The organism is Kitasatospora sp. NPDC002543, assembly GCF_053594915.1.
Map to the genome: position 1 here is coordinate 57672 of NZ_JBSFWR010000006.1, position 57671 is coordinate 115342.

The 57671-nt window shown below is 73.1% G+C and carries 42 protein-coding genes (2 of these 42 cut by a window edge); 17 read left to right on the forward strand and 25 right to left on the reverse strand.

What is annotated here, in order from left to right; genetic code table 11:
• Positions 1–701, forward strand: the final stretch of a protein-coding gene (locus ACWD4P_RS04675; protein WP_449778549.1) for an ATP-binding protein. Its footprint begins 1570 nt before the window's first position; only the last 701 of its 2271 coding nucleotides appear in the window; its start codon lies beyond the left edge, outside the window; its stop codon occupies positions 699–701.
• A gap of 4 nt (positions 702–705) precedes the next feature.
• On the opposite strand, the gene nucS is transcribed toward ACWD4P_RS04675, so the two are convergent.
• A complete protein-coding gene (nucS, locus tag ACWD4P_RS04680; RefSeq protein ID WP_359828612.1) occupies positions 706–1365 on the reverse strand; it encodes an endonuclease NucS in 660 nt (219 codons plus the stop codon).
• Positions 1366–1846: 481 nt separating this feature from the next.
• Between nucS and ACWD4P_RS04685 the strand changes: the two genes are divergently transcribed.
• Positions 1847–2239, forward strand: a complete 393-nt coding sequence (locus tag ACWD4P_RS04685) for an SCO5389 family protein (RefSeq protein WP_359828614.1) — start codon at positions 1847–1849, stop codon at positions 2237–2239.
• A 74-nt stretch (positions 2240–2313) separates the two neighbouring features.
• On the opposite strand, the gene ACWD4P_RS04690 is transcribed toward ACWD4P_RS04685, so the two are convergent.
• A complete protein-coding gene (locus ACWD4P_RS04690) occupies positions 2314–3462 on the reverse strand; it encodes an LLM class flavin-dependent oxidoreductase (protein WP_449778591.1) in 1149 nt (382 codons plus the stop codon).
• Between the two features lie 387 nt (positions 3463–3849).
• On the opposite strand from ACWD4P_RS04690, the gene ACWD4P_RS04695 reads away from it, so the two are divergent.
• Positions 3850–4173 carry an ATP/GTP-binding protein gene (locus ACWD4P_RS04695; protein WP_359828616.1) on the forward strand — a complete coding sequence of 108 codons (324 nt, stop codon included), beginning with the start codon at positions 3850–3852 and terminating at the stop codon, positions 4171–4173.
• 27 nt (positions 4174–4200) lie between these two features.
• Here ACWD4P_RS04695 and ACWD4P_RS04700 read toward each other — a convergent pair whose 3' ends face one another.
• Complete coding sequence (locus ACWD4P_RS04700) at positions 4201–4968, reverse strand: ABC transporter permease subunit (RefSeq protein ID WP_449778550.1); 768 nt, start codon at positions 4966–4968, stop codon at positions 4201–4203.
• A gap of 1 nt (position 4969) precedes the next feature.
• Positions 4970–5974 carry an ATP-binding cassette domain-containing protein gene (locus ACWD4P_RS04705; protein WP_449778551.1) on the reverse strand — a complete coding sequence of 335 codons (1005 nt, stop codon included), beginning with the start codon at positions 5972–5974 and terminating at the stop codon, positions 4970–4972.
• Positions 5975–6067: 93 nt separating this feature from the next.
• On the opposite strand from ACWD4P_RS04705, the gene ACWD4P_RS04710 reads away from it, so the two are divergent.
• The gene (locus tag ACWD4P_RS04710; protein WP_359828621.1) at positions 6068–6865 is read left to right on the forward strand and encodes an alpha/beta fold hydrolase; all 798 of its coding nucleotides are present in this window, start codon (positions 6068–6070) and stop codon (positions 6863–6865) included.
• The gene (locus ACWD4P_RS04715) at positions 6862–7182 is read left to right on the forward strand and encodes a hypothetical protein (RefSeq protein WP_224283203.1); all 321 of its coding nucleotides are present in this window, start codon (positions 6862–6864) and stop codon (positions 7180–7182) included. Before ACWD4P_RS04710 ends, ACWD4P_RS04715 begins: the two co-directional genes overlap by 4 nt.
• 102 nt (positions 7183–7284) lie before the next feature.
• Here the strand turns inward: ACWD4P_RS04715 and ACWD4P_RS04720 are convergent, their stop codons facing one another.
• From ACWD4P_RS04720 to mce, 3 genes are all read right to left on the reverse strand, one after another.
• On the reverse strand, positions 7285–8214 hold the full coding sequence (locus tag ACWD4P_RS04720) for a coiled-coil domain-containing protein (RefSeq protein WP_359828623.1): 930 nt from the start codon (positions 8212–8214) through the stop codon (positions 7285–7287).
• Between the two features lie 117 nt (positions 8215–8331).
• Positions 8332–13290, reverse strand: a complete 4959-nt coding sequence (locus tag ACWD4P_RS04725; RefSeq protein WP_449778552.1) for a hypothetical protein — start codon at positions 13288–13290, stop codon at positions 8332–8334.
• A 508-nt stretch (positions 13291–13798) separates the two neighbouring features.
• Complete coding sequence (gene mce / locus ACWD4P_RS04730; RefSeq protein WP_359831027.1) at positions 13799–14239, reverse strand: methylmalonyl-CoA epimerase; 441 nt, start codon at positions 14237–14239, stop codon at positions 13799–13801.
• A gap of 255 nt (positions 14240–14494) precedes the next feature.
• On the opposite strand from mce, the gene ACWD4P_RS04735 reads away from it, so the two are divergent.
• Positions 14495–15688, forward strand: coding sequence for an acetyl-CoA C-acetyltransferase (locus ACWD4P_RS04735; RefSeq protein WP_359831024.1), 1194 nt, complete (start codon positions 14495–14497; stop codon positions 15686–15688).
• 85 nt (positions 15689–15773) lie between these two features.
• Entirely contained in the window at positions 15774–16730 is a 957-nt protein-coding gene (gene meaB, locus ACWD4P_RS04740; RefSeq protein WP_449778553.1) for a methylmalonyl Co-A mutase-associated GTPase MeaB, read from the forward strand.
• 791 nt (positions 16731–17521) lie between these two features.
• Here the strand turns inward: meaB and ACWD4P_RS04745 are convergent.
• From ACWD4P_RS04745 to ACWD4P_RS04765, 5 genes are all read right to left on the reverse strand, one after another.
• Positions 17522–18037: a MarR family winged helix-turn-helix transcriptional regulator gene (locus tag ACWD4P_RS04745; RefSeq protein WP_359826842.1), complete on the reverse strand. Its 516-nt coding sequence runs from the start codon at positions 18035–18037 to the stop codon at positions 17522–17524.
• A 40-nt stretch (positions 18038–18077) separates the two neighbouring features.
• Complete coding sequence (locus ACWD4P_RS04750; RefSeq protein ID WP_449778592.1) at positions 18078–18890, reverse strand: AIM24 family protein; 813 nt, start codon at positions 18888–18890, stop codon at positions 18078–18080.
• 272 nt (positions 18891–19162) lie between these two features.
• The gene (locus ACWD4P_RS04755; protein ID WP_188295818.1) at positions 19163–19813 is read right to left on the reverse strand and encodes an AIM24 family protein; all 651 of its coding nucleotides are present in this window, start codon (positions 19811–19813) and stop codon (positions 19163–19165) included.
• A complete protein-coding gene (locus tag ACWD4P_RS04760) occupies positions 19813–20451 on the reverse strand; it encodes an AIM24 family protein (protein ID WP_359826845.1) in 639 nt (212 codons plus the stop codon). The genes ACWD4P_RS04755 and ACWD4P_RS04760 overlap by 1 nt, the downstream gene beginning before the upstream one ends.
• Before the next feature lie 80 nt (positions 20452–20531).
• Complete coding sequence (locus tag ACWD4P_RS04765) at positions 20532–21329, reverse strand: DUF2127 domain-containing protein (protein ID WP_359826848.1); 798 nt, start codon at positions 21327–21329, stop codon at positions 20532–20534.
• 298 nt (positions 21330–21627) lie between these two features.
• Here ACWD4P_RS04765 and ACWD4P_RS04770 point away from each other — a divergent pair, with 298 nt between their 5' ends.
• Entirely contained in the window at positions 21628–21939 is a 312-nt protein-coding gene (locus tag ACWD4P_RS04770; protein ID WP_380667372.1) for a DUF3817 domain-containing protein, read from the forward strand.
• Positions 21940–22070: 131 nt separating this feature from the next.
• On the opposite strand, the gene ACWD4P_RS04775 is transcribed toward ACWD4P_RS04770, so the two are convergent.
• Both ACWD4P_RS04775 and ACWD4P_RS04780 read right to left on the reverse strand, forming a co-directional pair.
• Positions 22071–23696, reverse strand: a complete 1626-nt coding sequence (locus ACWD4P_RS04775; RefSeq protein WP_449778554.1) for a M4 family metallopeptidase — start codon at positions 23694–23696, stop codon at positions 22071–22073.
• 488 nt (positions 23697–24184) lie between these two features.
• Positions 24185–25816 carry a M4 family metallopeptidase gene (locus ACWD4P_RS04780; RefSeq protein ID WP_449778555.1) on the reverse strand — a complete coding sequence of 544 codons (1632 nt, stop codon included), beginning with the start codon at positions 25814–25816 and terminating at the stop codon, positions 24185–24187.
• Positions 25817–26314: 498 nt separating this feature from the next.
• Between ACWD4P_RS04780 and ACWD4P_RS04785 the strand changes: the two genes are divergently transcribed.
• The 3 genes from ACWD4P_RS04785 (at position 26315) to ACWD4P_RS04795 (ending at position 29262) form a co-directional block, all read left to right on the forward strand.
• The gene (locus tag ACWD4P_RS04785; protein ID WP_449778556.1) at positions 26315–26821 is read left to right on the forward strand and encodes a MarR family winged helix-turn-helix transcriptional regulator; all 507 of its coding nucleotides are present in this window, start codon (positions 26315–26317) and stop codon (positions 26819–26821) included.
• Positions 26822–26967: 146 nt separating this feature from the next.
• Positions 26968–27309 (forward strand): DUF3817 domain-containing protein, encoded by a 342-nt coding sequence (locus ACWD4P_RS04790; protein WP_359826859.1) that lies wholly within the window; start codon positions 26968–26970, stop codon positions 27307–27309.
• A gap of 267 nt (positions 27310–27576) precedes the next feature.
• Positions 27577–29262: an acyl-CoA mutase large subunit family protein gene (locus tag ACWD4P_RS04795; protein ID WP_359826861.1), complete on the forward strand. Its 1686-nt coding sequence runs from the start codon at positions 27577–27579 to the stop codon at positions 29260–29262.
• Between the two features lie 146 nt (positions 29263–29408).
• Here the strand turns inward: ACWD4P_RS04795 and ACWD4P_RS04800 are convergent, their stop codons facing one another.
• Entirely contained in the window at positions 29409–29960 is a 552-nt protein-coding gene (locus ACWD4P_RS04800) for a TetR/AcrR family transcriptional regulator (RefSeq protein ID WP_359826878.1), read from the reverse strand.
• Between the two features lie 517 nt (positions 29961–30477).
• On the opposite strand from ACWD4P_RS04800, the gene ACWD4P_RS04805 reads away from it, so the two are divergent.
• From ACWD4P_RS04805 to ACWD4P_RS04820, 4 genes are all read left to right on the forward strand, one after another.
• Positions 30478–31476: a tetratricopeptide repeat protein gene (locus ACWD4P_RS04805; RefSeq protein ID WP_359826864.1), complete on the forward strand. Its 999-nt coding sequence runs from the start codon at positions 30478–30480 to the stop codon at positions 31474–31476.
• A gap of 745 nt (positions 31477–32221) precedes the next feature.
• Positions 32222–32890 carry a DUF6230 family protein gene (locus tag ACWD4P_RS04810; protein WP_359826866.1) on the forward strand — a complete coding sequence of 223 codons (669 nt, stop codon included), beginning with the start codon at positions 32222–32224 and terminating at the stop codon, positions 32888–32890.
• 131 nt (positions 32891–33021) lie between these two features.
• Complete coding sequence (locus tag ACWD4P_RS04815) at positions 33022–33687, forward strand: DUF6114 domain-containing protein (protein ID WP_449778557.1); 666 nt, start codon at positions 33022–33024, stop codon at positions 33685–33687.
• Complete coding sequence (locus ACWD4P_RS04820; RefSeq protein ID WP_449778558.1) at positions 33684–35117, forward strand: hypothetical protein; 1434 nt, start codon at positions 33684–33686, stop codon at positions 35115–35117. Before ACWD4P_RS04815 ends, ACWD4P_RS04820 begins: the two co-directional genes overlap by 4 nt.
• A gap of 79 nt (positions 35118–35196) precedes the next feature.
• Here the strand turns inward: ACWD4P_RS04820 and pyk are convergent, their stop codons facing one another.
• From pyk to ACWD4P_RS04855, 7 genes are all read right to left on the reverse strand, one after another.
• Positions 35197–36621, reverse strand: coding sequence for a pyruvate kinase (gene pyk / locus ACWD4P_RS04825; RefSeq protein ID WP_449778559.1), 1425 nt, complete (start codon positions 36619–36621; stop codon positions 35197–35199).
• Positions 36622–36715: 94 nt separating this feature from the next.
• Positions 36716–37939 (reverse strand): acetate kinase, encoded by a 1224-nt coding sequence (locus ACWD4P_RS04830; protein WP_359820180.1) that lies wholly within the window; start codon positions 37937–37939, stop codon positions 36716–36718.
• Positions 37936–40065, reverse strand: coding sequence for a phosphate acetyltransferase (gene pta, locus ACWD4P_RS04835; protein ID WP_449778560.1), 2130 nt, complete (start codon positions 40063–40065; stop codon positions 37936–37938). Before pta ends, ACWD4P_RS04830 begins: the two co-directional genes overlap by 4 nt.
• 150 nt (positions 40066–40215) lie before the next feature.
• On the reverse strand, positions 40216–42666 hold the full coding sequence (gene glgB / locus ACWD4P_RS04840; RefSeq protein ID WP_449778561.1) for a 1,4-alpha-glucan branching enzyme: 2451 nt from the start codon (positions 42664–42666) through the stop codon (positions 40216–40218).
• Between the two features lie 60 nt (positions 42667–42726).
• Positions 42727–44217, reverse strand: a complete 1491-nt coding sequence (locus ACWD4P_RS04845) for a maltokinase N-terminal cap-like domain-containing protein (protein WP_449778562.1) — start codon at positions 44215–44217, stop codon at positions 42727–42729.
• 252 nt (positions 44218–44469) lie between these two features.
• Positions 44470–46194, reverse strand: coding sequence for a maltose alpha-D-glucosyltransferase (gene treS / locus ACWD4P_RS04850; RefSeq protein ID WP_355262322.1), 1725 nt, complete (start codon positions 46192–46194; stop codon positions 44470–44472).
• The gene (locus ACWD4P_RS04855) at positions 46191–48146 is read right to left on the reverse strand and encodes an alpha-1,4-glucan--maltose-1-phosphate maltosyltransferase (protein ID WP_359820228.1); all 1956 of its coding nucleotides are present in this window, start codon (positions 48144–48146) and stop codon (positions 46191–46193) included. Before ACWD4P_RS04855 ends, treS begins: the two co-directional genes overlap by 4 nt.
• A gap of 1041 nt (positions 48147–49187) precedes the next feature.
• Here ACWD4P_RS04855 and glgP point away from each other — a divergent pair.
• Complete coding sequence (gene glgP, locus ACWD4P_RS04860; protein WP_449778563.1) at positions 49188–51965, forward strand: alpha-glucan family phosphorylase; 2778 nt, start codon at positions 49188–49190, stop codon at positions 51963–51965.
• Positions 51966–52102: 137 nt separating this feature from the next.
• Here glgP and ACWD4P_RS04865 read toward each other — a convergent pair whose 3' ends face one another.
• Together ACWD4P_RS04865 and ACWD4P_RS04870 are read right to left on the reverse strand one after the other, a co-directional pair.
• A complete protein-coding gene (locus ACWD4P_RS04865; RefSeq protein WP_359820190.1) occupies positions 52103–53950 on the reverse strand; it encodes an ABC transporter ATP-binding protein in 1848 nt (615 codons plus the stop codon).
• On the reverse strand, positions 53947–55899 hold the full coding sequence (locus tag ACWD4P_RS04870) for an ABC transporter ATP-binding protein (RefSeq protein ID WP_449778564.1): 1953 nt from the start codon (positions 55897–55899) through the stop codon (positions 53947–53949). Before ACWD4P_RS04870 ends, ACWD4P_RS04865 begins: the two co-directional genes overlap by 4 nt.
• 233 nt (positions 55900–56132) lie before the next feature.
• Here ACWD4P_RS04870 and ACWD4P_RS04875 point away from each other — a divergent pair, with 233 nt between their 5' ends.
• The gene (locus ACWD4P_RS04875; RefSeq protein ID WP_449778565.1) at positions 56133–57560 is read left to right on the forward strand and encodes a family 2B encapsulin nanocompartment shell protein; all 1428 of its coding nucleotides are present in this window, start codon (positions 56133–56135) and stop codon (positions 57558–57560) included.
• Between the two features lie 9 nt (positions 57561–57569).
• On the opposite strand, the gene glgX is transcribed toward ACWD4P_RS04875, so the two are convergent.
• On the reverse strand, positions 57570–57671 hold the 3' portion of the coding sequence (gene glgX, locus ACWD4P_RS04880; RefSeq protein WP_449778566.1) for a glycogen debranching protein GlgX. It continues 2049 nt past the right edge of the window; only the last 102 of its 2151 coding nucleotides appear in the window; its start codon lies beyond the right edge, outside the window; it ends in the stop codon at positions 57570–57572.

Below are 57671 nucleotides of genomic sequence, written 5' to 3' on the forward strand. Positions count from 1 at the left end.
CGTCGGGGGAGCAGCGCGGGGTGGCCGCCGCCGGGCGGATGCTCGACCTGCTGCGCGCCGAGGGCCGGCAGCTGCCGGCCGCCGCGCCCGCCGCGGCCTCGCCGGGCCGTGCGCCGGTGATCCGCAAGATCGCGGCCCGGGTGCCGGCCGGCCTGAAGTCCAGCAGGCGGCGGCGGGCGGTGGTGGTGTCCACCGCGGTGCTCACCCTGGGGGTGCTCGGCACGGCGGTGGCGATGAGCTTCAGCGGGCCGGACGAGGTCAAGGGCCGGGACCCGCACAGCGGCCGGCTGGACGGCGGCGGCACCCAGGACCCGCCGTTCCCGCAGTCCTCCGGCAGCGCCGGGACGGGGACGGGCGGCACCGGCGCGGGCAGTCCGGCGGGGCAGGGGGCGAGTCCCGAGCCGTCCGCGAGCGGCAGCGCCTCGCGCTCGCCGAGCGCCTCGGCGACGCGCAGGCCGAGCTCCTCGCCGGGGGCGGGGGACTCGCAGGCCCCGCAGCAGTCGCAGCCGCCCGCACCGGGGCAGTCGCCGCCGGTCCAGCAGTCGCAGCCGCCTCAGCCGTCGGGGCAGCCGTCGTCGTCGCAGACGAGCCGCGGCCCGTCCTCCCCGGCACCCACCTCGACCTCGCCGTCGCCCTCGTCGGGGCCTTCGACGACCCCGGGCGGGACGACCAGCCCGACCACCCCGGCGATCTCGCCCTGAGCGGTCAGAACAGCTTGAGCTTGTCGTCGTCGATGCCGCGCAGCTCGTCGTAGTCCAGCACCACGCAGCCGATGCCGCGGTCGGTGGCCAGCACGCGGGCCTGCGGCTTGATCTCCTGCGCGGCGAAGACGCCCTTGACCGGGGCCAGCAGAGGGTCCCGGTTGAGGAGTTCGAGGTAGCGGGTGAGCTGCTCGACGCCGTCGATCTCGCCGCGGCGCTTGATCTCGACGGCCACCGTGGCACCGTCGGCGTCGCGGCAGAGGATGTCGACCGGGCCGATCGCGGTGGGGTACTCGCGGCGGATCAGCGACCAGCCGGCACCGAGCACCTCCATCCGGTCCGCGAGCAGCTCCTGGAGGTGTGCCTCCACGCCGTCCTTGATCAGGCCCGGGTCGACCCCGAGCTCGTGGGACGAGTCGTGCAGCACCTCCTCCAGCGTGATGATGAGCTTCTCGCCGGCCTTGTTCTCCACTGTCCAGACCCCGTCGGCCTCCTTGAGGGCGCACGGCGGGGACATCCAGTTGAGCGGCTTGTAGGCGCGGTCGTCGGCGTGGATGCTGACGCTGCCGTCGGCCTTGACCAGGATCAGCCTGGTGGCGGAGGGCAGATGGGCGGAGAGCCGACCGGCATAGTCGACTGAGCAGCGGGCAATTACGAGACGCACGGTCGACCACGCTAGCCCACCGGGGCCAGTTGATGCGATTCCACGACGGCAGGGTGAAGAAAGCGCGAACCCGTCCAACATGGAGGTCCCGCGATCCCGCTGCCGTCCCGCCGAGGTCTGGCGCCCCCTCCCTCAGGTCGCTACGGTGTGTGACGGCACGCTCGCGGGAGCGCTGTCAACGGGGATGGAGACTTCAGATGAACGATCCGACGGGATCCGGCCAATCCGGTGTGCCGCAACGTATTTCCGGAGCAATCCACAGGAATGACGGGCCTGCCGCGCCGTTGACTGCCACGCTGTTCTGAGCGCGTTCGGTATCCAGGGCGTTACGTCCCGTGGTGCCGCCGCCGTCGCGAAGGCGCCGGAAACCCCCGTCCCTCGGTGTTCCGGACGCCCCATGCGAATCCGCCACCCTCACTGTGAGCTTGACCTACGCACGACCACCCGGGCACCGCGCGGGTGGACCGCGAGAGGAGAATCCATGTCGCTCGACGTCTCACCGGCCCTGCTGGAGAAGGCCGAGCGGGGCGAGGTCGACGAGCGGGAATTCGTCGACTGCGTCCGCGTCTCGCTGCCGTACGCCTGGGACCTGATCAGCTCGCTGGTCGCCCAGGCGAAGGTCGACGGCACCGACTTCGCCGACAACCAGGTACCGCCGCCCAGCGAGCAGGCCCGCGGCCAGCTCCTGCGCGCCCTCGCCAGCGACGCCATCCGGGGCGCCCTCCAGCGCCACTTCGGGGTCCGGCTGGCCTTCCAGAACTGTCACCGGGTCGCAGTGTTCCTGCCGTCGGACGCGAACGAGGCACGGTACGACCGCTTCACCTCGGTCCGGGAGCAGCTGCTGAACCAGTCCGAGGAACTGCGGGACTGCTGACCCCCGCCACGGCGTCGGCCGCCCCGTCCCCCGGTGCGGGGGGAAGGGGCGGCGGCCCGGCCCCCGGGGCCCGGTCAGCCCAGCTGCGGCAGCACCTCGGAGCCGAGCCGGGCGATGTTGTGCAGGGTCGCCTCCTGGTCGCCGCTGCCCTCGGCGAGCAGGGCGAAGCGCCGGATGCCGGTGCGCTCGGCGGTGGCCAGCAGCCGGTCGGCGCACTGCCGCGGGGTGCCCACCGCGTGCAGGTCGCAGAGCAGCTCGGTGTACTGGCGCGGATCGCGCATCGTGCGTTCCCGGCCGTCCACGGTGCGGTGGGCGCCGAGCCCGTACTCGAACCAGCCGGGCATCGCGTTCAGCAGTGTGGAGCGGGCCGCCGCGGCCCGGTCGTCGACCTGGGCCACCCCGGCCGCGACGTGCCGGCGGCCGACCCGGCGCAGCTGTTCCTCGCCGCGCCCGGCGGCCAGCCAGGCGGTCCGGTACAGCTCCAGCATCCGCAGCTTGTCGTCGTCCCCGGAGTGCATGCCGAGCAGCATCGGCAGGCCGCGCTCGGCGGCCAGCCGCACGCCGCCCGGCGAGGTGCAGGCGACCACCACGGGCGGGCCGGCCACCGGCCGCCCGGCGACGGTGAGTTCCTCGCCGAGGCCGGTGTCCTCCCGGCGCTGGCGCGGGAAGCGGACCGGGCCGGAGCGCCCGCCGAGGCCCAGCCAGCTGCTCAGCGCCGGCCGCCGCACCGCCTCGGTGGCCCGCGGCACCACGGCGACCTCGGGGAACGAGAACTGCGGGCCGTCCGCGCCGACCCGGGAGCCGCGCAGCCAGCGCAGCAGCAGGTCCAGGCGCTCCGGGAAGCCCTTCTCGAAGGCGTCCACGCCGCCGCCGAACACGTCCAGGTCGATCCACGGCCCGCCGCGGCCCACCCCGAGCGTGAACCGTCCGCCGGAGGTCAGGTGCAGCAGCGCGGCCTGCTCGCCCAGCCCCACCGGGTGGCGGGTGGAGAGCACGCTGACCGCGGTGCCGACGCCGATCCGGCGGGTGCGGCCGAGCAGCATCGCCGCCAGCGTGGCGGCGTCCGGGCACACCCCGTACGGCACGAAGTGGTGCTCGGCCAGCCAGACGCTGTCCAGGCCGGCGCGTTCCGCCTCGACGGCGGAGTTCACGGTGCGCTCCAGCGCCTCGCCGTGGCTCTGCCCGGGGAACTGCGCGGACAGCAGGAACAGCCCGACCCGCACCGGCCCGGTGGACGGCGGCAGCGCCCCGGCCCGCTGGGCCGCCGGCAGCGGCTCGCCCGCGACGGCCGTCACCGGGGGGACGGAGGTCAGCGTCGGACCGGCGGGCAGCCGGACCCCGGCGGGCCGGCCGCTCTCGGCTCGGGCGCTGGTCTCGCTCATCGTGGGGCCTCCTCGGGTGCGCGCAGGGTCTGCGGGCCCCGCCTTCTCCTCCTGTGGGTATCCGATGTCATGTGCCAATGGCACGCTGAAACCTGGATTTCCCCGATGATCGGGTGGATCTCGGCAAAAACGCCGAAGCGCCGGACGGACCCGTGGTAGTAGGGGAGCGGACGCCCGGTCGGTCGTAGGCTGGAACGATCCACAGCCCAGGAGGAGAGGGAGTCCGCCGTGTCGCCGCGCCGCAACCGGATCAAGAGCGCCGCCCCCCGCGAGAGCGCGGAGCCGACCGCCCCGCTCGGCGGATCGCTGCGCCGCACCGAGAGCTACCAGGGCGACGACTGGGTGGTCCAGACGGTCGCGGGGACGGCCGGCCGGTTCTACCGCTGCCCGGGCTGCGACCAGGAGATCCCGCCGGGGGTGGGCCACGTGGTGGCCTGGCCGGCGCACGGCGCGGGGGTGGACGACCGGCGGCACTGGCACCGCGCCTGCTGGGGCGCGCGGGAGCGCCGGGCCTCCAACGTGCTGCGGGGCCGCGGCGCTCCCCGGTACTGACCGGGGTGCCGACGGGGCCGGGGCCGGCTACGCGTCGCGCCTCTTGAGCACCAGCACGCCGCCGACCAGGGCCGCCGCCGTCCAGGCGAGGCAGATCAGGAAGCCGGCCAGCGGCCCGTACGGCTGGCCGTGCTGCTGGTACACCAGCATCATCCGGGAGCCCGCGTAGTCGGGGAAGTAGCGGGCCAGGGTCTTGACCTTCGGCACCGCCGAGAGGATCGGCGAGAGCAGGAAGAAGAAGGGCACCAGCACGCCGAGCGCGAGCGTCTGGTTGTGCAGCATCGTGGTGACGCCCGCCGCGAACAGGCAGAGCATCGTCAGGTACAGGGCGGCCCCGAACACCGCGCGCAGCACGTTCGGCTCGCCGATGGTGGTGGAGTGCGGGCCGAGCAGCGACTGGCCGACGAAGAAGGTGACGAAGGCCGTCACCACCGAGACGGCGAGGGCGAGCGCACCGAGCACCGCCGTCTTGCCGGCGAGCAGGGTGGCGCGCTGGGGGACGGCGGCCAGGGTGAGCCGGATCATGCCGCTGCTGTACTCGTTGCCGATCGCCAGCACGCCGAAGACGAGGATCGCCAGCTCGCCGAGCTCGATGCCGGAGAAGACGGTGCTGGTGGCGTCGAACGGGGTCTGCCGGTTCCCCCGGAACTCGGCGAAGTTGTTGTTGGTGAGCAGGGCCAGCAGCGCGCCGACGCCGACCGTGACGACGAAGGTCAGCGCGAGCGTCCAGACCGTCGAGCGGACGCTGCGGATCTTCGTCCACTCGGAGCGCAGGACCGCCGGGAAGGACGCCATCTCAGTTCTCCTCCTGCTGTTCCGTGGTCGTCGGTCGGCCGCCGTCCGCCTTCCAGCCGGCGCCCCACCCGGTGGGCGCGCCGGCCGCGTCCCGGCCCGGGCCCTCGCCCGCGTGGTACTCCACCGAGTCGGCCGTCATCCGCATGAAGGCCTCCTCCAGCGAGGCCTGCTGCGGACTGAGCTCGTGCAGCACCACGCCGTGCCCGGCGAGCAGCTCGCCGAGCCGGGCGATGTCCCCGTCGACCACCTCGTGGGAGCCGTCCGGGCCGGGCTCGTACCGCAGGCCGGCCCCGGTCAGCACGTCGAGCAGCCGCTCGGGTTCCGGGCTGCGCAGCCGGACGGCGGAGCGGGAGTTGCGCCGGATGAACTCCGGCATCGGGAGGTCGGCGAGCAGCCGGCCCCGGCCGATGACCACCAGGTGGTCGGCGGTGACGGCCATCTCGCTCATCAGGTGGGAGGAGACGAAGACCGTCCGGCCCTCGCGGGCGAGGCGCTTCATCAGGTTGCGGACCCAGAGGATGCCCTCCGGGTCGAGGCCGTTGACCGGTTCGTCGAACATGACGATCTCCGGGTCGCCCAGCATGGCGGAGGCGATGCCCAGGCGCTGGCCCATGCCGAGGGAGAAGCCGCGGGCCCGCCGGCGGGCCACCGGGGTGAGGCCGACCAGGGCGAGCACCTCGTCCACCCGGCGTACCGGGATGCGGTTGCTCTGGGCGAGCCAGAGCAGGTGGTCGCGGGCGGTGCGGCCGGGGTGGACGGCCTTGGCCTCCAGCAGCGCGCCGATGTACTTGAGCGGCTCGCTGAGTCGGCCGTAGTGCTTGCCGTCGATGGTGACCCGGCCGGCGGTGGGGCGGTCGAGGTCGAGGATCATCCGCATGGTGGTGGACTTGCCGGCGCCGTTGGGGCCGAGGAAGCCGGTCACCACGCCCCGGGGCACCTGGAAGCTGAGGCGGTCCACGGCGAGGGTCTTGCCGTAACGCTTCGTCAGGTCGTGCAGCTCGATCATTCGCGCTCCCTCGGTCCCTTGCCAGGCTAGGACAAAGGGGATAGGGCGGCCCGCTGAGTGGGCCCGCACGGCGCGCCGGAATAGGTTGGTGGCATGACCCAGCTCCCCTCCGCAGTGTCGGTCCGCGAGAGCGGCACCGGAACACCACTCGTGCTGCTGCACGCCTTTCCGTTGAACGCCTCGATGTGGTCGTCCCAGCTGGACGCGCTGCCCGGAACGACCGGGGACGAAGCGCGGGTGCTCGCCCCCGACCAACGGGGTTTCGGCGGCACCGGGCTGGGCGCCGACGAACCCTCGCTGGACCCGGTCGCGGACGACCTCGCGCTGCTGCTGGACGCGGCCGGGATCGAGCGTGCCGTGGTCGGCGGGCTCTCCATGGGCGGCTACGTGGCGCTCGCCTTCGCCCGCCGGTACCCCGACCGGCTGGCCGGCCTGCTGCTGGCCAACACCCGGGCCACCGCCGACACCGACGCGGTCCGGGCCAACCGGGAGCGGATCGCCGCCGCCGTCACCGCGCGGGACAGCGTGCAGCTGCTGCTGGACGAGCGGACCGCGGCCGGGCAGCTCGGCCCGGACTCCCAGCACCTGGTGGACCGGGTGCAGACGATGATCTCCGCCGCGCCGCCGGCCTCCGTCGCCTGGGCCCAGCGGGCCATGGCGGCCCGCCCGGACTCCCTGGACGTCCTGGCCGGCCTGCGGGTGCCGGTCGCGATCGTGGCGGGCGCCCTGGACGCCCTGGTGGGGCCGGAGGAGGCCGAGGCGATGGTGCGCGCCCGGCCGGACGCCGAGCTGACCGTCCTGCCCCGGGTGGGCCACCTGAGCGCCCTGGAGGCGCCCGAGGCCTTCGACGCCGCCGCGCGCACCCTGCTCGCCCGGGTGGCCGCAGGATGAGCCAGGAGAGCCAGGACGCGGCGGCCTGGGACTTCTCCGCGCTGGAGGTGACCGGCCGGATGCCGGTGACCAACCGGGGCGAGGGACTGGTCGAGCTGACCCTGGAACCGCTCGGCGAGGACTACTGGATGCGCCCGGGGGAGACCTTCATCGTCACCTCGTACGGCGACTACGGGCCCGGGCACCCCTTCGAGGTGCAGTACTGGCCGGACTCGGTGTCGGTCTGGTGCACCTCCTGGTTCGGCACCGTCTCGGACGACGAGGGCAACCAGCTCAGCAGCGGGTACCAGCGGCCGGACGGCGCCTACCCGAGGTAGCGGGGCCCGCGGGCGGAAGCGCCAGGGGCGGTGACGGCACGACAGCCGACAGGCCCTCACCCGGGAGGGTGAGGGCCTGCGGTACCGCTCGGCCGGTGTGCGTCAGCGCGACTGCTGGGCGGGCACGCCCAGGGTGTCGTCGGTCGGCAGCGAGGCGGCGGCCACGGCCGCGCCGGTCAGCGTCGCCAGCATCTCGCGGACGTTGGTCAGCTGGGCGTTGATGCTGTCGCGGCGGTTGGTGAGCGCCGCCAGCTCGCGCTCGGATTCGCTGCGGATGCGGTCCGCCTTCGCGTTGGCGTCCGCCACGATGTCCTCGGACTGGCGCTGGGCCGTCTCGACGGTCTGGCGGGCGCGGCGCTCGGCGTCGGTGCGCAGCTTCTCGGCCTCCAGGCGCAGCTGCTCGGCCCGGTGCTCGATCTCGGCCAGGCGCTTCTCGGCCTTGGCCTGACGGGCGGCCAGGTCGCGCTCGGACTGCTCGCGGCGCTTGGCCAGGTTGGTCTCGAACTCCAGCGCGGCCTGGGCGGCCTTGGTACGGGTGTCCTCGAAGAGGGCGTCCGCCTCCTCGCGCTTGTTCTGGGCGTCCTTGTTGGCCTCGGCGCGCAGCTGGGCGGCGTCGCTCTTGGACTTGTCGACGATCCGCAGGCCCTCGTCCTCCGCCTTGGCCTTGCGGTCCTTGGCGTAGTTCTCGGCCTCGGTGCGGACCTGCTGGGCGGCGGCCTCGGCGAGCTCGCGGTGCTGCTCGGCGGCGCGGTGCGCCTCGTCGCGCAGGTCCTTGGCCTCCTCCTCGGCGAGTCGCAGGATCTTCTCGACCCGGGCGCCGAGACCGGCGTAGGAGGGCTCCTGCTCCACGACCGCCGCCTGGGCGGACTGGGTCTCCAGGTGGAGCTCCTCGATGCGCTTCTCCAGCGCGCTGATCCGGGTCAAGGCACTGTCACGGTCGGCCACCAGCTTGGTGATCCGCTCGTCGACCTGGGCGCGCTCGTACCCACGGCGCACCAGGTCGAAGCCGTGAGGGGAGTGACTGTCGCTCATGGGGTTCTGGGCTTCCTGTCGTCAAACCGCTGAGGTGGTTGAGGGAATCCTGACACGGTACCGGAGTGTCGACGGCGTTATGCCGTTCTCTCACGGACAATGACCGCCAATGTCCGCTCAATCGGGTGGTGAGCTCTTGGAGCGATTGCCACCCGACCGGGGGGAGCCAACTCCGGCACCGGCCTTGGCGCCCCCGTCCTTCTTGTTGCTGCTTCCCCCGTTGGCCTGGGCGACCGGTGACGGTGCCTCGAACGCCTCCAGGGCGGACAGCACGTCCTGGACCCTGGAGATCTCGGTGTTGATGTCCTTGCGGCGGCGCACCAGCTCGTCCAGCTCGCGCCGGCCCTCGTCGGTGACCCGCTTCGCCTCGGCCTTCGCCTCGGCGAGCAGCCGCTCGGCCTCCGCCTTCGCCAGCTCGATCTGCTCGTCCGCGGCCTCGTCGGCGTCCCGCAGCCGCTTCTCCGCCTCGGCCGAGGCCCGCTCCAGCCGCTCCTCGGCCTCGGCCTCGGAGGACCGCAGCCTGGCCTCGGCCTTCCCGATGAGCGCCTCGGCCCGGTCGGTGGAGTTCGCGAGCTTGGTCTCCGCCTCCTTCAGCAGGCCCTCGGCCTTGCGGACGGCGGACAGCCGGACCTTGCTGGCCTCCGCGGAGGCCTCCGAGGTCAGCTCGGCCGCGCGGTCCTCGGCCGCGGTGACCAGGGCCGCCGCGCGGTCCTCGGCCTCGGCGACGGTGGCCACCGCCTGCTCCTCGGCCTCGGTCAGCTGCTCCTGGGCGGCCGTCACCAGCGCGTCCACCCGCTCGCCGGCCGACTTCATGGCCGCCGCGTTCTCCTTGCGGGCCCGCTCGTGCAGGGCCTCGACCTCGGCGTCGGTGCGCTCGCGCAGCTCCTCGGCGCGCTCGCGGATCGCGGTCGCGTCCCGGCGGGCCTCGGCGAGCAGGGCGTCCGCGTCGGAGCGGCCCTTCTCGACCTCGCCCTGGCCGGCCGCCTCGCCGGCGGCGACCAGCCGGTCGGCCTCCTTGCGGGCGGCGGCGACCATCGCGTCCGCCTGCTCCTCGGCGGCGGCGGTGGTGGCCAGCGCGGTGGTCTGGGCGTCCTCGCCGAGCGCCTCGGCGTCCGCGAAGGCCTTCTCCAGGACGGACTTGGCCCGCTCGCGGGTGGCCTTGTCGAACTGCTCGGCGGCCTCCCTGGTCCCCGCGTCGTAGGCGTCGGCGCGGGAGCGGGTGGCGGAGTCGTACTCGTCGGCGAGGGTGCGGGTGGCGAGCGCGTACTCGTCGGCCTCGGCGCGCAGGCCGGCGGACAGCTCCTCGGCGTCGGCGATGCTGCGGGCGCCCTGGGCCTCGGCCTCGGCCACCGTACGGGCGGCCTGCGCCTCGGCGTCGGCGCGCAGCTGCTCGGCGGCCTCCTGCGCGGCGCGCAGTTCGGCCTCGGCGTCCGCGCGCAGCTGCTCGTCGTAGGCGAGGGCCTCGGCGCGCTGCCGGCCGAGCTCCTCCTCGGTGGCCTCCCGCTCGGCGGCCAGCTCCAGCTCGGTCTGCTCGCGCAGGGCGGTGGTCTCGGCCTCGGTGCGGGCGCGCAGGTCGGCGGTCTCGCGGTCGACGAGCTCGCGCTGTTCGGCGCTCTCGCGCTCGACCAGGCTGCGCAGCTCGGCGGCGTACGCGTCGGCGGACTCCCGCAGCTCGGTGGTCTCCCGCTCGGCCAGCTCGCGCAGCTCGGTGGCGTCCTGCTCGGCCGCCTCGCGGACCTCGGCGGCCTCCTGCTCGGCGGCGGCCCTGAGCGCGGCGATCTGCTCGGCGGCGGCCTCGTGCATGCCGGCCACCGACTGGCGGACCTCGGCGGCCTCGTCCTCGGCGGCGGCCACCAGCTCGGCGCCCTCGGCCTTGGCGGCGGCGATCAGCTCGGCGCGGTCGGCCTTGGCCTGCTCCAGCTCGGCGGTGGCCTCGGCGCGGATGTTGTCGGCGGTGGCGCGGGCCTCGGACAGCTCGCGGCCGGCCTCGGCCCGGACGGTCGAAGCCTGCTCGTTGGCCAGGGCCAGCTCGGCGGCGGCCTTCTCGCGGGTGGCCTTGGCGTCCTTGGCCGCCTCGGCCCGGCGCTGCTCGGCGGTGGCCTCGGCGCGCTCCAGGACCTCGTCGGCGGCGGCGCGCCGGGCCTCGGCGTGGGCGTCGGCCTGCTCGCGGGCCTCGGCGGCGTAGGCGTCGGCCACCGTGCGCTGCTCCTCGGCGTACGCGTCGGCGGTGGTGCGCTGCTCCTCGGCGTAGGCGTCGGCCTGTGCGCGGACCTCGGCGACGTGCTCGGCGGTCGCTTCGCGGACCTCGGCGGTCTCGGCGGCGGTGCGCTGGGTGAGGTCGGTGGCGTGCTGTTCGGCCTCGGTGCGGACGCGGTCGGCGTAGGCCTCGGCGCTCTCGCGCTGCTGGGTGGTCTCGCGCTGGGCGAGGGCCCGCAGCTCTCCGGCGGCCTGCTCGGCCTCGGCGACGGTCTCCGCCGCGGCCCGCTCGGCCTGCTCGCGCACCTCGGCGGCGTAGGTGTCGGCCGTGGTGCGCTGCTCCTCGGCGTACGCGTCGGCGGTGGTGCGCTGCTCCGTGGCGTACGCGTCGGCGGCCTCGTGGACCTCGGCGGTCTCGGCGGCGGTGCGCTGGGTGAGGTCGGTGGCGTGCTGTTCGGCTTCGGTGCGGACGCGGTCGGCGTAGGCCTCGGCGCTCTCGCGCTGCTGGGTGGTCTCGCGCTGGGCGAGGGCCCGCAGTTCCCCGGCGGCCTGCTCGGCCTCGGCCATGGTCTCCGCCGCGGCCCGCTCGGCCTGCTCGCGGGCGGCCTCGGCGGCGTCCAGGTGCTCGGAGGTCTCCTCGCGCTCGCGCCGCAGCCCGTCGGAGGCCTCCTCGCGCTCGCGCAGGCTCTCCTCGCGCAGCGCGTTCGCGGCGGCCTCGGCCTCGGCCCGGGTCCGGGCGGCCTCGGTGTCGGCCTCGGTCCGCACCCGCTCGGCGTCGGCCACCGCGGCGTCCCGGAGGGCGTTCGCCCCGGCCTGCGCCTCGGCGGTCACGGCCTCCGCGGAGGCCGTCGCCTCGGATCGCACCCGCTGGTCGAACTCGGTTGCCTCGCGCCGGAGTTCGGCGGTGTCGCGCTCGGCGGCGGCGCGGTTCTCGGCGGCCGCGGCCTTGGCGGCGGCGAGCGCGTCCTGGCCCTGCTGCTCGGCGGTCTCGGTGATCTTCTGGGCCTCGGCGCGGGCCCGGGTCAGGGTCTGCTCGGCTCGGCCCTGGGTCTCGGCGGCCTGCTCCTGGGCCTGCTCGCGCAGCCGCTCGACCTCCTCGGCGGCACCCGCGCGCAGCTCGTCCGCGTCGGCCTTGGCCTTGGTGAGCAGCTCCTCGGCGTTCTTCGCCGACTCCTCGATCTGGACCACGGCCTGGCGGCGGGCCTCGCCGCGCACCCGGTCGGCCTCCGCGGCGGCCTGGGCGCGCAGCTCCTCGGCCTCGGCCCGCAGCCGGGCCGCCTCGTCCTGCATCTGCTCGATCCGCTCGCGGATCGCGGCGGCGTCGTCCAGGGCGGCGTTCTGGGCCTGCTCGACGGCGGCCTGGGCCTGCTCGCGCAGCCGCTGCGCCTCGGCGGCGGCCTCGGTGCGGATCCGCTCGGCCTCGGCCGCGGCCTCGCCGCGGACGGTCTCGGCGTCCGCGTCCGCCCGGGCGAGCACCTCCTCGGCGGTCTTGGCGGCCTTGGCGAGGTGGACGGTGGCGTCCTTGGCGCCGGCCGCCCGGCCCTCCTCCTCGGCTTCGCCGCGCAGCCGCTGGGCGTCGGCGGCGGCCTGGGCGCGCAGCTCGGCGACGTCCCGTTCGGCCAGGGCGCGCAGCTCGGCGATCGCCGCCTCGGCCTCGGCCCTCAGCTCGGCGGCCACCGACTCGGCGGTGGCCCGCAGCCGCTCGCTCTCCTCGGCCGCGGCGGCCTTGGCGGCCTCGGCCTCGGCCTGCTTGGTGGCGGCCTCGGTGCGGACGGCCTCGGCCTCGGCGCGGATCGCCGACGCCTCCTTGGTGGCCTGGGCGACCATCCGGGCCACCTCGGCCCGGGCGGTCTGCGAGCGCTGCTCGTTGGCGGCCTCGCCGTCGGCGACCCTGCGCTCGGCCGCGGCCTCGGCGTCGGCCTGGAGCTGCTCGGCGGCCCGCTCGGCCTGGGCGCGCAGTTCGGCGGCCTCGCGGCGGGTGCGTTCCGCCTCGGCGATCGCCTCGGCGCGCAGCCGCTCTATCTCGGCCTTGGCCGCGGCGAGCTGCTGCTCGGCCCGGGCCTGCTCGGCGATGGCCTGCGACTTGAGGCGGCCGATCTCGGCCTGGGCGGCGGCCAGCTGGTTGTCGGCGGCGGCGTGCGCGGCGGCGAGCTGCTGCTGGGCCTCGCCCCGGGCGGCGTCCACGTCGGCGGCGGCCTGGGCGCCGGCCTGCTGGGCCTGCTCGGAGGCCGCGCGCAGCAGGCGCTCGGCGTCGTTCTGGGCCCGCTGCAGGGCGGCCTCGGCGGCGGCCTGGGCCTCGCCGCGGGCGGCGTCCACGTCGGCGGCGGTCTGGGCGCGGGCCTGGTCGGAGAGGGCGACGGCCTCGGCGCGGGCGGCGGCGACCATGCGCTCCGCCTCGGCGCGGGCGTCCTGGAGCAGCCGCTGGGCCTCCTGCTCGGAGCCGGCCCTGGTCTGCTCGGCCCAGCCGTTGACGTGCTGCTCGGCGGAGCGGCGCAGCTCGGCGAGCTCCTCCTCCAGCTGGCGGCGGCGGGCGGTGAGTTCGGCCTCCAGCCGGGCGGTGCGCTCGGCGGCCTCGGCCATGATCCGCTGGGTGGCGGCCTGGGAGTCGCGCAGCTGGCGCTCGGCGTCGGCGCGCAGCTGCTGGGCCTGCATCTCGGCGGTGCGGAGCATCTGCTCGGCCTGGCCCGAGACGGCGTCGAAGGCGCGCGGCTGGGCGAGCATGCGGCGGGACTCGTGCAGTTTCGCCCGCAGCACCTCCACCTGGTAGGCGAGGTCCTCGGCATGCTCGACTGCCTTGTCCCGCTCCTTCCGAGTCCGACCCATCTCGGCCTCGAACTGGGAGAGGTGATCGTCAGCCTCGTAGCGGTCGTTGCCCCGCACTCCGCGGTCCCATCCATCTCCTGGTCGCGTCCTCGACCCGGCCGGTTCCGGGCTCCGGTATCCCGGGCGCCGGTCCGACTGGCTCCTTGCATCCGCAGCCGGTGGACGTCCCCTGCCATGCCGGGGCCGCCCGCCGCGGTCGTCGGAATCCGGGGCGCGGAAGCGCGGCGATGCCGCGTTCCCCCGTCCGGGTGGACTCCTGGGCGAACTCTTGCCTTGTGGAGAATGGTGACAGATCCGTCTTGCGACTGTTCAGCCGTGCCCGCGTAATGGACTCCCCTTGCGACGGGCCGCCGCCGGAGGGCGGACGGGCCTGTCTTCGGCCGTGCCCGTCGCCTCCGTCCCCCGGAGCCTTCGCGCACCTGGGCATTGTAGTGGGAGCGCACTGCGGGGGAATGGCCGCAGGGGTGTTTTCCGGCTCTTCCCGCCAGGTTACTGACGGGTCATGACCGACGGGCCGTCGGCTGCCGCCGGGGCGCGCGGCGCCCCGGGGCGGGCCGGGAGGGGATCAGTGCTCGTCGTGGGCCTGCTGCGCGGAGGTGACCAGCTCGGTCAGGACGCCGCCGCAGTCCTTGGGGTGCAGGAAGGTGATCCGCGAACCCATCGAGCCGATCCGCGGCTGGTCGTAGAGGACCCGGACGCCCTTGTCCCGGATGGCCTCGGAGTCGCCGTCCACGTCGGCGGTGCCGAAGGCGATGTGGTGCACGCCCTCGCCGTTCTTCTCCAGCCACTTGGCCACGGTGGAGTCGGGCCGGGTGGGCTCCAGCAGCTGGAGGTAGGAGGCGCCGCCGTCGTCGGTGCCGTTGATCCGGAGCATGGCCTCGCGGACCCCCTGCTCCTCGTTGACCTCGGAGTGGAAGACCTCGAAGCCGTAGGTGGCGCGGTAGAACTCGACCGTCTTGTCGAGGTCTCGGCAGGCGATGCCGATGTGGTCGATGCGGGTCAGCACGACGGCCTCCGGTGAGGGGGAGAGTGTGGCGGGGGCAAGGTGCATCAAGTGCAGCGCATGGTCCGCGACGGGCGCCAGTGCCCGGGGTGCGAGCCTGCTCACACGGCGGGCGGTTCACCCGGGGCGGGTCGGCACGGTGTTGACTGGATGGTGCCAGTGCGCTCGATCACACCGTCGCTCCGGTGACGGGCGGGTAACAGGTCAGTACATTGAGCGCATCCTCACCTGGCCACGACGTGCGAAGGGGCCCGTCCCATGACCAACACCACCTCTGTGATCGTTGCCGGTGCGCGGACCCCGATGGGCCGCCTGCTGGGTTCCCTCAAGGGCTTCTCCGGCGCCGACCTCGGCGGCGTCGCGATCAAGGCGGCCCTGGAGCGGGCCGGGATCACCGGCGAGCAGGTCCAGTACGTGATCATGGGCCAGGTGCTCCAGGCCGGCGCCGGCCAGATCCCGGCCCGCCAGGCCGCCGTCAAGGCCGGCATCCCGATGAACGTCCCGGCGCTGACCGTCAACAAGGTCTGCCTCTCCGGCCTCGACGCCATCGCGCTGGCCGACCAGCTGATCCGGGCCGGCGAGTTCGACATCGTGGTGGCCGGCGGCCAGGAGTCGATGACCAACGCCCCGCACCTGCTCCCGAAGTCCCGCGAGGGCTTCAAGTACGGTGCGATCTCGATGCTCGACGCGATGGCCCACGACGGCCTCACCGACGCCTACGAGAACATCCCGATGGGCGAGTCCACCGAGAAGCACAACACCCGCCTGGGCATCCCGCGCGAGGTGCAGGACGAGATCGCCGCCGCCTCCCACCAGCGGGCCGCCAAGGCGCAGGCCGACGGGGTCTTCGACGCCGAGATCGTCCCGGTCGCCATCCCGCAGCGCAAGGGCGAGCCGGTGCTGTTCAGCCAGGACGAGGGCATCCGGGCGGACACCACCGTCGAGGGCCTGGCCAAGCTGCGCCCGGCCTTCGCCAAGGACGGCACGATCACCGCCGGCACCTCCTCGCAGATCTCCGACGGCGCCGCCGCCGTGGTCGTGATGAGCAAGGCCAAGGCCGAGGAGCTGGGCCTGAGCTGGATCGCCGAGATCGGCGCCCACGGCAACGTGGCCGGCCCGGACAACTCGCTGCAGTCGCAGCCGTCCAACGCGATCAAGCACGCGCTGGCCAAGGAGGGCCTGGAGGTCGCCGACCTCGACCTGATCGAGATCAACGAGGCCTTCGCGGCCGTCGCCCACCAGTCCATGAAGGACCTGGGCGTCAGCTCCGACATCGTCAACGTCAACGGCGGCGCCATCGCGCTCGGCCACCCGATCGGGATGTCCGGCGCCCGCGTGGTGCTGACCCTCGCGCTGGAGCTGCAGCGCCGCGGCGGCGGGGTCGGCGCGGCCGCGCTGTGCGGCGGCGGCGGCCAGGGCGACGCGCTGATCGTGCGCGTCCCGAAGGCCTGACCGGCCGATCCGACCCCAGGGCTGCGGACCGCTGTGGCGGTCCGCAGCCCCTCGGCATTCGACGGCATTGCGCAAGGAGCTCCTGATGATCGATGTCGCCACGCTGGTCGGGCAGGCCCGGGAGGGCCGGCCGCGGGCGGTCGCCCGGCTGATCACGCTGGTCGAGAACGCCGCGCCGCAGCTGCGGGAGGCGATGGCCGCGCTCGCGCCGTACACCGGGCGGGCGTACACGGTGGGCCTGACCGGCTCGCCCGGGGTCGGCAAGTCCACCTCCACCTCGGCGCTGGTCTCCGCCTACCGCAGGCTCGGCAAGCGGGTCGGGGTGCTGGCCGTCGACCCGTCCTCGCCGTTCTCCGGCGGGGCGCTGCTGGGCGACCGGGTCCGGATGCAGGACCACGCCACCGACCCCGAGGTGTTCATCCGTTCGATGGCCACCCGCGGCCACCTCGGCGGGCTCTCCTGGGCGGCGCCGCAGGCACTGCGGGTGCTGGACGCGGCCGGCTGCGAGGTGATCCTGGTCGAGACCGTCGGGGTGGGCCAGTCCGAGGTCGAGGTCGCGGCCCAGGCCGACACCACCGTGGTGCTGCTGGCTCCCGGGATGGGCGACGGCATCCAGGCCGCCAAGGCCGGGATCCTGGAGATCGGCGACGTCTTCGTGGTCAACAAGGCCGACCGGGACGGCGCCGACGCCACCGCGCGGGAGCTCAACCACATGCTGGGCCTCGGCGAGGCCCGGGAGGCGGGGGACTGGCGCCCGCCGATCGTCAAGACCGTCGCGGCCCGCGGCGAGGGCGTGGACGAGGTGGTCGAGGCGCTGGAGAAGCACCGCGCCTGGCTGGAGGAGCACGGCGAGCTGGCCGCGCGGCGCCGCCGCCGGGCCGCCGAGGAGATCGAGGCGATCGCGCTCGCCGAACTGCGCGCCCGGATCGGCGACCTGCGCGGGGACCGCCACCTGGCCGTCCTCGCCGAGCGCGTGGCCGAGGGCGCCCTGGACCCGTACGGCGCGGCCGACGAACTGGTCGCCGGGCTCACCCGCGCCTGAGCCCGCCACCCACTCCGTCGCCGCTTCGGCCCAGCGGAAGCAACGACGCCCTTTTCTGCGCAGGAAGTCGGCCGGTCCGACTTCCTGCGCATAACCCGAGAAGGCCGTTGCCTCATCGCAGCTTCCGTCCGCTGCCCCGCCGGACGAGTCCGGCGGGGCAGCGAACTCCACCTGAATGACCCAAAAATCGGGCAGGCCCGCGTGCAGCCACGCGGGCCCGCCCCAACCACTGGGGCCCGCCTACTCGCCCCCTCCACGGACCGTAAAGAAACGGCGGGTCCGGCCGGGGACGGCCGGGGCCGCCGAACCAGAGCAGAGGCAACGGCATAGCCAACCCCTCACAGCCCGGTGGCAGCCGCGCGCGATCCGGAACAGCGGCACGCGGGTTGCGCTGTCGGCGGTGTCGAGATGTGGGTTGCCGGTCAGTGCCTCCCGGGGAGGTCTCCCGAGCGAACAGCGGCGATGAACGCGGCCCAGGCATCGAGGGTGAAGAGGAGGGAAGGCCCGTGGTCGGGCTCCTCGCCTGGTTCCGGGAGCAGGGCTGCGGGTTGGTCAGCCTTACCGCGAGCGCTGACGGTGAGCCTCTGTACCGTTCGCTCGGCTTCGAGGAGACTGTCCGCTCCATGAGGCTCTTCGATCCGTGAGCAAGTGCAGTCTGTGCGCCCGGGTCAATGCGGTGGGAGCGGTTGGGTGGACGCCCGGGTCGGGCTGTTCAGCCGCATGCGGTCCGCCCCGTCGCGAACGGGGTCGCGGCGGGGCGGGGGAGTAGGTGGCCCGGGGTGCGGCGGGGCCTACGGCTTGCCGCGGAGGCCGCGGAGGTGCTCGGCGATGGGGGCGAGGGCCTGGAACATCTCGTCGAGCTGCTCCGGGGTGAAGCGGTCGATGAAGTGGGCCCGGACGCTGCGCACGTGGTCGGGGGCGACCCGCTGCATGGTCTCCCAGCCGTGTTCGGTGAGGTGGGCGTAGAGGCCGCGGCGGTCGCCGGGGCACTCCTGGCGCAGGACGAGGCCGGCGTTCTCCATCCGGGTGATCTGGTGGGAGAGGCGGCTCTTCGACTGGAGGGTGGCGGCGGCGAGGTCGGTCATCCGCATCCGGCGGTCGGGGGCCTCGGAGAGCACGACCAGGATCTCGTAGTCGTTGATCGCCAGGTTGTGCGGCTGGAGTTCGCGGCTGAGCTGGTACTCCAGCAGCTTGGCGACCTCCAGATGGGCGCGCCACATCCGCTGCTCCCTGGCGGTCAGCCAGGGAGTCTCCTCCTCGGGCTGCGACGGAGGGGTGTCCGCAGTGTCGAGCGTGTGCGTATCCATGCCCTCTAGCATAGCCGATTTAGTTCAATCTTGTACAAGTTTACAGGCCGAAACGTCGGCCGAGGTCGCCCAGGTTACCGAGGCCCGGCACGTTGGGGTTCCCGCCGCCGTGCGCGGCCGGCTGGTTCGGAACCCCGCCGACCGGCACTCCCGCCTCTGCCCCGACCTCGCCGACCGACCGCTCCGCCATCAGCTTCTCACTCGATTGCAGCAGCACCTGGCCGGCGCCGATGAACTCGAACTGGTGCTCCTCGCCGGAGGCCCCGCCGATGCCGGTCAGCCGGCGCAGGCCGCCGATCAGCCCGTGCATGTAGTCGTGGTCGTAGTGGTGGCACGGCGCGGGGCAGTCCGCCCAGCCGACCAGCGCCTGCGGGTCCACCCGGATCGGCGGCTCGACGAAGTGCACCGGCCCGTTGGAGGCGGCGACGAACCGGCCGGTGCCGATCAGGGTCAGGAAGCCCGGGATGATCGACTGCTTCAGTCGCAGCGTGGGGTCGAAGGCCAGCAGGTTGCCGGAGCGGACGGTCAGGTTGCCGTCCTCCAGGTCGTACGAGTTGAGGTCGAACGCCCGGTCCGCCAGCAGCAGCTTGCCGCGGCCTTCGGCGACCACCCAGTCCGCCGCGTGCATCGGCGAGTTGAAGTGCTGCCCGAGCATCCGGTCGATCGCCCCGGCGCCGACGCCCTTGAAGGAGATGTCGCCGTAGTAGGCGACCATCTTGCCCTTCTGGAGGAAGTAGGAGCCGTTCAGCTCGACCGAGAAGGCGTACGGGTTGACGTTGTCGCCGGCCGGCAGGCTGTGGACGTCCCACACCACCGGCCCGGCACCGCCGTGGCTGCTCGGCAGCGGGGCCACCGGCCCGCCGAACTGCTCCTGGGCGTAGGGCTGTTGCTGCCCGTACGGCTGGGCGTGCTGCTGCCCGTGCTGCTGCCCGTACTGTTGCCCGTACGGCTGCTGGGGCGGCGGCGGGGGCTGGTGGCCGGGCGGCGGTGGCGGGTAGCCGCCGGGCGGGGGCGGCGGGTACCCCTGCTGCGGGCCGTGGTTCGGCGGGGTCGGCGGGACGGCGAAGCCGGGCTGGGTCGGCTGGTTGTGCGGCGAGCCGTACGGGGGCTGCGGCGGGTAGGACATCAGAGCTTCTCCTCGCTCGCCTGGACGTACACCGCGCCCTGCCCGGACAGTTCCAGCTGGAACGCCTCGCCCGAGCCGCGGCCGATCATGTCGCGCCAACCCAGCGCCGTGGACAGCTTGTTGCGTACGTCGCCGCGGTGCGCCACGTAGGCCTGCGGGTCGACGTGCACCGACTGGCCGGGGACGATCGGCAGTTCGAAGACGCCGCCGTGGGCCATCACCGCGACCGAGCCCTGGCCCTCCAGCTTGGTGGTGAACAGGCCCTGTCCGGTGACCTGGCCGCGGACCATGCCCATCACCCCGCCCTGCGAGCCCATGAACATGGTGGACTGCCGCAGGGTGCCCTCGAAGGCGAGCAGCCGGTCCGCCTCGACGTACAGGGTGTCGCCGAACAGGTCGATCACGTGGACGTGGTGGCCGCCGTGGCCGAACATCACCCGGCCCTGGCCCTCGACGGTCATCAGCGGGGTGTCCTCGTTGGCCACCCGGCGGCCGATCATCGACATCACACCGCCCTGCCCGCCGGTGATGTTCGGGGTGAAGCGGACCTCGCCGCTGTACGCGAGCATCGCGCCGCGCTGGCTGAACAGCCGCTGGCCGGGCAGTACCTGGGCCTCGACCATCTTGCCGTTGATCTTCGTGAAGCCCATCAGACGTCGCCCCCGATGGTGACCTTCTCGGAGGGCTGGACGTACACCAGGCCCTCGCCGGAGAACTCGATCTGGACGGCCTCGCCGCCGCCCTCGCCGATGATCGTGGTCCAGCCCGCGCCCGACTTCAGGCTGCGCTGCAGGGTGCCGGTGTGCGCCACGTAGGCGCCCGGGTCCACCCGCAGCGGCATGCTCTTGTCGACCCGCAGGATGACGGCCGGGCCGTTGGAGGTGAGGGCCGCCCAGCCGTGCCCCTCCACCTTGGTGGTGAACAGGCCGTTGCCGGAGGACATGCCGTTCAGCCCGGTGAAGCTGGTGCCGGTGTGCAGGGTGGACTCGGTGCAGAGCAGGTTGTCCGACTCGACGTACAGCGTCTCGCCGTTCAGCCGCACCAGGTTGATCTCGGTGGCCTTGTCGGCGAAGTAGCAGGTGCCCTGGCCCTTGACCTCCATGACTGTCATCTTCTCGCCGGTCAGCCGGCGGGTGACCATGCCGCGCAGGCCGTCCCCGCCGCCGGTCAGCTTCTTGAAGGCCATCTGCCCGGTGTAGGCGACCATCGAACCGTGTCGCGCCTTGACGGCGTCCCCGCCCAACTCGACGGCGAGCACCCGTGATCCCTGGAGTCTGAACTGTGCCACGGCCGCAATCTAGCCGGTGCGGCCGCGGCACGGGGAGAGTGCGCGGACCAACTGGTACCAGGCTGCGACAAACGCGCCGGTCACGTCCGGGCGTGCGCCCCCTGTCCGGGGTGCGGAACGGTGCCGGCCGCCTGTTCGACCTCCAGCAGCGAGGCCGAGTGGCGCTCCGCCTCGAAGGCCACCACACCGCCGCGCAGCCCGAACAGGCGCTTGGAGAGCATGATCCAGAGCACCGCCGCGATGTTCAGCAGCAGGGTGCAGACCTTCAGCGCGCTGACGTGGTGGCTCAGCTCGTAGCCCTCCAGCGGTAGGAAGGCCGCGGTGGCGACCACGGTCAGGTACTCGGCCCAGCGCTTGTTCAGCCACAGGCCGACGGCCTCGACGATCTCGACCACCGCGTAGGCGATCAGCGCGCCCGCGACGATCAGCAGGGTGCTCTTCCTGAAGTCGAAGGTCTTGCGGATCGTCTCGACGATCGGGGCGTGTTCGAGGTCCCAGTGGAAGTGGTCGGTCACCGGCCGGAACACCGTGAGGTTCTCGTCGAACACCCGGTGCACCGCGTCCTGGCTGTTGGAGAACTTCCACACGGCCCAGGCGACCACGAGGATCAGCAGTCCGCGCAGCACCCGCTCGACGGCCAGGAAGCGCAGGATGAACAGGTCCCGCAGCGCCTTGCCGCGGGGCACCAGCGGAGCCTCCTCGGCGGGGCCGGAGCCGTGCGGGTCGCCCAGGGCGAAGTCGCCGCAGCGCAGGCAGCGCCAGGCGTCGCCGAGGGCCGTCGAGGCGTGCAGCCGGGAGGCGAGTGCGGGCTCCGTCGGCGCGTAGGTGACGTGGCCGCGCTTGGCGCAGGTCCTGCGGTCCCAGTCGCGTGTGAACATGCTGTGGCTACCCCCGTGTGCGATGCGTCGGCGCCCGGATCGTCGGGCGCGCGGGCAGCAGGATAGGGGTTCCCGGTGACGGAGGGTCGCGCTCGGTGGCGTTCCGGAACAGAGCTGTGACAGGCGGCCGGGTGGCGGGGGAGCCGGGCGCTGTGAGATCGGGCACGGTGGCCGCCCCCGGCCGAGGGTGCGCGTGTGGGCTCGGTGATAATGGGCCGGAAGCTTGTGAGTCGCTTCACAAGTGCGATCCGTTCACCAGTGCGTCCGCGCCGCCGACCCCCGTATCGAGGTATCCATCGTGAACAGCAGCGCCGTCCACCGCCTGCGCCTGGTCTCCGGCCCCGAAGGGGTCTCGTTCATCCTGCTGCTGATCTGCTCGGTGCTGAAGCGGACCACCTCGTTCGACGCCGTCCCGGTGATGGGCATGGTCCACGGCGTCCTGTTCATCCTGTACGTGGTCTTCTGGATCCAGGCCTGGCAGGCGCAGAAGTGGGATGCCAAGCGCGGCGTCCTGATGTTCGTGCTCGCGGTGCTGCCCACCGGCGGCTTCTTCGCCGAGCGGATGCTGGCCAAGGAGGAGCGGGGCGAGCTGAAGCCCGCCACCGCCTGAGCACCCGACTCCCTCGTGGACGGTCGACAGGCTGCCACGGCCTCCTCTCCCAAAGGGCCGCGGCAGCCTGTCGCCGTTTCTTACCGGGGGTGGCTCGGGCCGGTGCTACCGGCGGTCGGTGCCGTGGGCGGCTAGTTGACGTTCACCCCGCTCCAGGCCGCGGCGACCGCCTTGTACTCGGTGCTGGTCGCGCCGTACAGGTCGGTGGCGGCCTTCAGGGTCGCGGTGCGGGCGGCCTTGTAGTTGGTGGTGGAGGTCATGTAGACGGTCAGCGCGCGGTACCAGATCGCGGCCGCCTTGTCCCGGCCGATGCCGGTGACCGTCGAACCGTTGGAGGTCGGGCTGTTGTAGCTGACCCCGTTGACGACCTTCGCGCCGCTGCCCTCGGACAGCAGGTAGAAGAAGTGGTTGGCGACGCCCGAGGAGTAGTGGACGTCCTTGTTGCCGACGGTGGAGGACCAGTAGTCGGCCGAGGCGCCGTCCTTGGACGGCTTGTCCATGTAGCGCAGCGGGGTGCCGTTGCCGTTGATGTTGAGCTTCTCGCCGATCAGGTAGTCGCCCGGGTCGGCCGCGAGGTTCGCGGACCACTCGACCATGGTGCCGAAGATGTCCGAGGTGGCCTCGTTGAGGCCGCCGGACTCGCCCGAGTAGATCAGGCCGGCGGTGGCGGAGGTGACGCCGTGGCTCATCTCGTGGCCGGAGACGTCGATGGCGGTCAGCGGGTGGGTGTTGCCGGAGCCGTCGCCGTACGTCATGCAGAAGCAGGAGTCGTCCCAGAACGCGTTGACGTAGTTGGTGCTGTAGTGCACCCGGCTAGCGGCGCCGACGCCGTTGTTCTTGATGCCGCTGCGGCCGAAGGTGTTCTTGTAGTAGTCCCAGGTGGCCGCCGCACCGTACTGGGCGTCCACGGCCGCGGACTCGCGGTTGGAGGGCAGGCCGTTGCCGAAGCTGTTGGTGGTGTTGGCGAAGAGCGTCCCGCTGCCCGAGGTGCCGCCCTTCAGGTCGGTGGTGGACTGGTTGCCCCGGGAGGCGTCCTTGAGCTGGTAGCTCGAACCGCTCTGGGTGGTGGTCAGCGAGACCGAGCCGACGTTGACGCCCTTGCCGGTGCCGGTGGCGGTCTGCACCTTCTCGTCGGTGGAGAGCACCTGGCCGGTGGCGGCGTCGGTGATCACCTCCTGGCGGCTCGGGGTGCCGTCGGCGCGCTCGCCCGTGACCACCGTGCGGTGGGCCAGGCGCGGGGTGCCGTCGGCGGCCCAGACGACCAGCTCGGGAGCGCCGGCGCCGTCGACCCGGCTGAGCGCCGCCTCGTCCGCGTCGGCCGTGGCGCCGACCGTCGCCCGGACCGCGGCGGTGGCCCGCTCGGCGGCCTGGGGCGCGGCGAGGGCCGGGGCCAGACTGGGCACCGACAGCTGCCCGGCGAAGGCCCGGTCGACGGACTTCACCGAGCCGTCGGCCTTCTGGTGGACGACCAGGTCGCCGCCGATCACCGGCAGGCCCGCGTAGGTCCGGTCGTACCGCAGGTGGCGGGTGCCGTCCTTGTCCACCACCACGTCCTTGGGGACCAGCTTCTCCTGACCACCGAGGGCGAGGGCCTGGGCGACCGGGGCGCTCTGCCCGGAGGCCAGCGCGAGCAGCGCGGACTGCTGCTGCGCCGGCGAGGGGGCGGCGGCCTGGGCGGGGGCGGCGGCGATCTGGACGACGCCGGCCAGCAGGGCGGTGGCGGAGAGTACGGCTCCGACAGTCAGCTTTCGCTTCACGTGCGGGGGTTCCTTCCACGAGACCCGCGGGTGCGTGCGGGTGCGCCGCGTACCGGGGCGCCGGGGTTGGCGCCTTGGGGGCGGTAGGGCGCGGACGTGCCGGTCCCGTGCGGATCCTGACGCTCCGCCGGAATCGGGTGGGGGCGGCGGAGGGTCGGACGGGACTTGGTCAGAAGCATGACAATCGTCGGCAGGGATGGACAGGGCGCCTCCCGGGATTGGCCAGGAACCGCCAATCCCGGTACGGATGGTTCGGTTGCGGCCCGCTGCCCGGTTTCGGCGGTTCGTCCCCCTGGCGGGACTCCGCCAGCCGGACGGCCTTGACAGGCTGCCGGACGGCCCGGGCGGCCGGCCGGGGCGGAGGGGGCCGTTCACCCGGAGCCGGGTCCGCCGTTCACCCGGAACCGCGTCCGCCGTTCACCCGGAACGGCGGACGCCCGGGCCCTCCCGCGGGAGGACCCGGGAGTCCGGTGCGCCGGTGCGGTACGTCAGTTGACGTTGACGGCGGACCAGGTCGCGGCGACGGCGCTGTACTCGGCGCTGGTCGCGCCGTACAGGTCGGCGGCGGCCTTGAGGGTGCCGGTGCGGGCGCCCGCGTAGTTGGTGGTGGAGGTGAAGTAGGTGGTCAGCGCGCGGTACCAGATCTGCGCGGCCTTGTCCCGGCCGATGCCCGCGAGCGTCGAACCGTTGGAGGTCGGGCTGTTGTAGCTGACCCCGTTGATGGTCTTGGCGCCGCTGCCCTCGGCGAGCAGGTAGAAGAAGTGGTTGGCGACGCCGGACGAGTAGTGGACGTCCTTGTTGCCGACGGTGGAGGACCAGTAGTCGGCCGAGGCCCCGTCCTTGGAGGGCTTGTCCATGTAGCGCAGCGGGGTGCCGTCGCCGTTGATGTTGATCAGCTCGCCGATCAGGTAGTCCGGCTTGTCCGAGGGCAGGTTGGCGTACCACTCGACCATGGTGCCGAAGATGTCCGAGGTGGCCTCGTTGAGGCCGCCGGACTCACCCGAGTAGTTGAGGTTGGCGGTGGCGGAGGTGACGCCGTGGCTCATCTCGTGGCCGGCCACGTCGAGTTCGGTGAGCGGGTGGGTGTTGCCGCTGCCGTCGCCGTACGTCATGCAGAAGCAGGAGTCGTCCCAGAACGCGTTCACGTAGTTGGAGCCGTAGTGGACCCGGCTGGTGGCGCCGACGCCGTTGTTCTTGATGCCGTTGCGGCCGAAGGTGTTCTTGTAGAAGTCCCAGGTGACCGCCGCGCCGTACTGGGCGTCCACCGCGGCGGACTCGCTGTTGGAGGACAGGCCGTTGCCGAAGCTGTTGGTCGTGTTGGCGACCAGGGTGCCCGAGCCGGAGGTCTTGCCCTTCAGCGTGTACGTGGCCTGGCCGCCGCGGGTGGCGTCCTTGAGCTGGTAGCTCGAACCGCTCTGGGTGGTGGTCAGCGGGACGGAGCCCACGAAGACGCCCTTGCCGGTTCCGGCGGCGGTCCGGACCTGCTCGTGGCTGGAGAGCACCTCGCCGCTCGCCGCGTCGGTGACCAGCAGCTGGCGGCTCGGGGTGCCGTCGGCGCGCTCGCCCTCGACCGTGGTGCGGTACGCCAGGCGGGGGTTGCCGTCGGCGGCCCACACGACCAGCTCGGCCTTGCCGGTCTGGTGCACGGCGGTCAGCGGGGACTCGTCCTCGTCGGCGGCGATGCCCACGGTGGACCGCACGGCGCCGGTGGCCTGGTCGGCGGCCTTGTCGGCGGGGATCTGCGGGGTGAGGCTCGGCAGGGCGAGGGTCGCACCGGTGGCCTTGTCCACCGAGGTGGTCGCGCCGTCGGCCTTCTGGTGCACCACGAGGTCGCCGCCCAGGACCGGGAGGCCGGCGAAGGTGCGCTCGTAGCGCAGGTGGCGGGTGCCGTCGGCGTCCACCACCGCGTCCTTGGCCACCAGTTGCTCCTGGCCGCCCAGGGCCAGGGCGTGCGCGACCTTGCCGGCCTGGCCGTTGGCCAGGGCGATCAGGTCGGCGCGCTGCTGCCCGGCCTGGGAGTGCGGGGCGGGGTCCGCGATGGCGGCGGTGCCCGCCTGGACGACACCGGTGAGCAGGGCGGTGGCGGAGAGTACGGCGACTGCGGCGAGCTTTCGCTTCACGAACGAGTCCTTCCGGGAAACCGCGAGCAGGCGCGGTCGCGCCGCGTCCCGGGGGCCGGGATCGGCACCTGCGGGGCGGAACGGGCGCTGACGTGCAGGTCCCGTCCGGTCGGAGCGGCTTCGCCACCGGTGGGTGGGGGTTGGTGGCTGCCGAACGGGGTTGGCCGAAAGCATGACAATCAAGCAATTCAAATGACAGGTCTTGCTCATGGATTGGCCAAGTCCCGCCAGGGTGAGGAATTGTGAACGGGCGGACAAAAGGGATGAATCGCCCGAACGTGCGATGGGTTACCGCCCGAACCGAGGCCTGCTGGTGCGGCGGCCGGCCGCTCCGGGGCCAACCCCGTTGCGGCGGGCGCCCGTTGCCGCGCGTTCACACCGACGCAATGTCCTGGTATGGACCTGGCCGTCCGATTGGCGGGTTCCCGCCACGTGTTGCGCTTGTCCACCATCAGGACGACTGGTAGCACGCGTCCCTTCCGCCGGTACGGTAAGGAGGTGGCCAAGCCCCTCGCTCTCGACTTCGACCCGATCGCCCGCGCCGACGAGCTGTGGACCCGCCGTTGGGGCGCAGTCCCCTCGATGGCGGCGATCACCTCGGTCATGCGCGCCCACCAGATCCTGCTCTCCCGGGTGGACGCGGTGCTCAAGCCGTACGGGCTGACCTTCGCCCGCTACGAGGCGCTGGTGCTGCTGACCTTCAGCCGCACCGGCGAGCTCTCGCTCTCCAAGATCGGCGAGCGGCTCATGGTCCACCCGACCAGCGTCACCAACACCGTCGACCGCCTGGAGCGGGCCGGTCTGGTCGCCCGCCGCCCCAACCCGCTGGACGGCCGCGGCGTGCTGGCCGCGATCACCGGGCGCGGCCGCGAGGTGGTCGAGGAGGCGACCCGGGAGCTGATGGCGATGGAGTTCGGGCTGGAGGAGTACGACGCCGACCAGTGCCGCCAGGTGTTCGACCTGCTCCGGCCGCTGCGGGTGGCCGCCGGGGACTTCACCGAGTAGCCGGAGCGGCCGGAACTCCGGACGACCGGGCCGCCGGACGGCGGAGGGGGCTGCGAGGGGGAGGGCGTGAAGGCGGCTACCCTCGTGTGAGCGGTGCGCGGATCCGGGCGTACCGGCCGATACTGCCGAGCGAGGCGAGGAAGATCATGAAGGCGACCCCCCTGCTGGGCTGGTACCGGGCCCTGGCGATCGCGACCGGTGTGGCACTGCTGGTGTTCTGCGGCTTCATGGTCGCGAAGTACGGCTTCGACGCCGCCCAGGACGTGACCACCTACGTCGCGATGCTGCACGGCTACCTCTACATCGGGTACTTCGTGGTGACCTTCATGCTCGGGCAGAAGCTCAAGTGGCCGATGGGCCGGCTGGTGCTCACCCTGGCGGCGGGCTGCATCCCCTTCCTCTCCTTCGTCTTCGAGCGCAAGGTGGCCCGCGAGGCCGCCGAGAAGCTCCCGGCGGGCGGCGGCGCCCGCCAGCCGGCCGGGGTCTGAGCCCCGCCGTCCGCGCCTTCCGAGAGCGCCCCTCCCCGCACGGGGAGGGGCGCTCTCGGCGTTCGCGCCGGCGTCCGCCGACCCGCGCCGAGGGCGCGTCCCGACGAGTGGCCCGGGCGGTGATCGCCGGGCGTCCGCCGGTGATTCCCGCAAGTGCCGCGCGGCATCCGTCGACAACTGCTAGGACGTCCGAGTAAATTGTTAGGACGTCCTACTAGCTGTGCCGCCCCGTCGCCGTGGCGGCCGTACGGAGCGGAGTTCGGGGTCATGGACGCCGAGGAGATCGAGCGCGGCCGGCAGCGCTGGCAGCAGCGCTACGACAAGGCCCGCAAGCGCGACGCGGACTTCACCACCCTCTCCGGCGACGAGGTCGAGCCGGTCTACGGCCCGCCCGCCGGGCAGGCCTACGAGGGGTTCGAGCGGATCGGCTGGCCGGGTGAGTACCCGTACACCCGCGGCCTGCACCCGACCGGCTACCGGGGCCGCAACTGGACCATCCGCCAGTTCGCCGGCTTCGGCAACGCCCAGCAGACCAACGAGCGCTACCGGATGATCCTGGACTCGGGCGGCGGCGGCCTCTCGGTCGCCTTCGACATGCCGACCCTGATGGGCTACGACTCGGACGACGCCAAGTCGCTCGGCGAGGTCGGCCACTGCGGCGTGGCCATCGACTCGGCCGCCGACATGGAGGTGCTGTTCAAGGGCATCCCGCTCGGCGAGGTCACCACCTCGATGACGATCAGCGGCCCGGCCGTGCCGGTCTTCTGCATGTACCTGGTCGCCGCCGAGCGCCAGGGCGTGGACCCGGCCGTGCTCAACGGCACCCTGCAGACGGACATCTTCAAGGAGTACATCGCGCAGAAGGAGTGGCTCTTCGCCCCCGAGCCGCACCTGCGCCTGATCGGCGACCTGATGGCCTACTGCGCCGAGGGCATCCCCGCGTACAAGCCGCTGTCGGTCTCCGGCTACCACATCCGCGAGGCCGGGGCGACGGCCGCGCAGGAGCTGGCGTACACCCTCGCGGACGGCTTCGGCTACGTCGAGCTGGGCCTGTCCCGCGGCCTGGACGTGGACGTCTTCGCGCCCGGCCTGTCCTTCTTCTTCGACGCGCACCTGGACTTCTTCGAGGAGATCGCCAAGTTCCGCGCCGCGCGCCGGATCTGGGCCCGCTGGATGCGAGACCGCTTCGGCGCCAAGACCGACAAGGCGCAGTGGCTGCGCTTCCACACCCAGACGGCCGGCGTCTCGCTGACCGCCCAGCAGCCGTACAACAACGTGGTCCGCACCGCCGTCGAGGCGCTGGCCGCGGTGCTCGGCGGCACCAACTCGCTGCACACCAACGCCCTGGACGAGACCCTGGCGCTGCCCTCGGAGCAGGCCGCCGAGATCGCCCTGCGCACCCAGCAGGTGCTGATGGAGGAGACCGGCGTCGCCAACGTCGCCGACCCGCTGGGCGGTTCCTGGTACGTCGAGGCGCTGACCGACCGGATCGAGCAGCAGGCCGAGGCGATCTTCCAGCGGATCCTGGACAAGGGCCGCGAGGACCACGAGATCGGCCCGATCACCTCCGGCATCCTGCGCGGCATCGAGGAGGGCTGGTTCACCGGGGAGATCGCCGAGGCGGCCTTCCAGTACCAGCAGTCGGTGGAGAAGGGCGACAAGCGCGTGGTCGGCGTCAACTGCCACCCCCGCAGCGTCACCCCTGAGCTGGAGATCCTGCGGGTCAGCCACGAGGTCGAGCGTGAGCAGGTCCGGGTGCTGCGGGAGCGCAAGGAGGCCCGGGACGAGGCGGCCGTCCGGGCCGGGCTGGACGCCATGCTGGCGGCGGCGCGCTCGGGCGCGTCGATGATCCCGCCGATGCTGGACGCGGTGCGCGCCGAGGCGACGCTGGGCGAGATCTGCAACGCGCTGCGCGAGGAGTGGGGGACGTACCGGGAGAACGCGGCGTTCTGAGGCCGTGACCTGGGCGGGGCCGCCGTACGGAATCCCGTACGGCGGCCCCGCCGTGTCCGGACGCCCTGGACGCCGCCCTGCACGGCGCGGCGCCGCGTCCGACGCCGCCCCGGAGGCCGGGCTCGGCGGCTTCCAGGGCGGTGTCCTCAGCCGGTGAGGAAGGGGCCGAGCAGCAGGTCGGTGAAGCGGCGGGTCCACTCCGGGGTGATCGGCTCGCCGCTGACCAGGACGCGGTGTTCGACGGTGCCGGCGATGGTGTCGAAGATGATGTCGACCTCCTCGTCGGCCGCCGCGGCGTCGCCGTCCGCCTCCAGTTCGCCGCGGGCCTGGGCGGCCGCCCGGCCCTGGCGGACCAGCCGCTTCTGCGGGTCCACGATGGACTCGCGGATCCGGCGCCGCAGTTGCCGGTCGCGGGTGCCCTCGGCGAACAGCGCGAGCAGCGCGGCCTGGGTCTCCGGGCGGGCCAGCAGGTCGGCGAACTGGGCCACCACGGCCTCGATGTCGGCCCGCAGGCTGCCGAGGTCGGGCATCACCAGCTCGTCGAAGAGGCTGGCGACGGCGTCCACCACGAGCTCGTTCTTGGACGGCCAGCGGCGGTAGAGGGTGGTCTTGGCGACCCCGGCGCGGCTCGCCACGTGGCCCATGGTCAGTCCGCCCCAGCCGAGTTCGGCCAGCGTCTCGCGGGTGGCGTCGAGGATGGCGCGGTCGGCGGCGGCGCTGCGCGGGCGGCCCTTGGCGCGGACGGTGCCGGCGGGCTCCGGGGCCGCGCCGACCGGGTCGGGGCACGCCCGGCCCGTGCTCTGCGTGCTCTCCGGGCTGTCCGGGCTCGCTGGGGGCTGGGCGGCCGGCACCGGGCCTCCTTGCGCTTTACTGGTAAGTAACTTGGGCGGGGCTGGTAACGGTAGCGACTGTTCGCCCGTTCGGGCAGCGGGGCACCCCGGGAAAGTGGGGCAGGTCACGTCGCCGAACCGCCGGTGGGGCTTGCGGGCGGGGCACCGGCTCCAGTTACGCTACGACTCGTAGCGAAAGCAGTGACAACCAGGCGCCGCATCCCGTGGGACGGGGCGGCGCGGGCGCGGGTGGGGATCCGCGCCGAACGGTCCAGGCTACCGGGGGAGGGGCATCGCGCCCGGGAACCCGCGCCGCGCGGCCCGCGCGGGGCGACTTTCCGGAGGTTGGTGCCCGCGAGCAGCGCGGACGGGGGAGGATGGTGCCATGCAGCCACGGAATTCGCGTCTCAACAGCTCCGCCCTCCGCGGTGCGGTCGACCTCGCCGCAGTGAAGGCGGCCGGCGAAGCCGCCCAGAAGGCCGAGCAGGCCAGGGCCGAGCGGGCCCGCCAGGCGGCCACCGCCGAATCGGACGGGTCTGCCGTCGCCCAGCCCGGCTATCAGCTCGTCATCGACGTCACCGAGGACACCTTCGAGGCCGAGGTCGTCCAGCGCTCCACCGAGGTGCCGGTCGTCATCGACTTCTGGGCCGAGTGGTGCGGGCCCTGCAAGCAGCTGAGCCCGGTCCTGGAGGGCCTGGCCGAGGAGTACGCCGGCCGCTTCGTGCTCGCCAAGATCGACGTGGACGCCAACCCGTTGATCTCCCAGCAGTTCGGCATCCAGGGCATCCCGGCCGTGATGGCCGTGGTGGCCGGCCAGCTGGTGCCGCTGTTCCAGGGGGCGGAGAGCGCCGCCAACGTCCGCAAGATCCTGGACCAGCTGATCCTCGTCGCCGAGCAGCGCTTCGGCGTGGTCGGCGGTGCGGGCGCGGGTGTCCCGGGCGAGGCCGAGGCCGCCGCCCCGCAGCGCCCCGAGGACCCGGCGCTGTCCGCCGCGCACGACGCGCTGGACGCCGGCGACCTCGGCGGTGCCATCCGGGCGTACCGGAACGTGCTGGCCGAGCAGCCGGGCAACACCGAGGCCAAGCTGGCCCTGGCCCAGGCCGAGCTGCTGCAGCGGATCGAGGGTCTGGACCTCCAGGCCGTCCGGGCGGCGGCCGCGGCCGACCCGAAGGACGTCGAGGCCCAGCTCAGGGCGGCCGACCTGGACGTGGTCGGCGGTCACGTCGAGGACGCCTTCGGACGCCTGGTGGCCACCGTCGGACGGACGGCCGGCGAGGACCGGGACACCGCCCGGCTGCGCCTGCTGGAGCTGTTCGAGGTCATCGGCCCGGAGGACCCGCGGGTCGTCGCGGCCCGTACGGCGCTGGCGCGCGTGCTGTTCTGAGCCGCCGTCAGGACCGGTTCGGGGCCCGGTTCCGGCCCTGCTCGGACCCGGCTCGGGTCCATCGACTGGCACGGCGGATGACCTGCGGTGTCGCCTGGTGATTTGGCGACAATCCGGTCAACCGGACAGAGGTTTACCAAATCTTGATTTCACCCGCGGGTGGTCACCATGTGTGACCACCCGCGGGTGTTTCGCTTCTGTTTCCGGGGGATTTCGCCCTCACGTTTCCTTCAAGGCGTCACGCACGGTGCAGTCGGCCCGGATTCCATGATCAACGTCACCCGGTGTTGCATTACCCGTCAGTAAGGAACCTCTTGTGCTTCGCCCGGGATTCAAGCACGATCGGCCACGCCCGGTCCCGGGCTCCACCACCCCGACCCCGGTCGGCCACGCGGAGCGCGGGATCCCCACCGGGTGATCCGCCGGCCCCGGCCGGCGGGAGGGAGGGCAGGGGGGTATCCGCGGTCCCACGGCGGTTCCTGTCCTTCGACCGGCCGCGCGGCCCTGCGCGGTCGCTGGTTGTCGCTCGGGGGTGATCGCCGATGTCGTCGGTCCTGCCCGCCGCCCCGCAAGGTCGGCCGGTGCTTGGACGGGAGGCCCGCCGTGTGCAGGCCGTTCCCGCGTCCGACGACGCCCAAGGCGCTCTCCGCTACCGAGGACGTAGCTCTCTCCCATCCCAGGCCCCCACCGGCGCGGGACGCGCCGCCGGGGAGCCGGAGATGTACGTCCTAGAAGGAGGACTCGCATGTCCAGGACCTACGGCAAGACCCGCTGGAAGCGCTTCGCCCTGGTGATGGTGCCGAGCGTCGCGGCCACCGCGATGGTCGGCGTCTCCATCGCCAACAGCGCGCTCGCCGCCTCGTTCAGCATTTCCGGCCAGCAGTTCAAGGTGAAGGCCACGCACCTGGAGGGCACGAACTTCTCGCAGTTCGGCACCGTCGACATCGAGGCCAACGGCGCGCCGCACCCGGTCGCCGTGTCGGCGTTCGACTCCGCCGACATCACCAACATGTGCCAGTCCGTGGTCACCGACCTGACCGGGTTCGGCCTGGGCAAGATCACCCTCCAGCTGAACGCCGGCGGCAACGGCAAGCCCGTGCACGCCGACAACCTGCTGATCGACATGGAGGAACTGAAGGCCGACGCGACCTTCAACCAGATCAACATCGGCCAGGACGCCTCCACCCTCCCCGGCACGGCCACCCAGGGCTGGACGCCCCACCCGGGTGTCTCCGCCGCGGGCGGCGGCAAGGGCCTGCCGACCGGTGCCACCGGTTTCGCCCAGGCCGCCAAGTCGGCCTCGCTGGACAACGTCGAGCAGACCGCCCGCGCCACCTCGGCCGGGAAGTTCGTGCTCAACGGTCTGAGCCTGTCGCTCAAGCGCGGCGACGGCCCGGGCAACGAGTGCTACTGAGCCCTGCCTGAGGGCGTGCCGGCGGGTACGTCCGACAGCCGGGTCTTTCGCGGGCCGGGGACGGCGGATGCCGTCGTTCCCGGTCCGGCGCCAGTCGTTTTCCCCTCGTAGCGATGCCGAGGAGCTGCACCATGTCCAGCGCAACGGTCGAAACCCGGACCGGCCGCCAGAATCCGTTCGGATCGTTCTGGCGGGGCTTCCGCACGTTCCGTCGCACCAGGCCCTTCTGGGGCGGCCTGCTGGCCATGCTCGCCGGCGTCCCGATCCTCTACTTCCCCTACGCGCACCTGGCGCTCGGCAGCGTGACGATCGCGATGTCGACCACGGCGGGTGCCGGTTCGCTGCTCATCGGCGTCCTGCTGATCGCCCTCGGCATCGCCGGCTGGTTCCAGCAGGCCGTCCGGGTCTTCGCGGGCATCGCGACCATCCTGCTGACGCTGGTCTCGATCCCGATGTCCAACCTGGCCGGGTTCGGCCTCGCCCTGCTGCCCGGTCTGATCGGCGGCGGGCTGCTGGTCTCCTGGGCGCCGCTGCCCGAGCCGTCGGCGGAGCCGGCGGGCACGCCCGCGGCCGACAGCGCGCGCCGGCGCTGGGCCAGGGGCGCCGTGGACACCCCGGTCGCGGCCGTCGCGGACACCGCCGCCGTCGCGGACTCCGCGGCCGTGGCGGCCCGGAGCGCCGCCACCGCCCCGGAGGACGCCGCCGAGCTGCCCGCCCGGGGCGCGCCGCCGCGACCGGAGGCCGGAGCCGTCCTCCCGAAGCAGACCGGCGCCGTGGACCAGGAGGAGGCACGGTGACCGGGCCGGCCGAGCAAGCCGACGGTACGTCCGTTCCCGCGCAGCGCTCCGGCCGGCACGCGGCCCCGCGCACGCCCGTACGGGTCCGGCTGAGAGGCCGGGCCCTGGCGATGGCGGCGGTGCCGACCGCGCTGTTGATGGCCGCCGCCTACACGCCCAACCCGGCGGTCGCCGAGTCCACGGCGGGCAAGCCCTGCGGCACCGCACCGGCCGTGGTGCCGGACGTCGCACCGGTCGAGACGCCGGTGCCCAGGAGCGAGCTGCCCGAGCCGCCGCCGGGCCCGTCCGGCGCGCCGGGCCAGGCCCCGACCGCGGCGCCCTCGGCCGGAGCGTCGACCGACCCGGCCTCGGTGCCGGCCCCGGCGCCGACCGCCGCTCCCGACCGGCAGCCGGCCTCGCCGGTCGAGCCCCCGGCCGCCGGTGCGGCCACTCCGTCCGCCGCCCGCTCCGCCGCCACCGGCGGCGGGTCCGCGTCGGGCACGGTCCGGCAGGGCGCCGGCAGCGGCACGGTGGAGAAGGCCGGGCTGATCGACGACCTCGTCGGCGGCCTCGACCGGCTGCTCGACCCGAAGGGCTCCCCGAGCCCGAGCGGGGCCCCCGCCACCACCCCCGCCCCGCCGGCGGGCCCGGCCGCGCCGACCACCCCGGCCGCGCAGGCTCCTGCGCCGTCCGCCCCGTCGCAGGCCCCGGCCGCCGCGCCGCGGGCCGAGCCGTCCGGGACCCGGCCCGCCACCGGCGAGCCCTCGCCCGCGGCCACGCCGGGCGGCCGGGCGAGCACCAGGCCGGCGCCGTCCACGACCCCGTCCGCGACGCCGTCCTCGCACGCCTCGGCGACGCCCTCCTCGGGCGCCTCCGGCAGCCCGTCCGCCACGCCCACCGAGAACCCCGACTGCGATGTGGACGTCCGGGGCCTGACCGCCGGCGCGCCCGCCCCCGGGCACGTCGTCCCGGAGCAGAACTGGACCCTGAAGACCAGCCGGCTCGCCCTGCACGGCGCGGCCTTCCACGGCGTCTACGACGTGAGGACCCCGACCGGCAGCAAGCGCGTCCTGAAGTTCGTGGTCGACAGCGTCGACATCGACAACCTCGACATGTCGACCCTGCAGGGCAACGGGGTGACCTTCCACGTCCAGGGCGCCCCGGGCTCCACCTCGACGATGCGCGGCGGCGCGGTCACCATGTACGTGGAGCGGCTGTCCGGTCACCTCTCCAAGGTGCTCGGCCTGCCGATCCCGATCGACCTGGGCGAGATCACCCTCACTCCGGACACCCTGCCGCGCTGGCTGTACGACCTGATCGGCTCCATCCCGATCCCGCTGGACCTGGAGCTGACCGGCGTCACCGCCAAGCAGGCCGGCCAGTTCGGCGGCACCCTGCACATCCCGGGGATGCACCTGTTCAACGACGACGCCCCCTACAGCAACGAGTAGCGGGTGACGTACGACGCCCGTGGGGCGGCCCTCCCGGAGGAGGACCGCCCCACGGGCGTTCGGGCCTGACGGGTGCTCACTAGCTCCGGGTGCCCAGGTGGTGCACCTGCACCATGTTGGTGGTGCCGGGGATGCCGACCGGGACACCGGCGGTGACGATGACGGTCTCGCCCTCGCCGAGCCGGCCCATCCGCAGCAGCTCCCGGTCGACCTGCGCGACCATCGCGTCGGTGGTGGCCACCTGCTCGGTCACGTAGGCCTCGACGCCCCAGCTCAGCGAGAGCTGGTTGCGGGTGGCGGTGTCCGGGGTGAAGGCGATCACCGGGATCGGCGAGCGGTAGCGGGACAGCCGGCGGGCGGTGTCACCGGACTTGGTGAAGGCGACCAGGGCCTTGCCGTCCAGGAAGTCGCCCAGCTCGCACGCGGCGCGGGCGACCGAGCCGCCCTGGGTGCGCGGCTTGCGGCCCGGGTTGAGCGGCTGGAGGCCCTGGGCGAGCAGCTCCCCCTCGGCCGTCTCGCAGATCCGGGCCATGGTGCGGACGGTCTCGACCGGGTACTTGCCGACGCTCGACTCGGCGGACAGCATGACCGCGTCGGCGCCGTCCAGGATGGCGTTGGCGACGTCGGAGACCTCGGCGCGGGTCGGGCGCGAGGCGTGGATCATCGACTCCATCATCTGGGTGGCGACGATGACCGGCTTGGCGTTGCGGCGGGCCAGGGTGACCAGCTGCTTCTGGACCAGCGGCACCCGCTCCAGCGGGTACTCCACGGCCAGGTCGCCGCGGGCGACCATGATGGCGTCGAAGGCGAGGACGATCTCCTCCATGGCCTCGACGGCCTGCGGCTTCTCGATCTTGGCGATGACCGGCACGCGGATGCCGACCTCGTCCATGACCTCGTGGACGTCCTTGATGTCGTCCGCGTTGCGGACGAAGGACAGGGCGATCATGTCGACGCCCAGGCGCAGCGCGAAGCGCAGGTCGTCCTTGTCCTTCTCGGACAGGGCGGGCACGTTCACGGCCGCGCCGGGCAGGTTGATGCCCTTGTTGTTCGAGAGCACGCCGCCCTCGACCACCACGGTCCTCACCCGCGGGCCGTCGACGCTGACGACCTCCAGGGCGATGACGCCGTCGTTGATCAGGATCGGGTCGCCGGGCTTCACGTCGCCGGGCAGGCCCTTGTAGGTGGTGCCGCAGATGTGCTGGTCACCGGGGACGTCCTCGGTGGTGATGGTGAACTCGTCGCCGTTGTCGACGGTCACCGGGCCGTTGGCGAAGGTCGCCAGACGGATCTTGGGACCCTGGAGGTCGGCCAGGACGCCGATGGCCTTGCCGGTGTCCTCCGAGACCTGGCGGACCTTGCGGTACCGCTCCTCGTGGTCCGCGTGGTTGCCGTGGCTCATGTTCAGTCGGGCGACGTTCATGCCCGCCTCGACGATGGCCTTCAGCTGTTCGTAGGAGTCCGTCGCCGGACCCAGGGTGCAGACAATTTTCGCTCGGCGCATATGGATCAGTCTATCCGTTCGTGTTATAGGTGCATTCGGCACGCACCGGGAGGAATCGCCGACGAAAAATTCCGAGGAGTGAGACGGATCCGTGTCAGTCCTCGGACTCCCGGCGTTCCCGGTGCACCAGCGCGAAGGCCTGTCGGGCGATCTCCAGCTCCTCGTCGGTGGGCACCACGGCGACCTTCACCCGGGCGTACTCGGGCGAGATGATCCGCGCCTCGCCGGACCGCACCGAGTTCAGTTCCGGGTCGACGGCGATGCCCAGTTCCTCCAGTCCCGCGGTGGCCGCCGCGCGCACCGGCGCCGCGTTCTCCCCGACGCCGGCGGTGAACGCGATCGCGTCCACCCGGCCGAGCACCGCGTAGTAGCCGCCGATGTACTTGCGCAGCCGGTGGACGTACGCGTCGAACGCCAGCTTCGCGTCCTCGTCCCCCTCGTCGGCCCGGCGCATGATCCCGCGCATGTCGTTCTCGCCGCACAGTCCGCGCAGGCCGCTGCGGCGGTTGAGCAGGTCGTCGATCTCGTCCACGGACAGCCCGCCGACCCGGTGCAGGTGGAACACCACGCCGGCGTCGATGTCCCCCGAGCGGGTGCCCATGACCAGGCCCTCCAGCGGGGTCAGGCCCATCGAGGTGTCCAGGCAGCGGCCGCCGCCGACGGCCGAGGCGGAGGCGCCGTTGCCCAGGTGCAGCACGATCACGTTGACCTCGGCCGGGTCCTTGCCGAGCAGCCGGGCGGTGGCCCGCGAGACGTACTGGTGCGAGGTGCCGTGGAACCCGTAGCGGCGCACCCGGTGCTCGTCGGCGACGGCCCGGTCGATCGCGTACCGGGCCGAGTACTCGGGCATCGAGGCGTGGAAGGCGGTGTCGAAGACGGCCACCTGGGGGAGGTCGGGGCGCAGCGCGCGGGCCACCTCGATGCCGGTGATGTTGGCCGGGTTGTGCAGCGGGGCGACGGGGATCAGCCGGCGGATCTCCTTGACCACGTCGTCGGTGATCACGGTCGGCTCGGTGAACCGCAGCCCGCCGTGCACCACTCGGTGGCCGATCGCGGCCAGCTCGGGGGAGTCCAGCCCGAGGCCGTCGGCGGCCAGCTCCTCGGCGACGGCCTTGAGCGCGGAGGCGTGGTCCGGGAAGGCCTGGAGGGTCTCGCGCGGGCCGCCGGTGCGCGGGGTGTGCACCAGGCGCCCGCCGGCCTCGCCGATCCGCTCGACCAGCCCGGCGGCGAGCTTGGCCCCGTCCAGCATGTCGATCAGCTGGTACTTCACCGACGAGGAGCCGGCGTTCAGGACCAGGACGCGGGTTCCGTCGCTCATGCGGTGGCCTCCTTGTGGTCCTGCGACTGGATCGCGGTGATCGCGACGGTGTTGACGATGTCCTGCACCAGCGCCCCGCGGGAGAGGTCGTTGACGGGCTTGCGCAGCCCCTGGAGCACCGGGCCGACCGCGACGGCCCCGGCCGAGCGCTGGACCGCCTTGTAGGTGTTGTTGCCGGTGTTGAGGTCCGGGAAGATCAGCACGGTGGCCCGCCCGGCCACCGGGGAGCCCGGCAGCTTGGTGGCCGCGACGCGGGCGTCCACCGCCGCGTCGTACTGGATCGGCCCCTCGACCAGGATGTCCGGCCGCAGCTCGCGGACCAGCTCGGTGGCCTTGCGGACCTTGTCGACGTCCGCGCCGGAGCCGGAGGTGCCGGTCGAGTACGAGAGCATCGCGACCCGCGGCTCCACCCCGAACTGGGCGGCGGTGGCGGCCGCCTGGATGGCGATGTCGGCCAGCTGCTGGGCGTCCGGGTCGGGGTTGACGGCGCAGTCGCCGTACACCAGCACCTTGTCGGCCAGGCACATGAAGAAGACCGAGGAGACGATCGACGCGCCCGGCGAGGTCTTGATCACCTCGAAGGCGGGCCGGATGGTGGCGGCGGTGGAGTGCACCGCGCCGGAGACCATGCCGTCCGCGATGCCCTCCTGGACCATCAGGGTGCCGAAGTACGAGACGTCGGTGACGACGTCCAGGGCCAGTTCGACGGTCATCCCCTTGTGGGCGCGCAGCTTCGCGTACAGCTCGGCGAACTGGCGGCGCAGCGGGCTGGTGGCCGGGTCGACGATCCGCACCTGGGCGCGGTCGGCGGCCGGGTCCTCCTGCGGCAGTTCGATGCTCAGGCTCGCGGCCTTGCGGCGCACCGCGTCCACGTCGCCGAGCAGGGTGAGGTCGCAGATGTTGCGGCGCAGCAGGATCTCGGCCGCGCGCAGGACCCGCTCCTCGGTGCCCTCGGGCAGGACGACGTGCCGGCGGGTGCCCCGGGCGCGTTCCAGCAGCTCGTGCTCGAACATCATCGGGGTGACCCGCTCGGACCGGCGGACCTCGATCAGGTTGGTCAACTCGGCCGTGTCGACGTGCAGTTCGAACAGGCCGAGGGCGATCTCGGCCTTCCGGGGGCTGGCCGAGGTGAGCTTGCCCTCCAGGTGGGTCAGATGGGCGGCGGTGGGCCAGCTGCCCTCCGGGACGACCGCGACCGGGGTGCCGGGGGCGAGCCGGGCGGCCAGCGCCATCACGTTGGGGCCCGGGTGCTGGCCGAGCGTCAGCAGCACGCCGGCGATCGGCGGGGCGCCGGCGGCGTGCGCGGCCAGTGAGCCGATCACCAGGTCGGCGCGGTCCCCTGGGGTGACCACCAGGGCGCCCTCGGTCAGCGCGTCCAGGAAGGTGGGCAGCATGGCGCCGCCGAAGACGTAGCCGCGCACGTCCCGGGCGAGCCCGGCGGCGTCCCCGAGCAGCACCTCGGCGCCGGTCGCCTCGACCAGTTGCGCGACGGTGGGCGCGGCCAGGGCCGGCTCCTCCGGGATGACGTAGGCGGGGATCGGAAGCTTCTCGGTGAGGGTGCGCTGGATCCGCTGCTTGGCGCCGGGGGCGACCCGGTTGGCGACCATCGCCAGGGTCTGGCAGCCGAGGTCGGTGTACGCGCGGTGGGCGTTGCGCACCTCGGCGATCACGGTCTCGGCGTCCTCGCCGTGCCCGCCGACCACCGGCAGCACGGCGGCGCCGAACTCGTTGGCCAGGCGGGCGTTGAAGGCCAGCTCGTCCGGGATGCTGGTGTCGGCGAAGTCGGTGCCGAGCACCAGCACGGCCTGGCAGTGCCGCTCCATCGCGTGGAAGCGGTCGACCAGGGCGGAGACCAGCTCGTCCTGCCCCTGGGCGGCCTGGAGCGCGGCGGCCTCCTCGTAGGTGAGGCCGTACAGCTCGGTGCCCGGCAGGTCGATCCGGTAGCGGCCGCGCAGCAGCTCGACCACGTGGTCGGTGCCCGGTTGCCCGGGGTCGGTGGCGTGCACCAGGGGGCGGAACACCCCGACCCGGTCCACTTGGCGGGTGAGCAGTTCCATGACCCCGAGTTCGACCGCCTGCCGGCCGTCCCCCCGGTCGATGCCGGTCACGTACACGCTGCGCGCCACGTGGGTGTCTCCGTCCCGTCGTCTCGGAAAGTGGTCATATCGACCATACCTTCGCACCCCGAACGGCCGTCCGCGAGCAGAGCGGCGGGGTTCGGGCAAGGGGCGGAGGTCCCGCCCGGGTGCCCGGCGGCGCGGGCACCCGGGAAGGGTTCAGCGTGCCGGGCGGAGCCAGACGGTGGCGAGCGGGGGGAGGACCAGTTCGGCGGACCGCGGCTGGCCGTCCCACTCCACCGGCTCGGCCTTGACCGGGTGGGAGTTGCCGACGCCGCTGCCGCCGTACTCCTCGGCGTCGGTGTTCAGCGCCTCCTCCCACAGCTGCTCGCGGCCCGCCAGCCGGGGCAGGCCGACCCGGTGGCCGTGCCGGACGACCGGCGAGAAGTTGCAGACCGCGACCAGCGGCGAGCCGTCGGCCGCGTACCGGACGAAGGAGAGCAGGTTGTCCTCGGCGGCGCCGCCGTCGAGCCAGCGGAAGCCGTCCGGGACGGTGTCCAGCTCCCACAGTGCCGGGGTGTCGAGGTAGCAGCGGTTGAGGTCGCGGACGAGGCGGCGCACCCCGAGGTGGTCCGCGTGGGCCGGCCACTGCTCGTCGAGCACCCACCACTGCGGGCCCTGCTCGTGGTCCCACTCCGCGCCCTGGGCGAACTCCTGCCCCATGAACAGCAGTTGCTTGCCGGGGTGGGACCACATGAAGCCCAGGTAGGCGCGGTGGTTGGCGCGCTGCTGCCACCAGTCGCCGGGCATCTTGGAGACCAGCGCCTGCTTGCCGTGCACCACCTCGTCGTGCGAGATCGGCAGGACGTAGTTCTCCGAGTAGGCGTACACCATCGAGAAGGTGATCTCGTTGTGGTGGTACTTGCGGTGCACCGGCTCCTTGGACATGTAGACCAGCGAGTCGTGCATCCAGCCCATGTTCCACTTCAGTCCGAAGCCGAGGCCGCCGGCGTCGGTGGGGCGGGTGACGCCGTCCCAGGCGGTGGACTCCTCGGCGATGGTGATCACGCCCGGGCAGCGCCGGTAGACGGTGGCGTTCATCTCCTGGAGGAAGGCGGCCGCGTCCAGGTTCTCCCGGCCGCCGTGCCGGTTGGGCGTCCAGTCGCCGCCCTCGCGGGAGTAGTCCAGGTAGAGCATCGAGGCGACGGCGTCCACCCGCAGGCCGTCGATGTGGAACTCCTCGCACCAGTAGACCGCGTTGGCGACGAGGAAGTTGCGCACCTCCTTGCGGCCGTAGTCGAACTCCAGCGTCCCCCAGTCCGGGTGCTCGGCGCGCAGCGGGTCGGCGGGCTCGTACAGCGGCTCGCCGTCGAAGCGGGCGAGCGCGAAGTCGTCCTTGGGGAAGTGCGCGGGCACCCAGTCGACGATCACGCCGATGCCGTGCCGGTGCAGGGTGTCCACCAGGTGGCGGAAGTCGTCGGGGCCGCCGAGCCGGGCGGTGGGGGCGTAGTAGCCGGACACCTGGTAGCCCCAGGAGCCGCCGAAGGGGTGCTCCATCACCGGCATGAACTCCACGTGGGTGAAGTTCAACTCCTTGAGGTAGCCGGGGAGTTCCTCGGCGATGGCGCGGTAGGTGGTGAGCTCCGGGCGCCAGGACGGCAGGTGCAGCTCGTACACCGACATCGGCGCCCGGTGGTGCGCGGCGCGGGCCCGGCGGCCCATCCACTCGCCGTCCTGCCAGGCGTAGTCGGAGGAGGTGACCACCGAGGCGGTGCCGGGCGGGCACTGGGCGGCCCGGGCCAGCGGGTCGGCCTTGTCCAGCACCCAGCCCTGCCGGGTGTGCACCTCGTACTTGTAGGTGGCGCCCTCGGCCAGGCCGGGGACGAACAGCTCCCAGATCCCGGAGGAGCCGAGCGAGCGCATCGGGTGCCCGGTGCCGTCCCAGTGGTTGAAGCCGCCGATCAGCCGCACCCCGACGGCGTTCGGCGCCCAGACCGCGAAGGCGGTGCCCGTCACCCCGTCGACGGTGCGCACGTGCGAGCCGAGCGCCCGCCACAGCTGCTCGTGCCGGCCCTCGGAGATCAGGTGCAGGTCGAGCTCGCCGAGGGTGGGCGGGGTGCGGTAGCCGTCGTGCTGGCGCTGCGGCTCGCCGCCGGGGTACGTCACCAGCAGGGTGTATTCGGGCGGTTCCCCGCCGGCCACCAGCCCGGTGAACAACCCGCCCTGCTGGTGGGTGAGTTCGGCTGGTCCGTGGGTGGTCTCGACGACCACCCGCTCGGCGAACGGGCGCAGCACCCGGATCGCCGTGCCGCCGTGCACCGGGTGGGCGCCGAGCAGTGCGTGCGGGTCGTGGTGCTGCCCGCCCACCAGCCGGTCGACCTCGGCCGGTGGCAGCGGTGCCTCGGGCAGCCGCAGCGTCCCGGTGGGGGCGGGGTGTTCGGCGCCCAGGGGCGGCCGGGCCGCGGGCGGGTCGGCGGGCGGGTCGGCGGGCTGGACGGCGGGCGGGGGCTCCGAGCCGATGCCGGCGCCCCCCTCCTCGGCCGCCCGGTGCGCCGTGTGCTCGTGGCCGGCGCGTCCTTCGGCCGCCCGCCCTTCGGCTGGGAGCGGTCCGGCCAGGAAGGTGGCCGGTACGGGGCGGGTGGGGCGGCCGGTCGGGTCGATCGGCGTCACGGCGGGGTCCTCCTGCGACGGGGGTGGGCGAACTCCTGCGGGCGGGACAGGTAGCGGGGGTCAGACGGACAGGGCGAGCCGGCTGATCGCGGCCAGCGGGATCGGCAGCCAGCTCGGCCGGTGCCGGGCCTCGTACACCACCTCGTACACCGCCTTGTCGATCTCCAGGGCCCGCATCAGCTCCGGCGAGGCGGCCGGGTCGGCGCCGCCGCCGGCGGTGTAGCCGGCGCAGTAGGCGGTGCGGTTGCGCTGGGCCCAGGCGGCGGCCAGGTGGGCCAGTTCGGGGTCGACCGGGCCGCCGGCCAGCAGGTGGGCGGCCGCGTAGTCGAAGGAGCGCAGCATCGCGGCGACGTCGCGCAGCGCGGGCTGCGGTTCGCGGCGCTCGTTGACCGACTTGGCCGGCTCGCCCTCGAAGTCGAGCAGCACCCAGCCGTGCGGGGTGCGCATCGCCTGTCCGAGGTGGAGGTCGCCGTGGATGCGCTGGACCGGCAGGCCGTCCGGGTGGGCGTCGGCGAGCTGCTGGAAGGCGGTGCGCAGCGCGGCCCGGAAGCGCAGCAGCCCGGGGACGGCGGCGACGGCGCTGTCCAGCCGGTCGGCCATCGCGCCGGCCAGCCGGCCGGTCTGGGTGCGGTCGAGCCGGGCGACCGGCATCGAGCGGGCGAGCACCCGGTGCACCTCGGCGGTGGCCCGGCCGAGCCGGTGCGCCTCGATGGCGAAGTTGCCGGGGGAGCGGTCGCCCTTGAGCCGGCCGACCTGGTCGAGGGCGAGTTCCCAGCCGTCCTCGGCGTCCGGCAGGTAGCGCTGCAGCAGCCCGAGGGTGGCGGGTTCGGCGCGTTCCATCCGGCTCTCGAACCAGGCGGCGACCCGGGGGATGCGGGTGGAGCCGGCCCGGGAGAGGGCGAGCGAGAGTTCGAGGTCGGGGTTGGTGCCGGGGTGGATGCGGCGGAACAGCTTGAGGATGTACGAGGTGCCGTAGATGACCGAGCTGTTGGACTGCTCGGCGGTGGAGGCGCGGCCGGGGAGGTTGGCGGGCAGTCCGGAGCCGGGGGTGCGGCGGAAGGACAGCGCGCCGAAGCGGTCGCCGGTGGCCAGGTGTTCGAGCAGCCGCCCGGTGAGTTCCGGGTCGTGCACCGCGTCGTAGAGGGTCGCGCCGTCGTACGGGCCCTGGCTGAGCCGGCCGAGCACGGCGCCGGGCCCGATGTCCCCGATCCCGCCGGAGCGGATGCCGAGCAGCAGCTGGTAGATGTCGCCGTGCGGGGCGCCGGCCGTGGTGGCGTGCTCGACCCGCAGCAGCAGGTGCAGCAGGGCGGGGTCGCCGACCTGTAGCGGGGTGCCGACCACCGGGGTGAGGCCGGTGATGGGGCGCCCCTTGCCGGCGTACCAGCGCTGGGTGGGCAGCCACGCGGCGATCAGCGGCAGGGCCGCCTGGACGAGTTCGCTGACGCCCAGGGCGGTTCTCCGGACTCCGGCACCCCGGGCGCCCGCCGTGGTGGCGGGCCCGGCGGGGGCGTCGTCCTGGAGGTCGGCTTGAGAACGGGAGGTTTCGGACATGGCTCCCTTTCCCCGGAAGCACGCGGACTGCCCGACGGGTCGTGGCCGGGTCCGTCAGTCTTCCGGATTGCGGCGGCGCGGCGGTCGCGGCACGCGAGCACGGCTCGGGTGTCACGCCTTCGTGTGGGTGGCCGTTGGGCTGTTCTCCGTACGCGGTGGTGCAGAGAACTCCGGGGGCGCGGGGGTTTCAACTCGCGCCCCCGGAGGGTCTGGTGGTGCTGTCCGTGCTGGTGTGCGGCGTGCGACGGATCGTTACTTCGACCGCCTGGTCCCGCTCAGGCGCGGGGGCTGCCGGAGCTGGAACCAGTAGAAGCCGTGTCCGGCGAGGGTGAGCAGGTAGGGCCACTCGCCGATCGACGGGAAGCGCACCCCGCCGATCAGCTCGACCGGGTACCGCCCGCCGTACTGCCGCAGGTCCAGCTCGGTCGGCTGCGCGAACCGCGAGAAGTTGTTCACGCACATGACCAGGTCCCCCTCGTGCTCGCGCACGAAGGCCAGCACGGCGGGGTTGCTGGAGGGCAGTTCGGCGTAGCTTCCGAGGCCGAACGCCGGATTGAGCTTGCGGATCTCGATCATGCGACGCGTCCAGTGCAGCAGCGAACTCGAACTGCTCTGCTGCGCTTCGACGTTGGTCACCTGATAGCCGTACACCGGGTCCATGATGGGCGGCAGACTGAGCCTGCCCGGGTCGGCGGAGGAGAAACCCGCGTTGCGGTCCGGGGTCCACTGCATCGGGGTGCGCACGCCGTCCCGGTCGCCGAGCCAGATGTTGTCGCCCATGCCGATCTCGTCGCCGTAGTAGAGCACCGGGGAGCCGGGCAGCGAGAGCAGCAGGGCGGTGAACAGCTCGATCTGGTTGCGGTCGTTCTCCAGCAGCGGGGCGAGCCGGCGGCGGATGCCCACGTTGGCGCGCATCCGCGGGTCCTTGGCGTACTCCGCGTACATGTAGTCGCGCTCCTCGTCGGTGACCATCTCCAGGGTCAGCTCGTCGTGGTTGCGCAGGAAGATGCCCCACTGGCAGCCGCCGGGGATCCGCGGGGTCTTGGCGAGGATCTCCGACACCGGGTAGCGCGACTCCCGGCGCACCGCCATGAAGATCCGCGGCATCACCGGGAAGTGGAACGCCATGTGGCACTCGTCGCCGCCCGAGGCGAAGTCGCCGAAGTAGTCGACGACGTCCTCCGGCCACTGGTTGGCCTCGGCGAGCAGCACGGTGTCCGGGTAGTTGGCGTCGATCTCCTTGCGGACCCGCTGGAGGAACTCGTGGGTCTCCGGCAGGTTCTCGCAGTTGGTGCCCTCGCGGGCGAACAGGTAGGGCACCGCGTCCAGCCGGAAGCCGTCGATGCCGAGGTCGAGCCAGAACCGCAGCCCGGCGATCATCTCGTCCTGGACCCGGGGGTTGTCGTAGTTGAGGTCCGGCTGGTGCGAGAAGAAGCGGTGCCAGAAGTACTGCTTGCGGACCGGGTCGTAGGTCCAGTTGGAGGTCTCGGTGTCGACGAAGATGATCCGGGCGTCCGGGTACTGCTTGTCGTCGTCGGCCCACATGTAGAAGTCGCCGTACGGCCCGTCGGGGTCGGACCGGGAGGCCTGGAACCACGGGTGCTGGTCGCTGGTGTGGTTCATGACGAAGTCGATGACGATGCGCATGCCGCGGGCGTGGGCGGCGTCGACGAACTCCATGAAGTCGGCCAGGTCGCCGAACTCCGGCAGCACCGACGTGTAGTCGGACACGTCGTACCCGCCGTCGCGCAGCGGCGAGGCGAAGAACGGGGGGAGCCAGAGGCAGTCGATCCCGAGCCACTGGAGGTAGTCGAGCTTGGCCGTGAGCCCCTTGAGGTCCCCGACCCCGTCGCCGTTGCTGTCCTGGAAGGACCGCACCAGCACCTCGTAGAAGACCGCACGCTTGAACCACTCGGGGTCGAGCTTCTTCTTCGAGGTCTCGGGGAAGGTGTCGGGGACGGGCTCGTTCACTGTCACGCTGGGTTCCTCCGAACCGTGAGGAGGTGAGCCGGCTCGGCTGAGGGATCGAGCCGGACGTAGTTGTGCCGGCCCCAGGTGTAGACGGCGCCGGTGAGCTCGTCGTGCACCGCGTACGGGCCGTCGCCGTCCAGTACGACGGTGGCCTCCTGGACGTGGTGCGGGTCGAGGTTCACCACGGTGATGACCTGGTCGGTGAGCCCCTCGGGGGTGGTCGCGGTCTTGGAGTAGGCGAGCACCTGGTCGTTGTCGGTGGGGTGGAAGCGCAGGTCGCGCAGCTGCTGGAGGGCGGGGTGGCGGCGGCGCAGCCGGTTCAGCACGGTCAGCAGCGGGGCCAGGGTGTCGGTGCGGTTCCAGTCGCGCGGGCGCAGCTCGTACTTCTCCGAGTGCAGGTACTCCTCGGAGCCCGGGTGGGCCGGCTCGTTCTCGTACAGCTCGTAGCCGGCGTAGACGCCGTAGCTGGGGGAGAGGGTGGCGGCGAGCACCGCGCGGACGGCGAAGGCGGCCCGGCCGCCGTGCTGGAGGTACGCGTGCAGGATGTCCGGGGTGTTGGTGAAGAAGTTGGGCCGCATGTAGGCGGCGGCGTCGCCGCTGAGTTCGGTGAGGTACTCGGTGAGTTCCGGTTTGGTGGTGCGCCAGGTGAAGTACGTGTACGACTGGTGGAATCCGATCTTCGCCAGGGTGTGCATCATCGCGGGGCGGGTGAAGGCCTCCGCCAGGAACACCACGTCCGGGTCGGTCCGGGCGACGTCGGAGAGCACCCTCTCCCAGAACACCACCGGTTTGGTGTGAGGGTTGTCCACCCGGAAGATCCGGATGCCGTGGGACATCCAGAAACGGAGGATCCGGATGGTTTCCTTGACGATTCCATCCATGTCCTGGTCGAAGTTGATCGGATAGATGTCCTGGTACTTCTTCGGCGGATTCTCGGCGTACGCGATGGTGCCGTCCGTGCGGTGGCTGAACCATTCCGGATGCTTGTTCACCCAGGGGTGGTCGGGGGAGCACTGGAGGGCGAAGTCCAGCGCCACCTCCAGGTGCAGCGAGCGCGCCTCGGCGACGAAGTGGTCGAAGTCCTCGATGGTGCCGAGGTCCGGGTGGACGGCGTCGTGGCCGCCCTCGGGGGAGCCGATCGCCCAGGGCGAGCCCACGTCGTGCGGACCGGCCGTCAGGGTGTTGTCCGGGCCCTTGCGGAAGGCTCGGCCGATCGGGTGGACGGGCGGCAGGTAGACCACGTCGAAGCCCATCGCGGCGACGGCCGGCAGCCGCTCGGCGGCGGACCGCAGGTTGCCCGGGCGCGGCGGCTCGACGCCGGCCGGGTCCACCACGGCGCCCTCCGAACGGGGGAAGAACTCGTACCAGGAGCCGAACAGCGCGCGCTCGCGGTCCACCTGGAGCGGCAGCGGGCGGGAGGCGCTGAGCAGCTCGCGCAGCGGGTGGCGGGCCAGCACGTCGAGCACCTCGGGGGCGAGGGCGGCGGCCAGCCGGGACAGCGGCGGCAGGGACGGGTCGCGCAGCACGTCGGCGGCGGCCAGCACGTCGGCCCGGCCCTCCTTCTTGGGCACCCCGGCCGCGGCCTGTTCCAGCAGCCGGGCGCCCTCCTCCAGGACCAGCGCGGTGTCGATCCCGGCGGGCAGCTTCACCGAGGCGGTCCTGCGCCAGGTGGCGAGCGGGTCGCTCCACGCCTCCACCAGGTACGACCAGCGGCCGGGCGCGGTCGGGGTGACGTACGCCCCCCAGCGGTCGGTGCCCTCGGCCAGCTCGCGCATCGGCGTCCACGGCCCGCTGCGCCCGCGGGGGTCGCGCAGCACCACGTTGGCGTTGACGGCGTCGTGGCCCTCGCGGAAGACGGTCGCGGTGACCAGGAAGGTCTCGCCGACGACGGCCTTGGCCGGGCGGCGGCCGGCGTCGACGAGGGGACTGACGTCCAGGACGGGGATGCGGCCGATCACGGTGTCGCTCTCTGTCGTCTTGCGGGCGGAGGGCTTGCGGGCGGCGGCCTTCCGAGCGGGGGCCCCGGTGGCCGGGGCCTTGGCGGGGGCGGCCTCGGCGGCCGTCTTCGGAGCCGTGGCCTTCGGAGCGGCGGTCTTCGGGGCGGTGGCGGTGGTGCGGCGCGTGGTGGTGCGCCTGCGGGGGGCCGCCGCCCGGTCCTCCTCGACCCCGGGGTGCCGGGGTGCCGAAGAGGCTTGGGATTCGGAGGATCCGGCACGGACCGCCTCCGAGGTCCTCGGCGCCGGCATCGCCGGATCTGTCCGAGTGTCAGAATCCATCCGTCCGGCGGATTCCGCGACCGCTGCGTCGAGGCCTTCGGCCAGCGGTGTGGACTGGTCCCGCGTGTCGCCGTGCATGCCAAGCTCCTGCCCGAGATCGGCGGCAGCTCCCCGCGGGCCGGGGGCGGCCCGGGGGAGTACCGGAGGACTGCTGGGTGGGGAGGACGTGCGACCGGAAGCCTGCCCGCGCCGCTGTTCCCGGCAACCTGCCCGGCGCCCGCCGGGCCGCCGGCGGGACGCCCCGGAGCCCGTGTGCGTCCCGGCGCACGCCTGCGCGGGGCACGTCCTGGCCGACCCGGTCCACCCGTGAACGAGCGGGCCGGGGGCGAGGACACGCGTCCGTGCGCGGCGAGCGCCGAATGGGCTAAGAAGGGCGGGAACGGTCAACGCGAAAAGGATTCGGACGTGCTGCTTCGCGGGGGACGCCACCCGTCGTCGCACTCCCCACAGCATCAACGACCTTCGGTCATCCTCGCACCGGGGACAAGGTTTTTGCAGCGGTACGACAGTAGTTTCAGGCCGTCTCCCGGGTGGATGCGCCATCGGAAATGAACCCGTACCGAAGAGTTCACGTATTGGTAGCGCGGGCCCCCGAAATGTGCGCCTCGCGCGCCCCCCGTGCAGCCCTGTGCGCCGAATGCGATCTCATCAATAGGCCGAACGGATGCCCAATAGCCCACTTGACGCACTGTCCGGCCGACCGCCGCGGCTACGCTTCACGCCGTGAAGGCAATCCGCAGATTCACCGTCCGCACCGTCCTGCCCGAACAACTCCAGCCGTTGCACGAGCTGGCCCTCAACCTGCGCTGGTCCTGGCACCCCGAGACCAGGGACCTCTTCCGGTCCGTGGACCCGGAGGTCTGGGCGGCGACCGGCGAGGACCCGGTACGGCTGCTCGGGGAGGTACCGGCCGCCCGACTGGCGGCGCTCGCCACCGACCGGCGCTTCCAGCGCAGACTCGGCGACCTCGCCGACGACCTGCGCGAGTACCTGACCGGCCCCCGCTGGTACCAGACCCGGCAGCAGGCCGACGACGCCGACCCGCTGCCCGCGGCGATCGCCTACTTCTCCCCCGAGTACGGCATCGCCGCCGCACTGCCCCAGTACTCCGGCGGACTGGGCATCCTGGCCGGGGACCACCTCAAGGCCGCCAGCGACCTCGGCGTGCCGGTCGTCGGCGTCGGCCTGTTCTACCGGCACGGCTACTTCCGCCAGTCCCTGAGCCGGGACGGCTGGCAGCAGGAGCGCTACCCGCTGCTCGATCCGGACGAACTCGCGGTCAGCCTGCTGCGGGAGCCCGACGGCACCCCCAGCCGGATCGACCTCGCCCTGCCGGGCGGCCGCACCCTGGCCGCCCACGTCTGGAAGGCCCAGGTCGGGCGGGTCCCGCTGCTGCTGCTCGACTCCGACATCGAGGCCAACTCACCCGCCGAGCGGGACGTCACCGACCGGCTGTACGGCGGCGGCAGCGAGCACCGGCTGCTCCAGGAGATGCTGCTCGGCATCGGCGGCGTCCGGGCGGTGCGCGCCTACTGCCGGCTCACCGGGCACCCCGCCCCCGACGTCTTCCACACCAACGAGGGACACGCCGGCTTCCTCGGCGTGGAACGCATCCGCGAACTGGTCGCCGAGGACCAGGGCGGCCTCGACTTCGCCGCCGCCCTGGAGGCCGTCCGGGCCGGCACGCTCTTCACCACCCACACGCCCGTCCCGGCCGGCATCGACCGCTTCGACCGCGAGCTGGTCGCCCGCCACTTCGGCGGCGACGCCGCGCTGCCGGGCGTACCGGTCGACCAGGTGCTCGCGCTCGGCGCCGAGAGCTGGCGCGACGGGGACCCGAAGCTCTTCAACATGGCCGCCATGGGCCTGCGGCTGGCCCAGCGCGCCAACGGCGTCTCCACCCTGCACGGCGAGGTCAGCCGCTCGATGTTCAGCGGCCTGTGGCCGGGCTTCGACCCCGCCGAGGTGCCGATCACCTCGGTCACCAACGGGGTGCACGCCGCCACCTGGATCGACCCGGCGGTCGTCCGGCTCGGCGCCGCCGAGCTCGGCGCCGAGCGCGCCGAGGAGGCGATGACCACCGGCGAGACCAAGCGCTGGACGGGGCTGGAGAGGATCGGCAACACCGAGGTCTGGGAGCTGCGGCGCACCCTGCGGGCCCAGCTGGTCGAGGAGGCCCGCCGCCGGCTGCACGCCTCCTGGCGCCGGCGCGGGGCCGGCGAGGCCGAGCTCGGCTGGGTCTCCTCGGTGCTCGACCCGGACGTGCTCACCATCGGCTTCGCCCGCCGGGTGCCCTCGTACAAGCGGCTCACCCTGATGCTGCGCGACCCGGAGCGGCTGCGCGCCCTGCTGCTGCACCCCACCCGGCCGGTGCAGATCGTGGTCGCCGGCAAGGCCCACCCGGCCGACGACGGCGGCAAGCGGCTGATCCAGCAGATGGTCGCCTTCGCCGACGACCCGGCGGTGCGGCACCGGATCGTCTTCCTGCCGGACTACGACATGGCGATGGCCCAGCGGCTCTACCCGGGCTGCGACGTCTGGCTGAACAACCCGCTGCGCCCGCTGGAGGCCTGCGGCACCTCCGGGATGAAGGCCGCCCTCAACGGCTGCCTCAACCTGTCCGTCCTGGACGGCTGGTGGGACGAGTGGTTCGACGGCCGCAACGGCTGGGCGATCCCCACCGCCGACGAGCGCGACGGGGTGCTCGACCCGGACAGCGGCGAGGCCGAGCGGCGCGACGACATCGAGGCCGCCGCGCTCTACGACCTGATCGAGCACCAGGTCGCCGCCCGGTTCTACGACCGGGACGCGGACGGGCTGCCGCAGCAGTGGATCGCCATGGTCCGGCACACCCTGGTCACCCTCGGGCCCAAGGTGCTGGCCGGGCGGATGGTCCGGGAGTACGTCGAACGGCTGTACGCTCCGGCGGCGCAGGCCCAGCGGGAGCTGGTGGGCGGGTTCCCGCCCCGGGCCGAGGGGCACGCCGGTGCCGAGAGCGGGGCGCGACCGGCGGCCGACGCCGGAGGACGCTCCGGCACCGGGTACGAGCGCCCGGAGGCGGGCGGGCGGTTCGCGGGCGCCCGCGAGCTGGCGGCCTGGAAGGCGAAGGTCCGGGAGGCGTGGCCGGCCGTCCGGGTGGAGCACGTCGAGGCGGACTGCCCGGCCGAGGCGCAGGAACTGGGCAGCTCACTGGCGCTGCGGGTGCAGGTCGCGCTCGGGACGCTGCAGCCGGGCGACGTCGAGGTGCAGGTGGTCTCCGGCCGGGTGGACGAGCGGGACCGGATCTCGGACGCCTGCCTGCTCGCCCTCAAGCCGGTCGGCGGGCCCGACCTGGACGGCCGCACCCGCTACGAGGGCCTGCTGGAGCTCTGCCGGACCGGCCCGTTCGGCTACACCGTCCGGGTGCTGCCCGCCCACCCGCGGCTGGCCTCGCCGGCCGAGCTGGGGCTGGTCGCCCTGCCCGTCGAGTCGGCGGGGATGGACGCCGGGCTGCTGCGCTGACGCGGCCCGCGGGCGGCCGCCGGCCTGAACCGGGCGGGCGGCCGCCCGCGTACGACTGCGGGGAAGTGGGGAATGCCCGGCCGGGTGCGTGACGGCGCACCCGGACGGGCACATTCGTGGGGCCCGGGGCTCTGCCCCTAGACCAGGCTGTCCCGCCAGGCCCGGTGGAGGGCGGCGAAACGGCCGGAGCCGTCGATCAGCTCCTGTGGGGAGCCATCTTCCACGATCCGGCCCTGATCCATCACCAGGACACGGTCGGCGATCTCCACGGTGGAGAGCCGGTGGGCGATGATCACGGCCGTCCGGCCGGCCAGCACGGTGCGCATCGCCCGCTGCACGGCCTGCTCCCCGGGGACGTCCAGCGAGCTGGTCGCCTCGTCCAGGATCAGCACGGACGGGTCGGCCAGCAGGGCGCGGGCGAAGGCCACCAGCTGGCGCTGCCCGGCCGAGATCCGGCCGCCGCGCTTGCGCACGTCGGTGTCGAAGCCGTCCGGCAGGGCGGCGACGAACTCGTACGCGCCGATGTCGCGGGCGGCCTGCTCGACCTCCTCGCGGGTGGCGCCGGGGCGGCCGATCGCGATGTTCTCGGCGACGGTGCCGGAGAACAGGAAGGACTCCTGGGTCACCATCACCACCCCGCGCCGCAGCTCGGGGGTGGCCAGGTCGCGCAGGTCCACGCCGTCCAGCCGGATCCGGCCCTCGGTCGGGTCGTGGAAGCGGGCCAGCAGCTTGGCGACCGTCGACTTGCCCGCCCCGGTCGCGCCGACCACCGCGACGGTCTGCCCGGCCGGGATCCGCAGGTCGAAGACCGGCAGCACCTCCTTGCCGGTCCGGTAGGCGAAGCGGGTGCCCTCGAAGGACACCTCCCGGCCCTTGCCGGAGGCCCGCGGCAGTTCGACGGGCTCGTCCGGCTCGGCGACGGTCGGCTCGTGGGCGAGCAGGCCGGCGATCTTCTCCAGGGCGGCGGCGGCCGACTGGTAGCTGTTCAGGAACATCGCCAGCTGGTCGATCGGGTCGAAGAGCCGGCGCAGGTAGAGCGCGAAGGCGGTGAGCACGCCCAGCTCCAGCGCGTCGTCCACGACCAGGTAGGCGCCGAGCAGCACCACGCCGGTGGTCCACAGGTTGGCGGTGGCGCGGGAGAGGCCGACGTAGCGGGCGATCTCCAGCAGGCCGTCCGCGGTCGCGGTCGCGGACTGCCCGTTGACCACGGCGAAGGCGGCGTCGTTGGCCTTCTCCCGGCGGAAGGCCTGCACCGGGCGGATGCCGTTCATGGTCTCGGTGAAGCGGACGATCAGCGAGGCGGCCGAGGTGCGCGAGCGCCGGTAGACCCGGCGCGAGCGGCGGCGGAAGGAGCGGGCGATCAGGGCCAGCGGCAGGAAGGCCGCCAGCGAGACCAGGCCGAGCTTCCAGTCCAGCGCCAGCAGCAGCACCGAGATGTAGCAGACCGACAGCAGGACGGTCAGCAGCTCCTGGAGGCCCTCGGAGAGCAGCTCGCGCAGCGCGTCGATGTCGCTGGTGGCGCGGGAGATGATCCGGCCCGAGGTGTAGCGCTCGTGGAAGTCCAGGCTGAGCCGCTGGGCGTGCCGGAAGATCCGCCCGCGCAGCTCCAGCAGGATGTCCTGGTTGACCCGGGCGCTGATCTTGATGAACGTCCACTGCAGCACCGGGCTGAGCAGGGCGCAGAACAGGTAGGCCGCGACCACCGCGATCAGCGGGCCGGAGTCGTGCTCGCGCAGCGCCGGGATGCCGCGGTCCATCGCCACCGCGACCAGCAGCGGGCCGGACTGGAGGGCCGCCTGCTGGACCAGGATCACCACCATCGCGACGGCGATCCGGCGCCGGTGCGGGCCGAGCAGCGAGCGCAGCAGTGCCCGGGGCGCGCCGGGCGGGACGGGGATGTCCTCCTCGTCGGCGGGCGGCGGGGGCAGTTCCTCCTCGGCCTGCGCGGGGGGTCCGGTGCGGACGGGTTCGGCGGTGGTGGTCATGCGCGCCCTCCTTGCGCCATGAGGGGGCCGTCGGGCACCGGGGCGGCCTCGCCCGACATCAGTTCTCGGTAGTGCGCGCAGTCGCGCAGCAGCTCCTGGTGGGTGCCGACGGCCTCGATCCGGCCGTCGGTGAGCACCGCGACCCGGTCGGCGAGCAGCACCGTGCTGGGGCGGTGGGCGACCACCAGGGCGGTGGTGGTGCCGAGGACCTCGCGCAGCGCCCGTTCGACCAGGGCCTCGGTGTGCACGTCCAGGGCGGAGAGCGGGTCGTCCAGCACCAGGAAGGCCGGGTCGCCGACCACCGCGCGGGCCAGCGCGAGGCGCTGGCGCTGGCCGCCGGACAGGCTCAGGCCCTGCTCGCCGACCTCGGTGTCCGGGCCCTGCGGGAGCTTGTCGACGAAGCCGGCCTGGGCGGTGGCGAGGGCGGTGCGCAGCTGTTCCTCGCCGGCGCCGGGGGCGCCCATCAGGACGTTCTCCCGGACGGTGGCGGAGAACAGGGTGGGCTCCTCGAAGGCGACCGCGACGAGTTCGCGCAGCCGCGGCCGGGGCAGGTCGCGGATGTCCCGGCCGTCCAGGGTGATGGTGCCGGCGGTGGCCTCGTACAGCCGGGGGAGCAGGGCGGTGAGCGTGGTCTTGCCGCTGCCGGTGGCGCCGACCAGGGCCATGGTCTCGCCGCTGCGGATGTGCAGGTCGACGCCGGCCAGCAGGTCGGGGCTGTCGTCGGGGGCGTCGGGGTAGCGGAAGCGGACGCCGGTGAAGCGGATGCCGTCCGGGGCGGTGGTGCCGGACGCGGTGGTGCCAGGGGCGGCGGTGCCCGGGGTGGTGCCAGGGGCGGTGTCCGGGGTGGTGTCCGTCTCGGGGGTGTCCGGCTCGTCCAGCACCTCGAAGAAGCGGTCGGTGGCGGTGGCCGCCTCGTTGGCGTAGGCGAGCAGCCAGCCGAGCGACTCGACCGGCCAGCGCAGCGCCAGCGCGGTGGAGAGGAAGGCGACCAGGGCGCCGGCGCTCAGCTCGTCGTGGGCCACCAGGTAGGAGCCGACGGCGAGGGCGCAGGCCAGCGCGATCTCCGGGAGGCCGACGACGACCGCCCACAGGTTGGCGAGCAGGTGCGCCTTGCGCAGCTCGGTGCGGCGCAGCTCCTGGGTCCGGGCGCGGAAGCGGTCGGCCATGGACCGGTGCCGGCCGAAGGCCTTGAGGACGCGGATGCCGAGGACGGACTCCTCGACCAGGGTGGCGATGTCCCCGTTCTGGTCCTGGGCGAGCCGGGCGGTGCCGGAGAAGCCGGACTCGAACCGCCGGGTGAGCACGAACAGCGGGACGACCGGCACCAGGGCGATCAGCGCGAGCCGCCAGTCCTGGGTGAACATCACCACGGTGCCGGCCAGGAACATCACCGAGTTGACGATCAGGAAGACCAGCGGGAAGGCCAGGAAGAGCCGCATGGTGTACATGTCGGCGGTGGCCCGGGAGAGCAGCTGCCCGGAGCCCCAGCGGTCGTGGAAGGAGATCGGCAGCCGCTGGAGCTTGGCGAAGAGGTCCCCGCGCATCGCCGTCTCCAGCCCGGCCAGCGGGCGGGCCAGCACCACCCGGCGGGTGTAGAACAGCGCGGCCTCGACCAGGCCGAGGAGCAGCAGCAGGCCGACCAGCGGCCAGAGGTCGGCCAGGTCGTGCTCGGCGAGCGGGCCGTCCACGATCAGGCCGAGGACCACCGGGACGGCGAGGGTGCTCAGCATGCCGAGGGTGGCGGCCGTCACCGAGACGGCCAGCCGGCCGCGGACGGCGCGGGCGTACGGCCACAGGCGCAGCAGGGAGCGGAGCGCGGAGCGCCGCGGCCCGGGACCGGCCGGACCGGGGGTGTCGGCGGCGTCGGTCGCGGTGTCTGCGGTGTCGGCGGCGGAGGTCCGGGTGCTGTCCCGGGGAGGGTTCTCGGGGTCGTGTCTGTTCTCGGCCATCGCGGTGAGGGTAGGCAGAGAGGCCGTCACTTCTCATCCGGTTTTTCACCCCTGTCAGCGGCGCGCGGCGAGAACCGGCCACCCGAACGGGCGGGGCGGGCGTGAAATATGGGGCGCGCACGACCGTTCGTGCGGGGATGAGTGCGCCGTGCGCCTCTTGCGAGCGCCTGCCGATCGGCCGATGACATGTCCTGACGGATGCCCATTGATGCGTGAGTGACAGGAGTGCACAGATGACGGTCGAAACCGAGCCCACCCCCGGCTCCGGCTCCGCAACCGTGCAGGTACGGGCTCAGCTCAGCCTCAGCACCACCGCGGCGCGGAACCTGGCGACGACGACCAAGTCGAAGCCGCAGATGCAGGAGATCACCTCCCGCTGGCTGCTGAAGATGCTGCCCTGGGTGCAGGTCAGCGCGGGCACCTACCGGGTCAACCGGCGGCTGAGTTTCGCCCCCGGGCAGGGCCGGGTGAGCTTCGCGAAGACCGGCTCCACGGTCACGGTGATCGCCCCCTCGCTGGCCGAGGTGCCGGCGCTGCGCGGTTTCGAGGACGAGGAGGTGCTGGCCGAGATGGCCCGCCGGTTCGTCCAGCGGGACTTCACCGCGGGCGACGTGCTGGTGCAGGAGGGGACCCCGATCGAGGAGGTCTTCCTGATCGCGCACGGCAAGGTGGACCGGATCGGCACCGGGAAGTACGGCGAGCAGACCGTGCTCGGCGCCCTCGCGGACGGCGACCACCTCGGCGACGAGGCCATCACCGAGGGCGGCGGCACCTGGCCGTACACCGTGAAGGCGAGCACCTCAGGCGTCGCGATGGCGCTGTCCTGGCCGGTGCTCCAGGAGCTGATCGGGCGGTCCGAGTCGCTGCGCGAGCAGCTGCTGGGCTTCGCGGCCGACGTCGCGCAGGCGCAGAACGAGCACGGCGAGGCGGAGATCGACCTCTCGGCGGGCCACCAGGGCGAGTACGAGCTGCCCGGCGCGTTCGTGGACTACGAGCTCCGGCCGCGCGAGTACGAGCTGAGCGTCGCGCAGACCGTCCTCAAGGTGCACACCCGGGTCGCCGACCTCTACAACAAGCCGATGAACCAGACCGAGGAGCAGCTGCGGCTGACCATCGAGGCGCTGCGGGAGCGGCAGGAGCACGAGATCATCAACAACCCGGAGTTCGGCCTGCTCAGCAACGCCGACTTCGACCAGCGGATCCAGACCCGGACGGGGGCGCCCACCCCGGACGACCTGGACGAGCTGCTGAGCATGCGCCGTGACACCGACTACCTGTTCGCCCACCCGAGGGCGATCGCCGCCTTCGAGCGGGAGTGCAACCGGGTCGGCGTCTACCCGTCCACCGTCGACGTCCTCGGCAAGCAGCGGCCGACCTGGCGCGGGGTGCCGATCTTCCCGTGCAACAAGATCCAGGTGTCCGAGCAGCAGACCACCTCGTTCATCGCGATGCGCGTCGGCGAGGACAACCAGGGCGTGGTCGGCCTCACCCAGATCGGCATCCCGGACGAGGTGGAGCCCGGTCTCAACGTCCGGTTCATGGGCATCGACGAGAAGGCGATCGCGTCCTACCTGGTCAGCACCTACTACTCGGCGGCGGTGCTGGTGCCGGACGCGATCGGCGTGCTGGAGAACGTCGAGCTGGGGCGCGCCGGGAGCTGAACCGGGAGGTCACGGGGCGGCGGGTGACCGGAGCAGCCGCAGGGAGCGCCCGCCCAGGACGACGGCGCCGGCCGGACACGGTTCCGTCGGGCCCGGGGCGGCGGTGTCGAC

Bases quoted from the DNA above. Each gene is read 5' to 3' on its own strand.
- ACWD4P_RS04685 (WP_359828614.1), top strand. From the start codon at position 1,847: ATGTCGCTCGACGTCTCACCGGCCCTGCTGGAGAAGGCCGAGCGGGGC.
- ACWD4P_RS04700 (WP_449778550.1), bottom strand. From the start codon at position 4,968: ATGGCGTCCTTCCCGGCGGTCCTGCGCTCCGAGTGGACGAAGATCCGC.
- ACWD4P_RS04705 (WP_449778551.1), bottom strand. From the start codon at position 5,974: ATGATCGAGCTGCACGACCTGACGAAGCGTTACGGCAAGACCCTCGCC.
- ACWD4P_RS04710 (WP_359828621.1), top strand. From the start codon at position 6,068: ATGACCCAGCTCCCCTCCGCAGTGTCGGTCCGCGAGAGCGGCACCGGA.
- ACWD4P_RS04715 (WP_224283203.1), top strand. From the start codon at position 6,862: ATGAGCCAGGAGAGCCAGGACGCGGCGGCCTGGGACTTCTCCGCGCTG.
- ACWD4P_RS04720 (WP_359828623.1), bottom strand. From the start codon at position 8,214: ATGAGCGACAGTCACTCCCCTCACGGCTTCGACCTGGTGCGCCGTGGG.
- ACWD4P_RS04735 (WP_359831024.1), top strand. From the start codon at position 14,495: ATGACCAACACCACCTCTGTGATCGTTGCCGGTGCGCGGACCCCGATG.
- meaB (WP_449778553.1), top strand. From the start codon at position 15,774: ATGATCGATGTCGCCACGCTGGTCGGGCAGGCCCGGGAGGGCCGGCCG.
- ACWD4P_RS04745 (WP_359826842.1), bottom strand. From the start codon at position 18,037: ATGGATACGCACACGCTCGACACTGCGGACACCCCTCCGTCGCAGCCC.
- ACWD4P_RS04755 (WP_188295818.1), bottom strand. From the start codon at position 19,813: ATGGGCTTCACGAAGATCAACGGCAAGATGGTCGAGGCCCAGGTACTG.
- ACWD4P_RS04765 (WP_359826848.1), bottom strand. From the start codon at position 21,329: ATGTTCACACGCGACTGGGACCGCAGGACCTGCGCCAAGCGCGGCCAC.
- ACWD4P_RS04790 (WP_359826859.1), top strand. From the start codon at position 26,968: ATGAAGGCGACCCCCCTGCTGGGCTGGTACCGGGCCCTGGCGATCGCG.
- ACWD4P_RS04795 (WP_359826861.1), top strand. From the start codon at position 27,577: ATGGACGCCGAGGAGATCGAGCGCGGCCGGCAGCGCTGGCAGCAGCGC.
- ACWD4P_RS04805 (WP_359826864.1), top strand. From the start codon at position 30,478: ATGCAGCCACGGAATTCGCGTCTCAACAGCTCCGCCCTCCGCGGTGCG.
- ACWD4P_RS04810 (WP_359826866.1), top strand. From the start codon at position 32,222: ATGTCCAGGACCTACGGCAAGACCCGCTGGAAGCGCTTCGCCCTGGTG.
- ACWD4P_RS04815 (WP_449778557.1), top strand. From the start codon at position 33,022: ATGTCCAGCGCAACGGTCGAAACCCGGACCGGCCGCCAGAATCCGTTC.
- pyk (WP_449778559.1), bottom strand. From the start codon at position 36,621: ATGCGCCGAGCGAAAATTGTCTGCACCCTGGGTCCGGCGACGGACTCC.
- ACWD4P_RS04830 (WP_359820180.1), bottom strand. From the start codon at position 37,939: ATGAGCGACGGAACCCGCGTCCTGGTCCTGAACGCCGGCTCCTCGTCG.
- ACWD4P_RS04845 (WP_449778562.1), bottom strand. From the start codon at position 44,217: ATGTCCGAAACCTCCCGTTCTCAAGCCGACCTCCAGGACGACGCCCCC.
- ACWD4P_RS04865 (WP_359820190.1), bottom strand. From the start codon at position 53,950: ATGACCACCACCGCCGAACCCGTCCGCACCGGACCCCCCGCGCAGGCC.
- ACWD4P_RS04870 (WP_449778564.1), bottom strand. From the start codon at position 55,899: ATGGCCGAGAACAGACACGACCCCGAGAACCCTCCCCGGGACAGCACC.
- ACWD4P_RS04875 (WP_449778565.1), top strand. From the start codon at position 56,133: ATGACGGTCGAAACCGAGCCCACCCCCGGCTCCGGCTCCGCAACCGTG.